General features: G+C 60.1%; 47 protein-coding genes, 1 tRNA gene and 3 pseudogenes (1 of these 51 running past the window's edge). 10 read left to right on the forward strand and 41 right to left on the reverse strand.

Annotated features, from left to right (window positions below):
- Positions 1 to 251, reverse strand: a pseudogene (locus AC07S6_RS24415) (Crp/Fnr family transcriptional regulator); the annotation flags it as partial.
- Positions 252 to 447: 196 nt separating this feature from the next.
- On the opposite strand from AC07S6_RS24415, the gene AC07S6_RS24420 reads away from it, so the two are divergent.
- Positions 448 to 524, forward strand: a tRNA-Arg gene (locus AC07S6_RS24420).
- A 209-nt stretch (positions 525 to 733) separates the two neighbouring features.
- Here the strand turns inward: AC07S6_RS24420 and AC07S6_RS24425 are convergent.
- Positions 734 to 1909 (reverse strand): sensor histidine kinase, encoded by a 1176-nt coding sequence (locus AC07S6_RS24425; protein WP_019819932.1) that lies wholly within the window; start codon positions 1907 to 1909, stop codon positions 734 to 736.
- Positions 1910 to 1914: 5 nt separating this feature from the next.
- Entirely contained in the window at positions 1915 to 2604 is a 690-nt protein-coding gene (locus AC07S6_RS24430; RefSeq protein WP_003187519.1) for a response regulator, read from the reverse strand.
- A gap of 218 nt (positions 2605 to 2822) precedes the next feature.
- Between AC07S6_RS24430 and AC07S6_RS24435 the strand changes: the two genes are divergently transcribed.
- Entirely contained in the window at positions 2823 to 3635 is an 813-nt protein-coding gene (locus AC07S6_RS24435) for a MipA/OmpV family protein (protein WP_495113218.1), read from the forward strand.
- A gap of 113 nt (positions 3636 to 3748) precedes the next feature.
- Complete coding sequence (locus tag AC07S6_RS24440) at positions 3749 to 4969, forward strand: alginate lyase family protein (protein ID WP_495113219.1); 1221 nt, start codon at positions 3749 to 3751, stop codon at positions 4967 to 4969.
- Positions 4970 to 5221: 252 nt separating this feature from the next.
- Here AC07S6_RS24440 and AC07S6_RS24445 read toward each other — a convergent pair whose 3' ends face one another.
- The gene (locus AC07S6_RS24445; RefSeq protein ID WP_495113220.1) at positions 5222 to 6121 is read right to left on the reverse strand and encodes a LysR family transcriptional regulator; all 900 of its coding nucleotides are present in this window, start codon (positions 6119 to 6121) and stop codon (positions 5222 to 5224) included.
- Positions 6122 to 6237: 116 nt separating this feature from the next.
- Here AC07S6_RS24445 and AC07S6_RS24450 point away from each other — a divergent pair, with 116 nt between their 5' ends.
- Positions 6238 to 7269 carry an SDR family oxidoreductase gene (locus AC07S6_RS24450; RefSeq protein ID WP_495113221.1) on the forward strand — a complete coding sequence of 344 codons (1032 nt, stop codon included), beginning with the start codon at positions 6238 to 6240 and terminating at the stop codon, positions 7267 to 7269.
- A 42-nt stretch (positions 7270 to 7311) separates the two neighbouring features.
- Here the strand turns inward: AC07S6_RS24450 and AC07S6_RS24455 are convergent, their stop codons facing one another.
- The 13 genes from AC07S6_RS24455 to AC07S6_RS24515 all read right to left on the reverse strand — a co-directional run bounded on the left by AC07S6_RS24455 (position 7312) and on the right by AC07S6_RS24515 (position 18028).
- Complete coding sequence (locus AC07S6_RS24455; RefSeq protein WP_495113222.1) at positions 7312 to 7614, reverse strand: hypothetical protein; 303 nt, start codon at positions 7612 to 7614, stop codon at positions 7312 to 7314.
- Between the two features lie 9 nt (positions 7615 to 7623).
- Positions 7624 to 8247, reverse strand: a complete 624-nt coding sequence (locus AC07S6_RS24460) for a LysE family translocator (RefSeq protein WP_034134590.1) — start codon at positions 8245 to 8247, stop codon at positions 7624 to 7626.
- Between the two features lie 52 nt (positions 8248 to 8299).
- A complete protein-coding gene (locus tag AC07S6_RS24465; RefSeq protein WP_034134589.1) occupies positions 8300 to 9604 on the reverse strand; it encodes a SidA/IucD/PvdA family monooxygenase in 1305 nt (434 codons plus the stop codon).
- A gap of 10 nt (positions 9605 to 9614) precedes the next feature.
- Positions 9615 to 10082 carry a GNAT family N-acetyltransferase gene (locus AC07S6_RS24470; RefSeq protein WP_034134588.1) on the reverse strand — a complete coding sequence of 156 codons (468 nt, stop codon included), beginning with the start codon at positions 10080 to 10082 and terminating at the stop codon, positions 9615 to 9617.
- Positions 10079 to 11332, reverse strand: a complete 1254-nt coding sequence (gene ectB / locus AC07S6_RS24475) for a diaminobutyrate--2-oxoglutarate transaminase (protein ID WP_495113244.1) — start codon at positions 11330 to 11332, stop codon at positions 10079 to 10081. Before ectB ends, AC07S6_RS24470 begins: the two co-directional genes overlap by 4 nt.
- Positions 11333 to 11672: 340 nt before the next feature.
- Positions 11673 to 12215, reverse strand: coding sequence for a hypothetical protein (locus AC07S6_RS24480; protein WP_495113223.1), 543 nt, complete (start codon positions 12213 to 12215; stop codon positions 11673 to 11675).
- The gene (locus AC07S6_RS24485) at positions 12212 to 12784 is read right to left on the reverse strand and encodes an RNA polymerase sigma factor (RefSeq protein WP_495113224.1); all 573 of its coding nucleotides are present in this window, start codon (positions 12782 to 12784) and stop codon (positions 12212 to 12214) included. The genes AC07S6_RS24480 and AC07S6_RS24485 overlap by 4 nt, the downstream gene beginning before the upstream one ends.
- Before the next feature lie 148 nt (positions 12785 to 12932).
- Complete coding sequence (locus tag AC07S6_RS24490) at positions 12933 to 14573, reverse strand: vWA domain-containing protein (RefSeq protein ID WP_495113225.1); 1641 nt, start codon at positions 14571 to 14573, stop codon at positions 12933 to 12935.
- Positions 14574 to 14774: 201 nt separating this feature from the next.
- Positions 14775 to 15425 carry a DUF799 domain-containing protein gene (locus AC07S6_RS24495; RefSeq protein ID WP_005783625.1) on the reverse strand — a complete coding sequence of 217 codons (651 nt, stop codon included), beginning with the start codon at positions 15423 to 15425 and terminating at the stop codon, positions 14775 to 14777.
- A complete protein-coding gene (locus AC07S6_RS24500) occupies positions 15422 to 15784 on the reverse strand; it encodes a DUF4810 domain-containing protein (protein WP_005783622.1) in 363 nt (120 codons plus the stop codon). Before AC07S6_RS24500 ends, AC07S6_RS24495 begins: the two co-directional genes overlap by 4 nt.
- 29 nt (positions 15785 to 15813) lie before the next feature.
- The gene (locus tag AC07S6_RS24505) at positions 15814 to 16494 is read right to left on the reverse strand and encodes a CsgG/HfaB family protein (protein ID WP_005783620.1); all 681 of its coding nucleotides are present in this window, start codon (positions 16492 to 16494) and stop codon (positions 15814 to 15816) included.
- A 375-nt stretch (positions 16495 to 16869) separates the two neighbouring features.
- The gene (locus AC07S6_RS24510; RefSeq protein ID WP_495113226.1) at positions 16870 to 17562 is read right to left on the reverse strand and encodes a hypothetical protein; all 693 of its coding nucleotides are present in this window, start codon (positions 17560 to 17562) and stop codon (positions 16870 to 16872) included.
- 73 nt (positions 17563 to 17635) lie between these two features.
- On the reverse strand, positions 17636 to 18028 hold the full coding sequence (locus tag AC07S6_RS24515) for a DUF2846 domain-containing protein (RefSeq protein ID WP_169913177.1): 393 nt from the start codon (positions 18026 to 18028) through the stop codon (positions 17636 to 17638).
- 501 nt (positions 18029 to 18529) lie between these two features.
- Between AC07S6_RS24515 and AC07S6_RS24520 the strand changes: the two genes are divergently transcribed.
- Positions 18530 to 18787, forward strand: coding sequence for a hypothetical protein (locus AC07S6_RS24520; RefSeq protein ID WP_078467185.1), 258 nt, complete (start codon positions 18530 to 18532; stop codon positions 18785 to 18787).
- A gap of 115 nt (positions 18788 to 18902) precedes the next feature.
- Here AC07S6_RS24520 and AC07S6_RS24525 read toward each other — a convergent pair whose 3' ends face one another.
- The 4 genes from AC07S6_RS24525 to AC07S6_RS24540 all read right to left on the reverse strand — a co-directional run bounded on the left by AC07S6_RS24525 (position 18903) and on the right by AC07S6_RS24540 (position 21162).
- Positions 18903 to 19082 (reverse strand): SMI1/KNR4 family protein, encoded by a 180-nt coding sequence (locus AC07S6_RS24525; RefSeq protein ID WP_236491277.1) that lies wholly within the window; start codon positions 19080 to 19082, stop codon positions 18903 to 18905.
- 575 nt (positions 19083 to 19657) lie between these two features.
- Positions 19658 to 20089 carry a hypothetical protein gene (locus AC07S6_RS24530; protein ID WP_495113227.1) on the reverse strand — a complete coding sequence of 144 codons (432 nt, stop codon included), beginning with the start codon at positions 20087 to 20089 and terminating at the stop codon, positions 19658 to 19660.
- Positions 20090 to 20309: 220 nt separating this feature from the next.
- Positions 20310 to 20681, reverse strand: coding sequence for a hypothetical protein (locus AC07S6_RS24535; RefSeq protein WP_236468797.1), 372 nt, complete (start codon positions 20679 to 20681; stop codon positions 20310 to 20312).
- 175 nt (positions 20682 to 20856) lie between these two features.
- The gene (locus AC07S6_RS24540; protein WP_003187486.1) at positions 20857 to 21162 is read right to left on the reverse strand and encodes a hypothetical protein; all 306 of its coding nucleotides are present in this window, start codon (positions 21160 to 21162) and stop codon (positions 20857 to 20859) included.
- A 169-nt stretch (positions 21163 to 21331) separates the two neighbouring features.
- On the opposite strand from AC07S6_RS24540, the pseudogene AC07S6_RS24545 reads away from it, so the two are divergent.
- A pseudogene (locus tag AC07S6_RS24545) lies at positions 21332 to 21496 on the forward strand (IS4 family transposase); the annotation flags it as partial.
- 35 nt (positions 21497 to 21531) lie between these two features.
- On the opposite strand, the gene comJ reads toward AC07S6_RS24545, so the two are convergent.
- From comJ to AC07S6_RS24630, 17 genes and pseudogenes are all read right to left on the reverse strand, one after another.
- Positions 21532 to 22005 carry a competence protein ComJ gene (comJ, locus tag AC07S6_RS24550; protein WP_003187485.1) on the reverse strand — a complete coding sequence of 158 codons (474 nt, stop codon included), beginning with the start codon at positions 22003 to 22005 and terminating at the stop codon, positions 21532 to 21534.
- Complete coding sequence (locus tag AC07S6_RS24555; protein ID WP_495113228.1) at positions 22005 to 29927, reverse strand: two-partner secretion domain-containing protein; 7923 nt, start codon at positions 29925 to 29927, stop codon at positions 22005 to 22007. The genes comJ and AC07S6_RS24555 overlap by 1 nt, the downstream gene beginning before the upstream one ends.
- A 30-nt stretch (positions 29928 to 29957) precedes the next feature.
- A complete protein-coding gene (locus AC07S6_RS24560; protein WP_495113229.1) occupies positions 29958 to 31679 on the reverse strand; it encodes a ShlB/FhaC/HecB family hemolysin secretion/activation protein in 1722 nt (573 codons plus the stop codon).
- Between the two features lie 493 nt (positions 31680 to 32172).
- Positions 32173 to 32649, reverse strand: coding sequence for a poly-beta-1,6-N-acetyl-D-glucosamine biosynthesis protein PgaD (gene pgaD, locus AC07S6_RS24565; RefSeq protein ID WP_495113230.1), 477 nt, complete (start codon positions 32647 to 32649; stop codon positions 32173 to 32175).
- 2 nt (positions 32650 to 32651) lie between these two features.
- Positions 32652 to 33992, reverse strand: a complete 1341-nt coding sequence (pgaC, locus tag AC07S6_RS24570) for a poly-beta-1,6-N-acetyl-D-glucosamine synthase (RefSeq protein ID WP_495113231.1) — start codon at positions 33990 to 33992, stop codon at positions 32652 to 32654.
- Between the two features lie 2 nt (positions 33993 to 33994).
- Positions 33995 to 35992 carry a poly-beta-1,6-N-acetyl-D-glucosamine N-deacetylase PgaB gene (gene pgaB / locus AC07S6_RS24575; protein ID WP_495113232.1) on the reverse strand — a complete coding sequence of 666 codons (1998 nt, stop codon included), beginning with the start codon at positions 35990 to 35992 and terminating at the stop codon, positions 33995 to 33997.
- Between the two features lie 12 nt (positions 35993 to 36004).
- On the reverse strand, positions 36005 to 38485 hold the full coding sequence (gene pgaA / locus AC07S6_RS24580; protein WP_495113233.1) for a poly-beta-1,6 N-acetyl-D-glucosamine export porin PgaA: 2481 nt from the start codon (positions 38483 to 38485) through the stop codon (positions 36005 to 36007).
- A 336-nt stretch (positions 38486 to 38821) separates the two neighbouring features.
- Positions 38822 to 40318, reverse strand: a complete 1497-nt coding sequence (locus tag AC07S6_RS24585; protein ID WP_003187474.1) for a YdgA family protein — start codon at positions 40316 to 40318, stop codon at positions 38822 to 38824.
- A gap of 147 nt (positions 40319 to 40465) precedes the next feature.
- The gene (locus tag AC07S6_RS24590) at positions 40466 to 41098 is read right to left on the reverse strand and encodes an NADH:ubiquinone oxidoreductase subunit N (RefSeq protein WP_495113234.1); all 633 of its coding nucleotides are present in this window, start codon (positions 41096 to 41098) and stop codon (positions 40466 to 40468) included.
- Between the two features lie 81 nt (positions 41099 to 41179).
- Complete coding sequence (locus tag AC07S6_RS24595; RefSeq protein ID WP_014716387.1) at positions 41180 to 42622, reverse strand: efflux transporter outer membrane subunit; 1443 nt, start codon at positions 42620 to 42622, stop codon at positions 41180 to 41182.
- Positions 42619 to 43509 (reverse strand): efflux RND transporter periplasmic adaptor subunit, encoded by an 891-nt coding sequence (locus AC07S6_RS24600; RefSeq protein WP_014716386.1) that lies wholly within the window; start codon positions 43507 to 43509, stop codon positions 42619 to 42621. The genes AC07S6_RS24595 and AC07S6_RS24600 overlap by 4 nt, the downstream gene beginning before the upstream one ends.
- Complete coding sequence (locus tag AC07S6_RS24605; protein ID WP_003187469.1) at positions 43506 to 43715, reverse strand: DUF1656 domain-containing protein; 210 nt, start codon at positions 43713 to 43715, stop codon at positions 43506 to 43508. Before AC07S6_RS24605 ends, AC07S6_RS24600 begins: the two co-directional genes overlap by 4 nt.
- The gene (locus tag AC07S6_RS24610; protein WP_495113235.1) at positions 43712 to 45790 is read right to left on the reverse strand and encodes an FUSC family protein; all 2079 of its coding nucleotides are present in this window, start codon (positions 45788 to 45790) and stop codon (positions 43712 to 43714) included. Before AC07S6_RS24610 ends, AC07S6_RS24605 begins: the two co-directional genes overlap by 4 nt.
- Entirely contained in the window at positions 45787 to 46206 is a 420-nt protein-coding gene (locus AC07S6_RS24615) for a MarR family winged helix-turn-helix transcriptional regulator (RefSeq protein WP_003187465.1), read from the reverse strand. The genes AC07S6_RS24610 and AC07S6_RS24615 overlap by 4 nt, the downstream gene beginning before the upstream one ends.
- Positions 46207 to 46687: 481 nt before the next feature.
- Positions 46688 to 47623 (reverse strand): annotated as a pseudogene (locus AC07S6_RS24620) (Fic family protein); the annotation flags it as partial.
- A 156-nt stretch (positions 47624 to 47779) separates the two neighbouring features.
- Complete coding sequence (locus AC07S6_RS24625; RefSeq protein ID WP_014716383.1) at positions 47780 to 48025, reverse strand: DUF2789 domain-containing protein; 246 nt, start codon at positions 48023 to 48025, stop codon at positions 47780 to 47782.
- 32 nt (positions 48026 to 48057) lie between these two features.
- Entirely contained in the window at positions 48058 to 49638 is a 1581-nt protein-coding gene (locus AC07S6_RS24630) for a glycosyltransferase family 39 protein (RefSeq protein WP_495113245.1), read from the reverse strand.
- Between the two features lie 181 nt (positions 49639 to 49819).
- Between AC07S6_RS24630 and AC07S6_RS24635 the strand changes: the two genes are divergently transcribed.
- The 4 genes from AC07S6_RS24635 (at position 49820) to AC07S6_RS24650 (ending at position 53741) form a co-directional block, all read left to right on the forward strand.
- On the forward strand, positions 49820 to 51982 hold the full coding sequence (locus AC07S6_RS24635; RefSeq protein ID WP_495113236.1) for a PA5441 family protein: 2163 nt from the start codon (positions 49820 to 49822) through the stop codon (positions 51980 to 51982).
- A complete protein-coding gene (locus tag AC07S6_RS24640) occupies positions 51979 to 52683 on the forward strand; it encodes a DUF3142 domain-containing protein (protein ID WP_495113237.1) in 705 nt (234 codons plus the stop codon). Before AC07S6_RS24635 ends, AC07S6_RS24640 begins: the two co-directional genes overlap by 4 nt.
- 105 nt (positions 52684 to 52788) lie before the next feature.
- Positions 52789 to 53148 carry a helix-turn-helix domain-containing protein gene (locus AC07S6_RS24645; RefSeq protein WP_202690900.1) on the forward strand — a complete coding sequence of 120 codons (360 nt, stop codon included), beginning with the start codon at positions 52789 to 52791 and terminating at the stop codon, positions 53146 to 53148.
- 68 nt (positions 53149 to 53216) lie between these two features.
- On the forward strand, positions 53217 to 53741 hold the full coding sequence (locus AC07S6_RS24650) for a HipA domain-containing protein (protein WP_234452309.1): 525 nt from the start codon (positions 53217 to 53219) through the stop codon (positions 53739 to 53741).
- A 37-nt stretch (positions 53742 to 53778) separates the two neighbouring features.
- Here AC07S6_RS24650 and AC07S6_RS24655 read toward each other — a convergent pair whose 3' ends face one another.
- The 3 genes in view from AC07S6_RS24655 to AC07S6_RS24665 are tightly spaced (at most 15 nt apart) and all read right to left on the reverse strand, a layout consistent with a single transcriptional unit that may run on beyond the window.
- On the reverse strand, positions 53779 to 55221 hold the full coding sequence (locus AC07S6_RS24655; protein WP_495113238.1) for an efflux transporter outer membrane subunit: 1443 nt from the start codon (positions 55219 to 55221) through the stop codon (positions 53779 to 53781).
- Positions 55218 to 56276, reverse strand: a complete 1059-nt coding sequence (locus AC07S6_RS24660; RefSeq protein WP_495113239.1) for an HlyD family secretion protein — start codon at positions 56274 to 56276, stop codon at positions 55218 to 55220. The genes AC07S6_RS24655 and AC07S6_RS24660 overlap by 4 nt, the downstream gene beginning before the upstream one ends.
- Positions 56277 to 56291: 15 nt before the next feature.
- Positions 56292 to 57671: the 3' portion of an MFS transporter gene (locus AC07S6_RS24665; RefSeq protein ID WP_495113240.1), read on the reverse strand. The gene runs 156 nt beyond the window's last position; only the last 1380 of its 1536 coding nucleotides appear in the window; its start codon lies beyond the right edge, outside the window; the stop codon is at positions 56292 to 56294.

Below are 57671 nucleotides of genomic sequence, written 5' to 3' on the forward strand. Positions count from 1 at the left end.
CTGCCGATAATCTGCTCGCGCCCATCCGGCCCATGCACCACCGAATAAATCCGACCCTCCACCACCAGCGCAATGAATTCGAGGGTGTCATCCTTGAAATACAACAGCTCACGATCATCCAGCGTGCGCTCCACCATATGGGTGGCGACATAGCGCAAAAGGTGCTCCGGCATACCTCGAAACAAATCGGAGCGAGCCAGCAGGGTTTGTCTGAGCGGGAGATCGAGCATCACGGTTCCTTTGGAATGCATGCGTTCACCTGAGGAATTGCGGCGTGGAAGCGGGTTTAAAGCCACAAGAGCAAAGCAAACAAAGGGACGCGCGGCGCGGGGAGTTGTGAATGAGGGTGGCGATTAGCCATTTTTTGTCGGAAATGGACGACAGGGGGCGGGGCAAATGCCGGAATGGACGCATCAGGTCGACATGGGTATGATGTCGCCCGCACAAGCATCCGTAGCTCAGCTGGATAGAGTACTGCCCTCCGAAGGCAGGGGTCGTGGGTTCGAATCCCGCCGGGTGCACCAGATATGAAATGAAAAAGCCTCAGGTCGGGAGATCTGGGGCTTTTTTGTTTTTGGTTTGGTGGGTGGTGAGAGAGTGTTGAGTCGCGTCGGGATAGTAGAGGTGAAAATAAATCCCCTTTTCTCCCCCCTTTTTCCCAAGCAGTTTTCCAGCTCTACGATCATTACGATTTCACCGCCTTGAGCGCCGGTCTCAAGCAAAGAAGAAACGCCTACACAGGAACCTCCGCCCTGATCAGCGTACCGCCTTCGACCAGATTGCGGGCAGTAATGGTACCGCCATGGGCCTGGCAGATCGCACGGGCGATGGACAAGCCTAGCCCGCTCCCCCCCGAGTAACGTGCCCTGGAGCGCTCTGCACGCCAGAAGCGGTCGAACACGCTGTCCAGATGCTGGGCTTCGATACCTGGCCCTCGGTCACCGACTTCAATCACCACCGAACCGTGAACCCGGCGCGCCGTTACATTCAACTCGCCTCCCCCGGCCGCATAACGCAGCAAGTTATCGACCAGAATGTTGATCACTTGGCCCAGGCGATCACGATCGGCATGCATACGAAGCCCATCAGCAATACTGACCTGCGTCAGCACGCAAGCCTCATCCAACTGCGGCTGGAACCACGCCAACCGCTCCGCCACCAGAGCTGCCAGAGAAAACTCGCTGCGCTCCAGCACCAGCCGGCCAGCACGAGCCATCGACAACAGGTGCAAATCATCCACCAGCTTTCTGAGTTGATCGAGCTGACGCTTGACCATGCCCAACTGCATGGCATCGCTGGGGAATACCTCATCGAGCATACCCTGCACGCGCCCCATGGCGGCGTTCAAGGGTGTGCGCAGTTCGTGGGCAATGACCGCGCTGGATTCACGCACATCGCGCTCATAGCGCTCCAGTTGCGTGGTCATGCTGTTGAAGTCGCTGACCAGCCGTTGCAGCTCGTCGGGCGCGTCGCGGTGCACCGGCAGGCGCGTCAGGAAATCACCGCCGGCGACTCGCCGGGCGCCCTGGGCAATTGCCGAGAACTGGCTGGACAAGGGCCGCGAAAACCACAGGCCGAAGCCAATGATGATAGGGATCGCGGCCAGCACCAGGCCGATCAGTATCAGCCAGTCGCGATTGGCGATAGCCGGCTGGAAATAGTCCAGCGGATAGTACTGGGCAACCACTTGACGCAAGCGTGCCTCATTGAGCTCTGGCTCGGCGCGCAACGCCAGCAGCTCCTCACGCGGCCCAGGCGGCAGATGCTGCACAAAATACCAGTCCGACAGTGTGACGTTGATCCACATGCACACCGAGATCACCACCACCGCGCCGATCGCCAGCAGGCTCATGCGCAGGCCGATCCAGCGCCACATGGGTTTGTCGTTGACCCGCGGTTGCTCAAGCATGTGCGTTACCTGAATCTATAGCCAATGGAGCGCACCGTGACCAGAACGCCGGTGATGCCGTGGTTTTCCAGCTTGCGGCGCAGGTTGTGCACGTGGGTGTCGACGACGCGGGCCAGGGCTTCGCTTTCCGGCAGGCAGATTTCCAGCAACTCATCACGAGTGAAGGCCTTGGACGGCGTCTTGAGCAACGTCACCAGCAGCTTAAATTCCGTTGGGGTCAGGTCCAGCCATTGCGGTGGTGCTTCGCCCTGCTCAATGGCCGCGGTAAACGCAACAAGATCCACCCGCAGGTTTTCATGGCGCAGCAGGTGTTCGACCGGTTGGTTGCCGGTGGTGCGCCGCAACACCGCGTGCACCCGCGCCACCACTTCGCGCGGGCTGTAAGGCTTGACCACATAGTCGTCCGCGCCATAACGCAAGGCACCGAGCTTTTCCGGTTCGTCGCCCATGGCCGTGACCATGATGACCGGCGTGTCACTGCTACGGCGCACGGCGGATAACACCTCGGTGCCGCTCAAGCGCGGAAGCATCACGTCGAGCAGGATCAGGTCGGGCTGCCAGCTTTTGTACAGGTCCAGACCGCGCTGGCCGTCTTCGGCCAGGGCCACCTCATAGCCATCCCGGAGCAAGTAGGCTTCGAGAATGTTGGCGCTGTCGGCGTCGTCTTCGACGATGAGGATACGTTTTCCTGACACAAAGAAGCCTCTTGATGAAACCTTGATAATTTACGAACGGTTTATTGAAAGTGCGCTGCCAGTATTGCCCTACGCCCGCTTTCGCGAGCCGATCCTATGCCGACCACTGCATCGCTGTCCAAGCCTATCAACGGGCCTGAACAGCTCGATCAGAGGGAGGCGTTGTGTCGCGCGTCGGCGGGCGCACTGCTGTCTTCTTTTGCACATAGGGCTTGACCATGAACTTCACCACCTCCCCTACCCACAACGTTCTGTTGGGCGCCGTCACGCTGCTGTGCTGCGCGCTCGCGCCCCAGGCTCAGGCGACCGACGCCAGCCCGACAGCCGAAGAAACCACCGTTACCCTGGGCCTTGGCATGGGTGTCACGCCTCGCTACATGGGTGCTGACCGCTACCGTCCGCTCGTACTGCCGATGCTCAGCATCCAGCACGGAGCGTTGTTCGCCGACACCACTCGCGGCGTGGGCCTGCAATTTCAATCCGACAGTGGTTTTAGCGCCAGCGCAGCGATCAATTACGACCTGGGCCGCAAAGAGAAGGACAGCACCACCAGCCCGGGCGGCGACGAGCTCAGAGGTATGGGCGATATCAACGGCGCAACCGTCGCCGACTTTACCCTCAGCCAACAACTGCTTGACTGGCTGTCGGTCAACGGCGAAGCCGAACTGCGCATGGCCGGCGAGCAACGAGGCAACCGTTACCGCTTTGGCCTGGAAGGCATCTTGTTGCACACAAACCGCGACACCCTGAGCCTGGCCATCGACGCCCATGCCGGCGATAGCCGCTACAACCAGACGTTCTTCGGCGTCACCCAGGCTCAGAGCCAACGCTCGATCTACAGCAAGTACACCGCCGACGCCGGGATCTATGCCTACTCCGCTGCCTTGAACTGGCAGCACACCTTCGACGCGCACTGGTCAACGCTGGCCAGCCTGACGCTGACTCAATACGCTGACCAGGCCAGCGACAGCCCGCTGGTAAGGCGCGAAACCGCAGGCTTGGGCCTGTTTGCAATCAACTACACGTTCTGACAACAAGCCCCGGGTATGCAGGCTTCATCTGGACTATCCCTGGGGCAGATTCCGGTCCTGTGCGAATGGCTTTTCAGACCGCGCAAGGTTCTCCCCATCAGGGCGTACACACGATGATCCGTTTGAAGTACCTGTCCAAAAGAGCCGTGCTGCTCTATGCGCTATTGATGAGTATCGGCAGTCAAGCCTCCCCCATCCTGCATACCGAAGCGTTCGTGCATCCTGGCCTGCTCCAGACCCGGGAGGACTTCACGCGGATACGCGAGAAGCTGGCCAACTATAACCAGCCGTGGCTGGCAGGCTGGCAGAAGCTGATCGCCAACCCCCATGCCTCATTAGACTGGCAGCCCAACCCGGTGCCGGTGGTGTACCGCACTTCAGGCGGCCCGAATAACGACAGTGTTCTGTTCAACGACGCAGCCGCCGCGTATGCACTGGCCCTGCGCTGGCAGATCTCCAACAACCCGGCGTATGCCGACAAGGCCGTGAGTATTTTGAACCAGTGGGCCTTGACCCTCACCGCGATCAAAGACAAGCCCGGCAGAGCTTTGGTGGCAGGCTTGTACGGCTACCAACTGGCCAACGCGGCCGAACTGCTGCGCAGCTACCCAAAGTGGCGGGCGGAGGATTTCCAGCGTTTTCAAGGCATGATGCTCACTGTGTTCTACCCCATCAATCATGACTTCCTGGTGAACCACGACGGCGCCCGGCCTGATCATCATGGGGCCAGCTGGGACCTAGCCAACATGAACTCGATGCTGGCCATCGGCGTACTGACCGACCGCCGCGATCTCTACAACGAGGCCGTCGACTACTTCAAGCACGGCACCGGTAACGGCGCCATCGCCCACGCGGTGTGGAAGCTCTACGGCGATGGCCTTGGTCAAGTCCAGGAAAGCGGACGTGATCAGTCACACGCCATGCTCGACATAGCCCTGCTCGGCAGTTTCTGCCAAATGGCCTGGAGCCAGGGCAACGACCTGTTCGGCTACCAGAACAACCGCGTGCTGCAGGGCGCCGAGTATGTGGCCAAGTACAACCTTGGCCAGGAGGTGCCGTTTACTCCCATCCCCAACAGCAGCTTCAAACAGACCGTCATCTCTGCCGATCATCGCGGCGAAACCCGTCCGATATGGGAACTGCTCTACAACCACTACGCCGTGCGAAAGGGCCTTAGCGCACCGAATGTGCAGGCCATGGCAAATAACGTCCAAGTGGAAGGTGGTGGCGGGGATTATGGTGCTGACAGGGTTGGCTACGTCCAGCTGGGGTATGGGACGTTGCTGTATTCGTTGGGGGAATACGGTTTGTCGGAGATGCAGTTAATGCCTTAGAGGTATATCACCGAAGCTGCGCTGCGCATTACAAATGCGTCCTTTCTACCTGTCAAATTCGAGGAATGGCAAGAACGCATTGGTGTGTTGGAAATGTCAAAGGACGCCAGCACCATCGCCGCAGAAGTGTGGAGCCAGATATGAATGAAACACCCGAGGTCTTAAGACCCGGGGCTTTTTTGTGAGCCACTTGCACGCGCAACTCGATGTTGCTACGAGTGGCTAAGCGCCTACATCCCGATGGGTTGAGTATTACGAAGGCCTTGATGAATTCCCGGAATGCTGCTTTTCCAGGCTTGAAATTTCACCGCGCAACACCCCCTCCAACACCCCAAAAAACCCCTGAATATGCCCCTGCTTCAACGCCTGTGGCCGCGTCACCAAATAAACCTCCATCGCCGGCAGTTCTATCTCCTGAAAAACCTCACTCAACCCCGTAGCCAAAATACGCGGCAACACCGCCACCCCCATCCCCCGCCTCACCGATTCAAGCTGCACCGCAAACGAACTCACCCTGATCGGCGCATGGTCCAGTCCGGCAGCTTTCGCCGCACGCATTTGCGGGAGCAGGTCCAGCGGTGGCAGCAAGGCAATACTGGCGGCAGTGGCTGGGGTTAGCGCAGGGAATCGTTGCAGATATTCGGCGGTGGCGAATACCCCGTAGTCCAGTTTGCCGAGCCCTCGGTAGATCAGGGAGGGCTCACCCAGGTGTGCGGTGCGTATGGCTATATCGGCCACGCCTCGTACGATTTTGTGGAAGTCGGTGGTGACCTGGATTTCTACGGAGCAGCCTGGGTGCTGCGCTGTGAAGCGGCTGGCGGCTTCGAGTACGCTGGCAGAAAAGCCTTCGCCTGCGCTCACCAACACGGTGCCGCTGAGGGTTGCAGGCGTACCGTCCACGGGGGCCTGGCGTCGCAGGCCGGATTCGGCTGCCAGGGCGACGTCTACCAGGGCTTGGCCTCGGGAGGTGAGCCGGCAGCCTTCTACGCCGCGTTCCACCAGTGGTTCGCCCAGGGCGGTTTCCAGTTGGGTGAGGCGGCGGGAGACGGTAGAGGCCGCGATACCCAGTAATTGGCCTGCCTGTAAAAAGCTGCCGCGCCGTGAGACTGCCAGCAGCAGTCGAAGATCGTCCCAATTTGCCTGCAATGCCATATCTCCGCGCTTCCCTGGTGTGCAGATGTGCAAAGCCATTATGCCGCAGGCGCTGTTTTTACGGCGCAGGCTGACCGGTATATCTACTGGCCTTCTCAACAAATGGAATGGCCTGTATGAACACGAACCCCAATCGCTTGCGCAGCACCTTTGTGACCGGTGCCACCGGCTTGCTGGGCAACAACCTGGTACGGGAGCTGGTCGCACGGGGTTATGCGGTGAAGGCGCTGGTGCGCTCGGCGGCCAAGGGTGCGCAGCAGTTCGGCGATGTGCCGGGCGTGGAGCAGGTGGTGGGGGACATGGCGGATGTGGATGCCTTCGCGGCGGCGTTGCAAGGCTGCGATACGGTGTTTCACTGCGCGGCGTTTTTTCGCGATAACTACAAGGGCGGCAGCCATTGGGAGGAACTGGAAAAGATCAATGTCGCCGGTACGCGAGCCCTGCTGCAACTGGCGTATGACGCCGGTGTGCGACGGTTTGTACATACTTCGTCGATCGCCGTGCTCGACGGTGCCCCCGGTACGCCGATCGACGAGACGTGCCTGCGGGCCGAAGCCGATGCGGACGACTACTACCGCAGCAAGATCCTAGCTGAGCGGGAGGTGTTGAGGTTTCTTGAAAGCCATCCGCAGATGCACGCTTGCATGGTCTTGCCCGGTTGGATGTGGGGGCCGGGTGACCGTGGGCCGACGTCTTCGGGGCAGTTGGTCCGGGACGTTATCAACGGCAAGCTGCCGGGGCTGATTCCGGGCACCTTTTCTCTGGTCGATGCCCGCGATGTGGCCTGGGCGCACATTGCTGCCGCCCAAAGCGGGCGACGGGGCGAGCGTTATCTCGCGGCCGGTCGCAACTTGACCATGCGCCAGCTGATGCCGGTGCTGGGGCGTATTGCCGGGGTCAAGGTACCCTCGCGCCAACTGCCGCTGCCCGCGCTGTACCTGTTGGCAGCGGTGCAAGAGGCCTACGCCTACCTGACCGGAAAGCCCATCTTGCTGAGCATGGCGACGTTGCGGCTGTTGATACGCGAGGAGCACCGTACCCGCTTTGACCACCGCAAAAGTGAAGAGGAACTGGGGCTGAGTTTTCGCGTGCTGGAGCAGACCCTCACGGACACGGTGGCCTGGTACCGGGCTCACGGCGGGTTATAAGAAAGCCCCAGGCCAACGACCTGGGGCTATTTATATGGGCCTTCAGCACGCCCATTTGAAATCTTGAAAAGCCACCTCCCTGGCTAACGCGACCGGCACGGAGTAAGCCCTGCGCCGAACAGCCTGCAGTGATGCTGCGTAATTGATACCCTGCCCAAAGCTGTCGATCACTTGGAAAATGCCCTCAAGGCAGCAGTCCAAAATCAACGTCACCCCCGGATAATCCCTCGTCAGTTCCCCCGTTGAATCGCTTAGCACCAACGCCTCCGGCTTCAGGTCAATCAACAACCAACTACGATGCTTGAAGCGCACCCCCACATCCTTGAGCAACGCGTTCCATTCCATGACCCAACCTCATCGACTGGCGATCAGCACAGGAATGGCGTTGTTCAGTGAGAACGCCACCAGAAATACGGCCAGCCCGACGTCGATCTGCCGGGTGTACTTGAGGAACAGCGCCTTGATCGGACCTTGGCCGAACAGCAGCGCCACCACTGAATACCAGATGACTTCCAGGGTCGAGCACAGCATCACCACCAGCACTTTGTCGATCTCCGAGCGCGGAACCGAGAGAAAGCCGGCATAGATACTGATCATGAAAGCGATGGTTTTCATGTTGCTGATATTGGTGATCACCCCCACGCGGTAGGCCTTGGCGAAGCTGGTCGCGCCCGGTGCGGTGCTTTCGGCCGTGCCGGTGTTCTTGGCCAGCACGCTTTTGATGATGCTGTACGCGATGTACAGCAGGTACGCCGAACCGCATAACGTGGCGACTTTGGAAAACGCCGGGTACTGGTGCAACAAAGCCGCCAGGCCCAGCAACGAAATCGTCGAGAAAAACACCCCGACCGTGCAGATGCCCAGGGTCGCGCCGATGCCGGTCGACACCGAGCCCAGCGAGGCGAAGCGGCTGACAATGATGAAGTTGGGGCCCGGGCTTATCACCGCCAGGATGTAGATCAATGCTGCTGTAAACATGGGAACTCCTTGTATGAGGCAGCGGACCGCGCAGGCCGCTGCCGAGAGCCGATCAGGCCAGTGCGTGCAACGGAGCCTCGGCCTGCGCTAGCTTTGCCTCCAGGGACGCGAGGATATGTTCGACCCGCAGTGAAATCAGGCTGAATGAGCCGGCGTCACCCAGGCCATGGGAGCTTTCGCATAAGCCGTTAAGGAACACGGCAGGCAATTCATCCAGCGCCGTCAGGCTGTAATCGCGGTTCACCACCAGCGCGCCATGAGTGTCCGCTCGGAACCGGGCGTGATAAGGCGCCAACAGCGGTGGATAGAGTTCACCATTTTCCTTGGCGGCAATGTCCTTGAAACCGGTAGCCAGCACCAGCGCATCCAACGCGAGGGTCGAGTGGGTCAGTTGGTTGACCTCTTTGAGCGCCAGTTCCACCTGCCCTGATGCGTTGATCTGCGCCTGCTCGATGGCGATGTTGTTGAGAATGTGGATACGCTGTTTGCCCTGCAGTTTTTCCTCATGGATGCGCACGTATAGCGCGTTGATCACGTCTTCATCGGCCGAGCTGTAGTTGGTGCCGCGCAGTTGCTTGTCCACCCGCGCCTTGGCCTCGGGCGGCAGGTTGAAGTAGTAGTCGATAAATTCCGGAAAATACACCTTGTCGCTGAATGGGCTGGTGTCTTTGAGGCGGAAGCTGAAGCTGCGGTGCAGCGAGTAAATCTCTTTGTCCGGGAACCTGGCGGTCAGGTCGAGCACAATCTCCACGGCGCTCTGGCTGGACCCCACCACCCCGATGCGCTGCACGCTCTGGGGTAGCTGGTTGAGACGCTCCAGGTAGTGATTGAGATGGAACACCCGAGGGCCGGTCAGGCCCTCGAACACCGCTGGTATATTCGCCGTGCGCCCGGTGCCCAGCACCAGACTGCGCCCGTAGATGACCCTTTGGTCGTTATAGGTCACCTTCCACACCTGCTCGCCTTTGAATAGCAACGGCTCGACCCGGTGGGCGAACGCTGAGGATTCAACACTGGCGAGAAAATGCCCGGCCACCCATTTGATGTACTCGGCATATTCACGCCGCAACGGGTATGTCAGCGGCAGATTGAGGTAATCGAACAGGCGCCCGGTTTCTTTCAGGTAATTGACGAACCCATAGTGGCTGCGCGGGTTGCGCGGCGTGACCAGGTCGCGCAAGGGGTTGTTCTGGATGTCCGAGCCGCTGAGCAGCATTTCATCCTGCCAGTCGGGGGTGGGCTTGGCGTCGAGGAACCGATAGGTCAGCGCTGAAGCCGACTCTTGCAGCCCGATAGCCAACGCCAGGTTGGAGGGACCAAAACCAATACCTACGATATCGAAAACAGTGTCTGACATGGAAAAGCTCCTATCCCTGGATTGGCTTCAGTGGAAGATGGTAATAGTGATACGCCGTGTTTTCGATAAACCCGAAGCGCGTGTATAAGTTTCGAGCCTTTGGGTTATCGTCCGCGCCCTCAATGAACAACTGTTTGGCGCCGGTTGTTTCCGCGAACGTCTTGGCCGCATTCAATAAGGCCAGGCCAACCCCCGCCCTGCGTTTGGACGCCTCAACATATAAATCATTAAGTATCCACAGGCGCTCTAACGTGACACTGGAAAAACTCGGGAACAGTTGTGTAAACCCAATGATTTCATTGTTTACCAGCGCGACGATAATAATTGACTCGCCTAAATAGAAGCGTTGTTGAATAAAGGCCGTCGAGCGGGTCAGGTCGGATGCCTCACCATAAAACTCGCGGTATTTGTCCAACAACGGCGCGATGGCGGCGGCGTCATCGAGTGACGCATGCCGAGTAAAAACTGCATCGCTCATGGTGTGGTCACCTCGGCAAACGCCTGCTCCAGAATCTGCACGCCTTGGGCGATCTGCGCAGCCGTGATGGTCAGGGCCGGAAGAAACTTCAGCACTTGGTTATCGATGCCGGAGGTTTCAATGATCAGCCCGTGGGCATAGGCACGCGCAGCGACTTTCTGCGCAAGGCTTACATCCTCGAACTCGATACCCCTGAAAAATCCGCGCCCCTTCAGGCGGTTGGGCGCCTTGGCGGCGAAGCCTGCGGACAAGCCCTGCAAGGCCTCATGCAGCACGCCCGCCTTGGCCTTGAGCGCCCGGGTAAAGCCTGCGTCGCTCCAATAGTGGTCGATTACCGCCTTGCCGGTAACGAACGCCAGGTTGTTACCGCGAAATGTGCCGTTGTGCTCTCCCGGCTCCCACACGTCCAGGTGAGGCGCCAGCAATACCAGCGACATGGGCAAGCCATAACCACTGATGGACTTGGACAAGGTCACGATGTCCGGGGTGACGCCCAGGGCTTCGAAGCTGAAGAAGTCACCCGTGCGCCCGCAGCCCGCCTGGATGTCATCGATGATCAGCAGAATGTCATGGGCCTGGGCGATGCGCTGCACGGCTTGCACCCAGGCAGCCGAGGCGCTGTTGACGCCGCCCTCGCCTTGCACGGTTTCCAGCACGATGGCCGCTGGTTTGTCGATGCCACTGCCGCTGCGCAACATAGTGGCCAAGTACAGCGAGGTGTCCACCTCGTCGCCGAAATAGCCATCGTAGGGCATGAAGGTGACGTTGCTGAGGGTAACGCCCGCCCCGGCCCGCTTACGCGGGTTGCTGGTCAGGGCCAGGCTGCCCAGGGACATTCCATGGAAGGCATTGGTGAAGGCTACGATGTTCTGGCGCCCTGTGTACTTGCGCGCCAGCTTGATCGCGGCCTCTACCGCATTGGTGCCGGTGGGCCCAGGAAACTGCACTTTGTAACGCAGGTCGCGCGGCGCGAGCACCTGCGCTTCGAATGCAGTGAGAAAGGCTTTCTTGGCGGTGGTCTTGAAGTCCAGGCCATGAGTGATGCCATTGTGCGCAATGTAGTCGAGCAGCGCGGACTTTAATACCGGGTTGTTATGCCCGTAGTTCAAGGCACCGGCACCGCTGAAAAAGTCGATGAAAAGCTGACCTTGCTCACTGGTCAGCGTTGATCCCTCGGCGGTTTTGAACGTATCGGTAAAGTCCCGGCAATAAGAGCGTACATTGGACTCTTTCAGCTCGAATATATCCAAGGGTTGTTGCAGTTCAGGTATTGCCTGTGCAAGTGAGTAATTCAGCGTCGCCGTCATATCAGGTACCGTTCATTAATCCAATTGAATGGACTTCCAACAGGTAGAGCTATTTCCCAGTGGCCATGTAGCGAATGCTGAGAAGACTTTAATCCTTGAAGTCCGCTTGCAACTTTTCATCCAATGAAAACATGACCCGCTCTGTTGGCCAGCAGGAACAATGACGTCTTTCGCTGATTAAACTAGCAGCAATTACTCCCCCTGCAACTGAATATAAATTCATATGCTTATGACCCGTTGCCGCCAAGCGGCGATGGTATCGCGCGATACCATCGCCACGGGGTCAGTGCGGCGGCAAGCTTTTAAGGCGTTCTTCCAGGTTTTGCCCAGGGAAGCGCTTTTGCAACTCGGCAAGTTTGGCCGTCGCCGCGGCCTCATCCCCCGCCGCGCGCAGGCGCGCTACTTCCTGCAAGCCAAGCTCAAGAGGTTGCGGCGCAGCGCGCTTGGCCAGCTTGCCTTGGGGCAAGGCATCGCTGCTCATTTCGGCACTGTAGGACTCGGCACGGGGCGGCGCGCTCATCGGCGCAGGCGCGGAGAACGCGGCCGGGGCAGCGAGACGTGTGTTGTGTACCGGGTCCAACTCGGGGGTGCGCGTGATCACGCCCACCAGCAACGCCACACCGGCCAGGCTAGCGAATGCCATTTGCCAGCGCGGTTGCTGGCACGCACGCAGCCAACGCTGCCACAGGTTGGGCGCGGGCTTGGGGGCTTCGCGGCGGGCGGCGTTGAGGATGAAGGCGTCGAGGGACGCGAGCGGTTCGCCCGTGCTGTGTTGACGAAAGTGCTGGAGCATCTCGTCGTCAGGGGTGTGTCGGGAGTCGTTCATGCGATTATCTCCTCGGCCAGCAGGCGGCGCAGTTTCTGCTGGGCGTAACGCAAGCGGCTTTTTACGGTTTCCAGCGGGGCGCCGGTGAGGGTGGCGATTTGCGGTACTTCGAGCTCGCCGTGCAGGCGTAGCAGGAAGACTTCGCGCTGGTCTTCGGGCAGGTCTTGCAGGGCGGCGTCGAGGCGGGCCTGGTCGCGGCTCAGGCTCAGCTGTTGTTCGGGGCCAGCGCTGTGGTCGGGCTGGGCGTGCAGCTGTTCATCGTAGCTGTCGAGCAAAGGGTTGTGGATGCCGTGCTTGCGCCAGTGGTCGATCAGGCGGTTGCGGGCGATCTGGAACAACCAGGTGCGAAAACTCGCCCGGCCTTGTGGCTGGGTGGTGCTGCGGATCAGGCTGAGCCAGGTGTCCTGGTAGATTTCTTCGGCCAGTTCGGCTTTGTTGCACAGGGACACGAGGAAGCGGTACAGGCCCTGGCGGTGGCGCGTGTACAAGGCTTCGAAGGCGGCAGCGTCACCGGTTCGGTAGCGGGCCAGCAGCGATTCGTCGCTGGGTGAGTCATCTGGAACGGCCATGTAGTGGGCGAACTCCTTTTGGTCAGCCGAAGCAGGGTTAGTGTGGGAGCTGGCTTGTCGAATCGTCGCAACGCTGCGATGGCATCCACTCGGTGTGCCTGGTGAACCGAGTTGTCTGCATCGCAGGCAAGCCAGCTCCCACATTGGTTCATTGTTGTGTTCGGGATTCTGGTTTGAGGCTTTGGGCCAACTCCACCAGTTGCACGAATTCGTTGCGCAGCCCGAACGGGTCATCGCCGCGGGCCGAGCGCGCCAATTTGGCGGTGTCTTGCAAGCTCATGGTGCCAGTGTAGCGGCCATCGCCCTTGAGCTGTTGGGCGAAGGCGGCCACGGCAGACGCGAAGCGCAGATCATCGCTGGCCGGGGTGGTTTGGTTGGCGATGGGGCGTTCGATCAACTGACTGTTACCGCCCGTAGCGGGTTTGTAGCGCACCCGAAGTATCGCCAGCTCATCGGTTTTGCCTTCGGTCGCAGGCGCGGCGGCGTAACGCAAAGGCTCCAACCAGCCCTTCTCGCCCTTGGGCACGATTTCATACAACGCCGTCACTGTGTGCCCTGCACCAATCTCACCGGCATCGACTTTGTCGTTGTTGAAATCCTCACGCTTCAGGGCGCGGTTTTCATAGCCCAGCAGGCGGTATTCGCTGACCTGGGCCGGGTTGAACTCCACCTGCAGCTTCACATCCCGCGCCACCACGGCCAGGGTCGAACTGAGTTGCTCCACCAGCACCTTGCGCGCTTCGCGCAGGTTGTCGATGTAGGCGTAGTTACCGTCGCCCGCGTCGGCCAGTTGTTCCATCAGGTGTTCGTTGTAGTTGTCCACACCAAAGCCGAGGGTGGTCAGCGATACGCCGCTTTTGCGCTGGGCCACGGCCATTTGCTTGAGGCTATCAAAATCGCTGATGCCCACGTTGAAGTCGCCGTCGGTGGCCAGCAGGATGCGGTTGATGCCTTGGTCGATAAAGCCTTCGCGGGCCATCTGGTAGGCCAGTTCGATGCCGGATGCGCCTGCGGTGGAGCCACCGGCGGTGAGTTGGTCGATGGCGTTGCGGATCTTGGCTTTTTCACTGCCCGAGGTGGGTTTGAGCACCACGCGGGACTCACCGGCGTAGACCACCAGTGACACGCGGTCCTGATCACGCAGTTGATCCACCAGTAACTTCAGCGTGCTCTTGACCAACGGCAAGCCTTCGCGGCGGTCCATGGAGCCGGACACGTCCACCAGGAACACCAGGTTGGCGGGCGCCAGTTCGGCCACGGTTTTATCGGAGGCCTTGATGCCGATGCGCAGCAGTTTTGTGCGCGGGTTCCATGGCGTGGCGGCGAGTTCGGTGGTGACGCCAAAGGGTGAGCCGTCGGTGGGCAGTGCGTAGTCATAGGGAAAGTAGTTGACCATTTCCTCCAACCGAACCGCGCCTTCGGGCGGCAGGCGGCCTTGGTTGAGGAAGCGCCGTACGTTGGCGTAGCTGCCCGTGTCGACATCCACGCTGAAGGTGGAGACCGGGGTTTCGGCGACGCGGTGCACGGGGTTGTCGGGCAGGTTGGCGTATTGCTCGCGGGGTTCGCTGCGGTCATTCATCATCGCCATTTCACGCACCATGATCGGTGCCGGCATGACCATGCGTTTGGCCATCGCGCCCTCAACCGGCGCGCTGTGCAACTCGGCGATGGGTTGTGCGGGTTTGGCCACCTCGGGAGAGGAAGACAGCCCACACCCAGCCAGCGCCACCAGCAGGGTAACGGTGAAGCCTTGGGCAGCGGGACGCAGGTAAAGCAGCGGGCGGGACATGGGGCTGAACCTCGTGAATGAATAGTCCGTTCACAAGGTCAGACGCGAGGAAGGTTGGGTTCGGGTTAAACCTTGGAAATTCACCCCGATCAATGTGGGAGCTGGCTTGCCTGCGATAGCGGTGTGTCAGACAGCCTTTCCAGCACTGGCCCACCGCTATCGCAGGCAAGCCAGCTCCCACAGTTGAATGGCGGTATTCTCTTAGTCCGTACCGTACTTGGGGTTACGCGGGCCGTACAAGATGCCGGTGCGTTGCCCTGCCGACAGCAACCGCGCACTGGTGATACCGGCAATCGGGTGCGCCGCATCGGTGGAGCTGTTGATCACCTGCTTGACCGCCGCCGTGATCAACATGCCCACCAGGCCGCCACCGTTGTTGTTGCCTTCTTCGCTCGACGCCCGCGCCGAACCGGTCCACAGGGTGGTGCCGGTGCGCAGGTCCACCAGTTTGGCCGAGGCCGTCACTGAGGTGTCGCTGGAGATCAGCATGTACTGGGTGCCGTACTCGCTGATGGTGATGTACAGCGCCGCGTCCGCGCCAAAGATGTCATGCAGCTTGGCCGGTTGTACGGCCTGGATATCGTTGGCGGTGGTCAGGCCGTTCTGGCGGAAGGTTTCGTCCACCAGGGCAATCGGCAACACGTAGTAGCCGGCTTCGGCCAGCGGGTAGGTGACTTGCGACACCAGGCTGTAGGACGCCTGCACTTCCGGCGATTCATTGATCGGCGGCAGTACCAGGATCGACTTGGGCCGCGCCTGTTTGTACGCCGAATAATCAACCGTCTTGGGTGCGGCGCAACCGCCCAGCAACGCCAGGGCCAGCAAGGCGCCGGTGAGTTTTAACAGGCTCATTTGGTGGCGACTCCGGCTTTGGCGTTTTTCAACAGAAAGTCCATGTACGCAGCAGACTCAGGGAACAGCGCCTTCTCGGTGCGAAACTCCTGCACCATCTGGTCATCCTTGCCCATGTTCATGTACAGCATGCCCAGGTGCGCGTGGTAACCCGGCGGCGCCTTGCGGCCACTGGCGTTGATCTTCTGCAGGTCGCGCTCCAGTGCTTCCACCTGCGCTTCCTTGGGCTCGCCCTTGAAGTACTCGTAAACCTGTGGCTGGTAGCTCTCCCATTGATACAGGGGCTGGGGCGCCGTCTGGCACCCGGCTACCGTCGCGATTGCTGCCAGCGTCAGCGCTAACTTCACTGCCTTGCTCATCCGTGTACTGCTCCTTGTGGTGTGGCTGATCAGTTACGCGGGTTCCAGGCGCCGGCGTTGATGCCGTCGACCAGGCGGTTGATCGCTTCGCGCATAGCCAGGTCCAGCACCTTGCCATTGAGGGTGGAGTCATAGCTGGCGGTGCCGCCGAAGCCGATCACTTCACGGTTGGACAGCGCGTACTCACCGGCACCCTGGGTGGAATACACCACCTCGGAGGTGTTGATGTTGACGATATTCAACGCGACTTTGGCGTAGGCCACTTGGGTCTTGCCACGGCCGAGAATGCCGAATAGCTGGCGGTCGCCGGTCTCTTTGCGGCCGAACTCGGTCACATCGCCAGTCACTACGTAGTCAGCGCCCTTGAGCTTCTGCACGGTGCCTTTGATTTTGGCTTCCTGGGAGATTTCGCCCATGTTGTCGCGGTCCAGCACGCTGAAGCGGTTGGTCTGCTGCAAGTGGGTGATGAGGATGGTCTTGGCCTGGCCGCCGAGACGGTCAACGCCATCGGAGAAGATGCCGCGCATGTAGCTGGAGCGGTTATCGAACTTGCCCACGGCAATCGGCACACGCACGCCGGAATAGGCCACGTGGGCGCTGGCGACTTGCTCCACCGGCATCGCACGGTTGCTCTCGGTGGCACAACCGGCCACGGTCAACAGCGCCGCGGCGGTGAGGCCCGACAGCAGGATTTTGGACAGTGTCTTCACAGGGTGCTCCTTGGGTGAGGAAATCAGCGTTGCCGGGTTTTCCAAGGAGATAGGCAGCCTGAAAGCGCGCTGGCCTGAATTCTTCCCTGAAAGACGGTGATGCAACGGCTGCGGCATTTTACGGGGTTGAGAGCGGTTCTCAAGTTGTTTCGGCCATAGGTGTGGGGGCTTAGCCTACTGCCGACCGCAATACTCAAAGCAACAAAGATCAAATGTGGGAGCTGGCTTGCCTGCGAAAACGGTAGTGCAGCAACAGATGCAGCGACTGACACACCGCCTTCGCGGGCAAGCCCGCTCCCACAGGGGAACTGCGCTTAACCCTGACTGGCATTAGTCCAAACCCGCCCACCAACAGCAGCCAGCCTTCGCACAGACCTACTTGAGTTCCTTCACCAGGTACTGCGCAGAAATCTGCGTAATCCCGGTCAACGCCCGGCGCAAGGCTTCAGGGTCAGTGCGATAGGTCAACGGGGTGTAGCCATAGACATTCTGACCATTGAACGGCGTGACCGCTTCAAAGGTGCGCCAGATCATCTCATCGCCGCGATCCATCTGCGCTAACACGTTAAGGGTGGGGTAAATCACACTGCTGAAACCCTGGGTCAGGCGAAAGCCCCACTCGGACACGGTCAGCTGAATCTGCGCATCAGCCGGCTCATCGTCGCCGACCACCTTGAGCGTCGAAGTCTTACCCAACTCATCGACAAAGCCCTGTTTGAGCAACACGCCTACATCGAGTTTTTCCGCCTCCATCACCGTCAGAATAGCCACCGGCGTCGGCATCTCGGCCAACTGCCCAAGTTTCATGCCGCCGGCAAGCCCGGCGCCACTCAACGCCGCAGTACCCAGCTTGGACGCCCCGCTGGCCATGCCAACACCGGCGCCAACCCCGGCACCCAGGGCTGCGCCCCAGGCCTGTTCGCGGCCGAAGTACACCATGTTCTTTTCCCACTTCACGGGCAGGACTTTGACGGTCTTGATCTGCGCGCGGTTTTCGGGAGTGAGGGGGTGGCTGACGCAACCGCCGAGGATGAGGGTGGTGAGGAGAATGAAAAGAAGGTTTTTCACATCAGTCCTTTAATGTTTGCAGTGAATACGAGAAGTCGGCAGGGCCTGGGCCCTGCCGACACACTGGCTCAACTCATTTGCTTTCTTTGGCAATGGTGCCCAAGGACGCATCCTTGACCAGATAACGGCCTTCGACTTCGCTCAGCGCTTTGAGGCTGTTACGCGCCACGGCGAAGCCCATTTCGACTTCCTGCTTGAGGTAAACCACCTCACCCGCTTTGACATCAATCGGCATGTCCGCCCAGTTTTCAGCCTTGGAGCTGATCACGTGTTTGCCCGGCGTCACGAAAAAATAGATGTACTGGTTACCACGGTTGTAACCCATCTCCGAGTCGGCTTCCTTGTCATCCAGGAACACGTTGAACCGCACCAACATTCCTACGTTGCTCGGGCGCACGACGTACACCAGGCCTTTATCAGCCACGGCAGCCTTGGGCAGCGAATAGTTCGCCACGTCAGCCTGCATCTTCTCCACCGACGGCGTCGAGGAACAGCCAAACAGCGTGGCAAGGGACAGAACGACAGCGGCTTTGCAGAACAACTTGATCATGTATTTCTTCCTTGTGGGTAACGGTGGAGCGGTTTTGAGAGTGCCGATGATGGCGGGGTCTCATTTTTTGATGCGCTGGTCATCGCCGTTGTGTCGGCAATGAGTGGCATGGCGCGAGGCATTGTGCCATTGCTGTGATGCCTTGCGCGGTTTTGGGTCAGGGGCTTATAGTCCGGCCGTCGCCCAACAGGGCGATCGGATTTGGCGATCCGTTGACCGTATGCGAAAGCTTTCTGCTTGCTTGCAGGGGCTTCCGTACCCGCATTGCTGCTTTATGGCAGCTGTGCGCGGGAGACCTTCGGGTCTGCCGGAACTCGGTCCCGGTTCGCCAACCTGCGTACAGCTGTCACCCATTCGTTTGGCGACGACAGGTGACAGTCTCACTTACTGACCGAGGTTGTACCCATGAATAGATACATGCCCCTAACCGGCCACGACTGCACCATCCCAGCGCTGACCATCGACACCCAGGCACCCCTCGACGTCCTTCACGACGCCGCCGTGCACCGCATTCGGGCCGTCACCCAACTGCTGGAAAACCTGGCCTTCCGCGAACAACTCAGCAGCGATGCCGTAGTGCTTTCAGACTTCGCCCACTTGCTGGCCATTCCGCTGCGCGATGGGTGTGATTTGCTGGACGTCATCAGTCGCAGGCTCAATGCCGATCCGTCCTGAGTGAAAATCGGGCGGCCTTTGTGTCGCCCGCTTTGTGCGTGATCAGCGCAAACTAAATAAATCCGTCCCTTTTTAATCGTCCCTTTTTAATCTCATCTCCCCACCTGACAGCGTCTTATTGCTCCGCGCGCCAATCGACATAACCTTTCACCACAATCAGCTGATTACGGATGAAGCTTGAAAAGTTATCGGCCAACACCGCCACCTCATCGATTTCCGAATCGATCTCTACTATCGACCAATTATTACCTACATCAAAAGCATAAAGCAGACCACTGGAAGTAGCCGCAAACACATACATCCGGCTATGAACAAAAGGGGACGAACAAAAGGGGACAGATTTATTTAATACGCCTTCCAACTCCAGCCTAAATAAATCCGCCCCTTTTCTCTCTATATATATCACCCTAAAACAAATAGCAACTCTCTAAATTATTAGTCTCATACTTCCATGAAACTATCCTACTTTCCGGAGACACAAGCACCGAATAGCGGCAATTCCTAATCCAGGTTATGTAGTAGCGCGTCCCGCTGCTTTCTTTTACTACCCTATCGAACGTTTTTTCTTTGTTAGCGGGGGACCAAAATGGCTCAGTACATGTATGGGGCGTGCGCGAGCAAATGCTGTATACGTGAGATTCAAAGGTGGTACCTACCCATCCATCTTTACTGGATAGCCACGCAGACCGTGACGGCGCGCAACCCGCAATCAGAAATACAACCACCATTATTACGCTAATTTTTTTCACGTTTTCTCTCCGTGAAAATGTGAAAAACGGGACAGATTTATTTAATACGCTTTTCAACTCTAATTCTAAATAAATCTTTCCCTTTTCTCACTTTTTTATTCTTCTCCGCTCTGGCACCAACTCAACTTCTTCCATTTATATGATTTCGCCACGGCACGAGCAGTCCCTCCAACAAGACTCGATCAACAACACCATCATCAATGGCGCCGACAAAAGTTGTATCCAACAGAAACTCAAAGGAAATATTTTCCTTTTCCGATAACTTTTTAACGGCAAAGACTATTTCTTCTACTTCATCTAGATTTTTTGAATCCATATCAACAGACAGTATATTCGGTTGCAGTGCTGAATAAATTTCCAACATTCCACCCACCACTTCCGCGCCCCCTTCGTCTATCGCGTCAATAAAGGTTGGCGGGGCAATGCTCCATATTCTTGACGCAGCGAACTCATTCACGAGCTGCTGCACATTAGATCTAATAGACTGATCTAAGTCTTGAGCCACGTAGAAAATCAACTTTTGCTTCTCATGTTCTAGCGGTACGGAATGCATTATTCAGCTCCTTTTTTTGGAGGGTATGCCGGGAGAACCGACCCTGGCCCCCCTTTTCTACTGATATTTTGCTCATTCAGGATATCTATTGCCCTATCGAACAAAAGGGCGAATAAAAGGGAACAGATTTGTTTAATAGTTTTTTCAACCCTAACTCAAATAAATCTGCTCCCTTTTTTCACTTCTCTAGCTAGATCAAACAAACCGCCTTCTTTTGTTCTCAATTATTTTTTGGCAAATTTATCGAAAAAGCCGAAAGGAAAGTCTCAATAATTTTTCGATCTGCATCACTCTTTGCAAAACGCTTAAGCACTGGGACAAGATGATAAAACAATAGCTCGAGCCTGCTAGGATCTTTGGGCAATGCATCGTTAATGCATGCAACCATTAACTTAACTGGCATAATTGACGCGAACGCTTCATATCCTCTAGCGCTAGAGAACGGAATTTTCTTAAAATAATAATCCGCTAAACGTTTCTGCTCTGGTTTTTTCCAAGATCTATGAGGAAGGAGTAATAAAGCTTCACCCCAATTATCTGAAGCAAGCGGGTACCGGCTCAATATCCAAGCTGCCGCCTGATCAGAAGTCATTTTCGCCAACTCTTTACAGAGTGATATCAATCTTGAATCCATACCAAACTATTTCCTTCGAATAAAGGGGACAGATTTATTTAATACAAATAGACCCACCCCTTTTATATAACCCTCTTTGACACAAACCAAATGGACAATCAATCACACTCAAACATTAATTTCACACTTTTACTCACGGATAAACGAAATTCGTCTTTACTTGCCCACCAACATCGTAACTCATCACAAAAGAACTCCAGTTCTCACCCCGCGATGCTGCGCTAGCCTTCAACTCCTTAATTAATCGATACAAAACAGCACCATTGAAATCAGTTTGCGGCTGCTCATTTCCCACCCCATTTTTCTCAATGGTGACTTCTTCAACCATGTATCTATCGCACAACTCAGCTTCATACCTGAATGCATCATAATCTTCAACAATTCCTGACTGAAGCAATTCAAAAATACTTTTAACAATTTCTATATCTTTGGTAATCATTATTTATGCTCCTGTATTCTGCGAGCTTCATTTTCGGAGAATAAAGGGATAGATTTATTTAATACGCTTATCCCAGTACAAATTTAAATAAATCTGTCCCCTTTTTCGCTTCCAATTATGCCTCGCGATGCAGCAGTACGGTGCCGACGAACAAGACGATGGGGTACCGAATTTACTCAGGTTGATCGCCAGGAAACGTGTCGGAAACCGGCCGGGACGGATTGAGCCTCGCGCCATAAAACGAAGGCCCAAGCCTTACCCGATGCTGATGCAGACGCGCTCGGCGGCTAGGACCGAGGTCAGGAGAAATGGACACCCGAAGAAGGTTAAGTAAGTGCCATTCAAATCCGCCCCCATTTCTCCGAAATTTTATCCCGCAGGAACCGCATCGATATCAAACTCACCTTGCTCGTCAATTTCGGCGTCTGCTCTCAACACCTCAAAATCGCAGCCCCCTAAATTCAAATGGACATTTATTTCATACACTCCACTTGAGGAGGGTCTTATAAATTCGACCTGAAGAGAATAATCTCCTTCAGGCAGTTCTAGAGGAACCGTACTCGAAATACTACCAACCTCAATATTTCTATCTCTCACCGCGAAGGGAACTTTAAAGGCCCGAACCACGTCTGCGCTTATAGCGGGCACTTGTTCGTTAATGAAAAGGCTAATTATATGGTCCCCTTCGTCAATCAAAGCTCTAAAAGAAACACTCCCTAACCTCCACGCAAATCCTTGCGCATAACTACGATCACTCCAATCATTATACGGCTGATCAAGCGAACTCAAAAACACGCAAAATTGCGAATAAGACAAATATATACTTTCTCTAAACCTAGCCATTAGTCCACCACCTTAATTCTGACTTTCTCGCCATCGGGCAGTCCGCGACATGCATTACCTATACATGCGCCAGCCCCCATATTATCTTTCGGGCTTATGGGTCTAACACTCGCTCCAGTCCCACCCTCTTTAAACATTGCCGGTGGATACTCATCTAACTGTTTCCCAGGGACCTTAGGAAGACCACCAATTGAGTCCTTTCTGTTCCCGGGAGCACCAGGCCTATCAATTGTTAATACATCAGGATGACCGGCGTTTTGCGCATCTGAAATATGCTCTGCCGCTTCCCCATATTTCCCCCGGGATATTAATATTTCCTTTGACACTAACGGTACTTCAGGAGACGCAGTTTCACCCTGAGTAGCCTTCCCTTTCCCTCCCCCAGAGCGAGACGGTAATGCTACTCCGACTCCAGCCTTTATAGCCTCTGCACCCAGCTTAACCAATGCTCCGCCACCTGCGGAGCTGATATCTGCTGCAATTTTGCTAGAAGCGTCGAGATTGTTCCCTATCACGAAACCTACAGCGGAGGCAGCGCCACCCTGCTTTTCGGATCTAAGCTTACCTACCAGATCGACAAGTTTCTGATCATCGTTCGCCAGGGAAGTTGCAATACCTCGGCAGCGTTGAGGATCGCGTGCGCAAAGCGCATCCAACTCGTCATTTCTCTGCTGATCAAGTTCCGCATAGCGCTGCCTGACCTCACGCTTCTCTTGCTCCGTAGTCTTGCTATCTACCTCCCGAAGCATTTCCTCGACTTCTTCGTGGTAAAGATAGTTAAACGTCGTTGCCTTCTGAGCAATCTGAGAGCCCTTGTCCAAATCTCCGTCGACAGCCGCTGCCGCTAGCAAGCCTGTCAGTTGTGAAAGCATCAGCGTGATGTCGTCATTGCCTTGAGCAGCCCACACCAACTGATTGATGAGCGCCTCATTCAGCCCGGCAGCGGCAGCCCCGGTTTTGAAATCGCTACCTGTGGCTTCAGCCAGCAATCCACCCATCAAAGCATGCGCAATAATCTTTTGAGGGCTGCCATTGGGGAAGGTGACGTAATCACCCACCCAATTAAAACCGGTAGCCATTGCAACGTTGCCAGCCTCTCCCAACAAGGCCGCATTGAAGTTGTCGCCGAAGCTTCCCCCTTGAACGGCCGTCGATATTCCGCTAGAGATTACCGCCCGGCCACCGGTACGCAGCGCGATATCGCCTGCTGACGTCCAGGTGAAAATATCTTTGGAGGAGTTTGTAACCGCCAAGGTTGAACCCGTACTCGGGGTAACACCTTGGACTGTGCTTGTACTTGTGCCTGCACCTGCGCCATCAGCACCAGCGAACCAATTAGTGTCGGCATACTCAAGAGCCCCCGCCGTAAACCCGGCGACTGCTGCGCTTTTCAGGCTATTGGCGCTGACCGTTTCCTTAAGCGCTGCACCCAAATTGCCTTTGTTGTTGATGGTGCTAGTGACTGCCGTCGTACTCAGGCTGGTGCTCACCGCAAGGGTGGCTCCCTGCAACCCGAATCCTACCGGCCCCATGATCGCCGCCATCATGATCGCAATCGCAATCTTGGCACCGGCGCCCAACCCTGAGTTGTCGTACTTGAAGCTCTCGTGAATCTCCTTTACCTGGTGCCAATCAATGTCGCCACGTGCCTCAGCTTGCTTGAGCCAGGCCAAATTAGGATCAGCCTTGACCATCGCATCAACGGTCTGGCTTACAGTCTGCTGATCGACCTGTTTGACGTCGATACGAATGCCTTCGGCGGCCTTGATGACAAGCTGTCCTTGGGCAACCAACTCGCTCTGACGCAAGGTTTCGTCTGTATTACCTTTGCCCTTAGCGCTGAACCACGAGAGGTCGCTTTTGCTCTTAGTGTGGCTCTCATCGTGCAGGTCCTTGACGCCTTCAAAGACAATTGCACCACCGCTATCAAGGATGATGTCCTTGCCGCTATTAAGCTTCGCAACTTGATACAGCTGGTCGCCGTCGCTTTTAAGGACTAGGTTGCCACCTGTCTTGATCTCGGTCCCTACCTGGGTGGTGCGGGTCACTTCATCCATCTGCGCCTTTTTAGCGCCCCAGCTTCCCTTCTCCTTCATGTCATACAACGTATGCGTACTGTTCTCAGCCGCCAACAAACTCAACTTATCCCCGCTATACAGATAAGCCTCATTCCCCGCACTGATCCTGCTCGCCACGATCGTGGTGTCACGCCCGGCCTGGCTGACAAAATCCCCACCCGCCGTCAGTACGCTCGCCACTTGAGTGGTCTGGTCGTCCGAAGTCTTGATGCGTTTTTTGCCGTCCTTTTCCTTGCCCTCGACGTTGTGCATGTCGCTGACCGAGGCGACGTTGAGGTCGCGGCCGGCGGCGATGGTGAGGTCTTTGCCGGCGGTGGCGGTGCTGCCGATGATGTTGACGTCTTGCCCGGCCTGCATGTTGAGGTTGCCGCCCGCCGTGACGCTGGCGGCGAGGTTTTTGACGTCGGTGGTGATGCTGGATTTCTCGCCGCCGTCTCGGGTCTCGTGTTTGACGCTGGTGTCGCTGGCGGCGATGAGGTTGAGGTCGCGGCCGGCGGTTAAGTTGGCGTCGTTACCAGCGGTGAGTGCGCCTCGGTTGGTGAGGTCGCGGCCGGCGTCGATGGCGAGGTTTTCGCGGGCGACGATGGTGCCGGCGCTGGTGTCGGTGAGGGTGCGCATACCGGCGCCGTCACGCACCTGGATGGCGGTGGTCTCGTTGGTGATGTCGCCTTTGAGCGCCGTGAGGCTGACTTGTTTGCCGCGGATTTCGCCGGCCATGGCGTTGCGGATGCTGTCTTGGGCCAGCAGGCTGAGGTTGTTGCCGGCTTCGACCAGGCCGCCGGTGTAGATACTGCCGCTGCTGATGGCGGAGAGGTTGTTGCTGGCGCGCAGGGTGCCGACGTTGATCAGGTCGCCGCCGGTGACCAGGTTGAGGTCGCGGCCCTGGATGAGGCTGTTGCCGCGCACGTTGCGCGAGTCGGCCTGGGCCAGGTACAGCACCGGCACGAGCACGGTCTGGCCGTCGATGACGCGGTTTTCCATCCACACGATGTCGTGGGTCAGGGCGCCGACTTGCTGGTCGGTGAGGGCCACGCCCAGGCTCAGGCGCAGGGCGTCTTTGCTGGCAAGGCCGTTGTCCATCAGGTAGCGGAACTGGTCGGCGTCGCTGTACAGGCCGCCGGCGAGGAAGCGTTGGCCGGTTTGCGCGAGCACGGCGTCACGGATCAGGCGGGTTTCGTACTGGCCGTCACCGAGGCGGCGCCAGGCGTCGTCGGAGGTGTAGCCGAGCTTGCCGAGCATGTAGTCGGAGCTGAGGAAGCCTGATACGGAGGTGAACTCGGGGTTGGTCTCGATCAGGTAATGGCTGGTGGGGTCGGCGTTCTTGACGAACAGGCCGTACTCGCCCTTGGGCAATTGGAAGGTGGGCGAGGTGGTGGGGTCGACCGGGGCGAAGGCGGTGCCGGTGTAGTCCACGGGCACGAAGCCGCCACCAGGGGCCACGCCTACCACGGGCAATACGCTGCCGGGCGCCTGGGCGCTCGGGTCGTTGGCGTGTTTGCTCAGGTTGATGTTGATGCCGCCGACGGGGATGCCGGTCTGGTCGTCGCCGAGGGTGCCGGTCAACTGGGCCAGGGTGTTGTTGTGCAACGTGCCGTTTTGCAGGGTGCGGGCGACGTTGAGGTTGACCGTGCCGCCCGCTTGCAGGGTGGCGTCGTAGCCGGGGCCGCTGTTGTTGGTCCAGGTGGTGACGTCACTTGCGTAGGCGAACGGCAGGCTGTTGGGTGAGCGGCTTTTGAGTTCTTCGAAGCGCGCCTTGTCGAAATTCCCAGCCGCCGTGGCCGCATTGAACGCGGGTACGTCGACATATTGCATGCGTTCAAACAAATCGTCGGAGACGTGACCTGGCGTGCCGATGACAAGCTTGCGCTGGCCCGTGCGCGTGGCGGCGCCCTGGTTGAGCAGGTCACCGGCGGTGATGCTCAGGTCGCCATTGGCGGCCATCAGGCTGTAGCGGTTCTGCACGTTGTCGCCTTGCAGCAGCATGTTTTTGCCCGCCACCAGGCGCGCCGCTACCGAGTCCTTGGTCGCCGCCTCGAGGTACGTTTCGTAGATGGTGATCTCGCCACGTTCCCAGTTGTCGCTCTCGCCGCAGTGCTGGCCACAGATCCAACTCAAGCTGCCGGTGGTCAGCGTTTGCCCGAGTTCGAATTCATCTTTGGCGTTTTCGATAAAGCCCGCATTGATGCCGATCGAGCCTTCGCTTTCCACGGTGCCGGAGCGGTTGCTGAACAGCACGGCACGCCCGCCATCGCGGGCGGCGAAGCTCAGGTTGCCTTTGCTGTAGACATCGCCATAGCTGTTGCTGAAGCCATTGCTGCGCAAGGTCATGTCGCCGCCGCTGAACAGCAGCGTGTCGGCGGCATTGGTGATGCCGTTGACTGCGGTGAGGTTCACTGCGCCCTGGGCACCGAGGGTGCCACGGTTGTTGATTTGCGCGGCGGCGATGTCCAGTTGCTGGCGGGCGGTGAGGAAGCCGAGGTTGTCCAGGGCGCCGCCCAGGGTCAGGCGCGCATTGGTGGCTGCCAGGCGGCCGCCGTTCTGGCTGAGGTTGTTGGCGACGACGGTGAGTGTTTGCAGGGCCGAGACGCGGCCGCTGTTGGTGATATCGCCGGTGGTGATGCTGATGTCACCGTCGCTGAGCAGTTCGCCGCCGTTGTCCAGGCTGGCCACGGTGAGGATCAGGCCCTTGGCGCTGGCCATGCGGTCACCGGCCTTGAGGGCCAGCCCTTGGGCGCTCTTGTAGGTGAGCACGTCGTTGAGTTGCACGCGGCCCAGGCCGTCGACCTTGCCGAATGCCCAGTCGGCGCTGCCCATGCCCTGGATATTGCCCTGGCTGCCTTCGAGGCTGGCGGTGTTGAGGTGGAACAGGCCGGTGCCGGCGTGTTGCAGCATGCCGCTCTGGTTGTTGAGGCTGGCGGCGTCAAGGCTGAAGGCCTGGCTGCCAAATTCGAGGGTGCCGTTCTGGTTGTTCAGCGCGCCGCTGAGGTTGAGTTTGCTGCTGGCGCCGCCCAGTGCACGCAGTTGGCCGTTGGCGCTGTTGTCCAGGCTGCCGCCGGTGAGGGCCAGGCCCTGGTTGGCTTCGATCAGGCCGCCCTGGTTGGTGAGCGTGTCGCGTGAGGTCAGGTTGAGCTGGTTGCCGCTGATCTGGCCGCCCGCGCTGTTGTCGAGGCTGGCGCCGCTGACGGTCACTTGTTCTTTACCGAACAGTTTGCCGCCACGGTTGGCAAGGGCTTCTACGGTCAGTTGCAGGTTACCGACCAGGCTGGCCATCAGGCCGCCGCTGGCGTTGTCGACGCTGTTGGCGGTGACGCTCAGGCTGTCGCCCTGCACGGTGCCGCCCTGGTTATCCAGGCGGGTGGTGTTCAGTTCGGTGAGGGCGCCGCCGCTGAGGATCAGGCCCTTGCGGTTGCTCACATCCTGGCCGCTGTAGCTCAGGCCTTCGGCGCCGGCCAGCAGTTGCCCGTTGTCGTTGTTCAGGTGCTGGGCGGCGATGTCCAGGCGCTTGCCGCGCAGGGTGCCGCCGTCGTTGTTGAGGGTGGTGAGCTGCTTGACCAGCACGCTGCGTTCGCCCGCGTCGATCTGGCCGCCGACGTTGGTGAGCAGGTCGCTGACCTTGAGCACCACGTCGCCGCCGTCGCTGACCAGCGCGCCTTTGTTGCTGTTGGTGAAGGTCTGCGCGGTGACGTCGACGGTCTGGCCCAGCAGGATGCCGGCGCTGTTGTCCAAGCGCTCGCCTTGCAGTTGCAGCAGGACCTCGCTCTGGATGCGGCCCTGGGCGTTGAGCAACTGGCCCGGGCCTTTGAGCAGCAGGCTTACGCCCAGGGCACCACCGGCCAGCAGGCCGGCGTTGCGGTTGTCGAGGCCCGAGGCGCGCACGTCGAGGTGGTCACCCAACACGCGCCCGGCGCGGTTGTCGATGTCGCCGCCGGCCACGTCGAGCAGCAGTTGCTTGCCGACGATCGTGCCGCCCTGGTTATCCAGGTTGGCGGCGTGCAGTTCGATATCGCCCTGCCCGGCCTGCAAGCGGCCCTGGGCGTTGTTGAGCTGTTGTGCGGCGGTGAGGGTGAGCTTGCCGGTGTCGGCGCTCAGTACGCCGCCTGCGTTGCTGCTGAGGGTGCCGGCCGTAACGTTCAGATCGGTGCTGGCCTGGGCGAAACCCTGATTGTTGTTGAAGGTGTTGGAAACGGCGAGGTTGAGCGCGCCACCGTCGGCCTGGATCAGGCCCTTGAGGCTGTTGTCGAGGTTGCTGGCAGTAACGGTCGCGGTTTTGGCCACCAGCACGCCGTTCTGGTTGTTCAGGTTACCGGCGTTGACGGTCAGGTCGTTGGCGATGACTTGCCCGCCGCTGTTGTTCAGGTTGGCGCTGGTGAGCACCAGGCTGCCACCGGCCATTTCGATACGGCCCTGGCGGTTGTCCAGAGAGGCGCTGTTGAGCGTGGCGGCCTGGCCTTCGCCGAAGCGGATCAGGCCGCCGAGGTTGACGATGGCCGGCGAGTTGATCGCCAGGCTCTGCTCACCGAACAGGCGCGCAGTGGCGCCCTGATTGGTGAGCTTGGCGCTGCTGACCTCGACGGTCTTGGCCTGAATAATCGCGCCCTGGTTGGTCAGCGCTTGCGCGGCGGTGATCGCCAGTGCACGGCTGGCCAACAGGTTGCCGCTGGTGGTGACGGTTTGCGCGTTCACCACCAGATCGCCGGTGGTGTTGCGGCTGTTATCAGCGGCGACGCCGGCTTCGATGATGCCCGGGTTGTTCACGCTGGCCGCGTTGATCTCGATGCGCTGGCCGGCGGCGATGCTCTTGCGGTTGACCAAAGCCTGGGCGCTGGTGACCTGCACGTTGCCGTTGGCGTAGACCTTGTCGGTGAGGTCGACGTTTTGCGCGGTGACCTTGACGTTACCGGTGGCCGCCGCCTGCGCCATGCTGAGGCGCCCGTTGGCGTCGAGCTGAATATCGCCACCACTGGCGGCCAGGGTGCCGTCGAGCTTCACGCCCACACCGGCCTCGGTGCCCACCAGTTTGATCGCGCCGGCATACATGCCGCCCAGGGCCGACGAGTCGATTGCCAACTCGGGCTTGGCGCTGCCGTCATCGGCACGGGCGGTGGTTTTCAGGCTTTGTGCGTCGACATCGTTGCGCCCGGCGATCACGTTGAGTTCGCGGGCGTTGATTTGTGCGTTGATCTTGGCCGAGCGGGTGATGATATCGAAGCGTTCGACATTGCTGGCGTTCAAGCCCTGGCCGTCGATGGTCACGGCGCCGCCATCCACTTCATAGCGCTGCAATTGGCCGCTGGCGTCGAGCACCGGTTTGCCGGTGGTGAGGGTGACGTTGGGGGTGTTGATAAAGCCGCAACCGCTGCACGTCACGCCGTACGGGTTGGCGACGATGACCTTGGCCGACTGCCCCGCCACTTCGGTGTAGCCGCGCAACTGGCTGGGGCTGCCGCCGTTGACTTCGTTGAGGATGACGTTCGCCGCGCCGCCCTTGAGGTTGGGGTTGCCGACAATGATCCCGCCCAGTTGGGTGTTGACCATGGCGCCGTTGCCATTGTTGAGGATCACGCCGTTGGGGCCGACGTTGTAGTCCTTGAACTGGTTATGGGACAGGCCCGCGCCATTGGGGGTGGCGATGTTGACCACCGGCACGCCATTGCCCGCCGCGCCCACGGTGGTGCCCGGAGCACTGACCACGATGCCCTCAGCCTGGGCCAGCAGCGGCTGCCAGAACAATGCGTTGGCGAGGATCAACGCCAGCCCGCGCTTGGGCAGGCCGAAGAACGCGTCCCGGCGCTTCAGGGCGGCAGAAGGTTGGCGGGCCAGGAAGGCGAATTGGCGAACATCCATTGTCAGGCTCTCATGCAGCGGGGCGTTGAATTACAGGAAAAAATCCATGCGGAAGTAGATCGGCGCTTCGCGCTCGGTCACCACACCGGGTCTTTCTAACGAATGGGCAAAGGTCACGCTGGTGCTGACGTGTTTGCCACGGGCGAACAGCTCCAGGGAGTTGCTGGACACCCGGCCATGAACGTTGTCGTTGTAGCGGTCGTTGCGGATCACGCCTTGGTCGTAGCCGACACTGGCGCCGTACTCGGCGAAGGCCGGGCGCATCCAGTCGAGGGTCACCGGGCGCGCCCAGCGCACTTCGTTGCGCCAGTAGCCGCCGCTGTCGCCGGTCAGCAACTGGTCCTTGAAACCGCGCACCGAGGCCGAGCCGCCGAGGCTCATGCGCTGGGGCGAAAACAGAATGTCTTCGCTGCGTTGGCCGGTGGCCAAACTGCTGAAGCTGAACGACTCGCCCCACAGGCTGAACGGTTGCAGGTAGCTGACGGTGGCGGTGTATTTGCGGTAGCGCGAATTGGGCTGGCGCCGACCGAGCGGGTCACGCTCGTCTTGAGACTGGGCGTCGAGCAGGCCGATGCCGCTTTGCATGCCCAGGTCCAGGTTGACGAAGGCACTGCCGATGCGCCGACCGTGGTTGACGCCCAGTTGCAGTTCGCTGAGGCGGTTGCTGCTGGCCTCGGTGCGTGCGTCGAGGATGTAGTTGTTGGTGCGCAGGTGCGCCAGGCCGACGTTGACCGAGGTCTTGCTCACATCGTCGCGATGGATCACCCGCTCGGCGCGCAGTTGGTGGTTCTGGTTGTCGCCGTCCTGCTTGAATTTGAAGCCGTCGGTCACGCCGTAGGTGCGGTAGTCGCTCTCGCTGTAGGTGTAGCTGAAGTTCCACCAGCCCCAGGGCAGGTTGTAGTAGAGCATGGTGTTTTTCGAGGTTTTCTGGTGGTCGCTGATGGCGTCATGGCCGCCGCGCAGCATCAGTTGGTCACCCAGGCCCAGTGGGCTGTCCCACTCAAGGCCAGCGCCCCATTGCTGTTCGCCGGTGCTTTTCTGCCCGTCGTTGTTGCGCGACAGGCTGGCACGCCAGGGCTTTTGCGCGGTGTTCTTGACCACCACGTCGCTGCCGCCGATTTGCTTGCCGGGGGTGAGTTCCATCTGCGCTTGTTTGGACGGCAGGCGGTTGAGCTGGTCCACCAGTTGCTCGATTTCACGCAGGTTCAATGCTTCACCGACTTTGCCGGGAAAGGCCATGGCCAGTTCGCGGTCGGTCACCGTGCTGCCTTCGGCGCTGCGCAACGCTTCGAGTTTGCCTTCCACCACCAGCACTTGCAGATGGCCGGTGGAGAGGTCTTGCTGCGGCAGGTAGGCACGGCTGGTGACGCGGCCTTTGCCGAGGTAGTAGTCGGTGATGGTTTTGAGCAGGTCGTTCAGCTGGGACACGCCCAGGCACTGGCCGATGTAGGGCTTGAGCAAGCGCTCGCGGTCGGGCGCCGGAAGGCTGTCGGCGCCTTTGAGTTCGATGGTTTTGATCGGGAAGCAACGGGTGTCGGCAGGGGTTGCCGGGGCTTGGGGTTTGTTCGCTTTGCCGGGCAGGTCCTGCAGCTCCTGGAGGCGCCGCTGCTGCTCTTCGAGCAGGCGGTTCTGCCGGTCGCGGATCAAGTCCTGATCGCCAGGCGTGGGGGCGGCGGATGCACTGTTCAGGCTCAGGCAGGTGAGCAGGAACGTGCAGAGAAGAAACCGAGTCCGTGGCAATAACGAAGACATGTTCGATCCATCGAAAATCAAGGGCCGCGAAACTAACATCGAACTTCCAGCTCGCCTAGAAACGGGCGAAGTGGGGCCGCTCGACTGATTAGCTTTCCAACCTGTTGATTACTAATAATAATTTTTCATCAAAAGAGCTTAAGTCGGGCACTTGCAGTAATTATTCCGACAAGCGGCAACTGTTTTGATGGCGATTCGACGAATGACTTTCCGACTGCCATTACTTAGCCATCAGTTGTTCGTCGAGTTAGGTTAGTACCGGAGAAGGGGGAAAAGTTCGCGGGGGTTTTGTGAATTGGATCCCATTTATCGGAATTCCAACAAGAGAAGTGAACCACTGCACGCTATGGGTGGAAATACTACCTGTGGGAGCGGGCTTGCCCGCGAAGACGGTATGTCAGTCACTGCAACTCTTACTGCACTACCGCTTTCGCAGGCAAGCCCGCTCCCACATTGGAGCTTCAATTGCTTTGAGCATTGCGTTCACTTACCTCTAGCCAATGCCCTTGTCTTTGTCGGGTACCAGAGCCAGGCCGGGGCGTTCGACGTCGCGGGAGACGTGGGATTTCACTTCTTCGACGCCGCCCTCTTCATCGTTGTGAATCACCAGCACGCCGGGGCGGCGCAGTTGTTCCAGGTCGCCATCGCCCAAGTTGAAGCTTTCACTCAAGTGCTGGTCGCTCAGCGCATTGGCCTCGGCGCGGCGCTGAGCGAATTTGCGCCCGCGATGCTGCTGATAGCGCGCCCAACTGATCAGGATCAGCGCATTGAACAGCGCGATCCACAGGTAAACCTGCAAGGTGTTGAGCGCAGCAAAGATAGGCGCCTCGATGCGTGGGCCGCCGTGGGTTTCAAGCATGGCGCTGATGCCTCGCGCCAGCAGCCAGATCAACCCACCCCAGGCCAGCAGGGTCAGCAGCACATCGACGATCCACATCAGTGTGTTTTGGCGAGTTCTGACCAGTTTCATGATCACGCCTCCTCTTGAGCAGGTTTGATACCGCGGTCCGGGCTGACCCAGCGTGCGCGTTTCTGATGCTGGTTGAACAACACCTTGGGAAAGCTGACCAGGGTGGTGAACAGGCTCACCAGCCAGAACACCATCGGGTACCACACGGTCCAGAACAGGGTTTTCCACAGGTCTTTTTCGTAGCGCCGGTCGATCAGGATGCTCACCGCAAACTGCAACAGACACACCATGGCGAGCACCAGCCCGGTAAACGCGGGCGGCACCAAAGAGCTCACGGTGATCGCCGCCGGCAGCGTGACGAATTTACCCACGGCCCAGAAGATCACCGACAGCAGGAAGGTGAAGGCCCAACCGGTAGACAGGCAGTACTCGAACAGCAGCGGCCACAGGTAGCGGTGGCGCCATTGCCAGATACCACGGATGTTCTTGAACAGCACTTCGGCGCCACCCTGGGCCCAACGCAGGCGTTGTTTCCACAGGCCGCCGACGGTTTCGGGCATGAGGATCCAGCACAGGGCGCGCGGCTCGTAGAAGATCGCCCAGTGATCGAGTTGCAGCTTCCAACTGACATCGATGTCCTCGGTGATCATGTCGGTGCTCCAGTAGTCGATGCGGTCCAGCGCCTTCTTGCGAAACGCCACCACCACACCGGAGACCGTGAAGATCCGACCGAATACCCGCTGGGTACGCTTGATCAAACCGATGATCGAGGAGAACTCGCCCACCTGCACCCGGCCGATCAGGGTCGAGCGGGTACGAATGCGTGGGTTGCCGGTGACGGCCCCCAGGCGCGGGTTGTCGAGCATCGGCGCGACCATGTAGGCGGCCGCGTTTTTGTCGAGCAAGGCATCGCCGTCGATGCACACCAGGTATTCGCTGCGGGCGGCCACGGCGCCCATGCGCAGGGCCACGGCCTTGCCCTGGTTCTGCGCCAGGTGCAGCACGCGCAGGCGCGGGTGTTGCAACGCCAGGGCATCGAGAACTGCGGCGGTGTTGTCGCTGGAGCCGTCGTTGACGGCGATCACTTCGATGTTCGGGTACACCTGGCCGAGGGCCGCGCCAATGGTGTCAGCGACGTTATCGCCCTCGTTGTAGCAAGGGATGATGATCGAGATCAGCGGCTCGCCGGCCAGGGTCGGCGCCGGCGTGTCTTCTTCCCACGGCCAGTGGCGTTCCCAGTGCAGCCAGAAATACAGGCCACCGGCGATCCACAGCGCCGACATGAACAACGGGTAGAAGAACACGAAGTCCATCAGGAACTGCCCGGTCACCAGGAAGATCAGGCCCAGGGGCAAGCCCAGTACCAGTGCCAACACGAATAGAGCCAGGATTCTGTCAACCATGATCAAGGGTTCCATTGGTTGGAGAGGGCCGGACGGATGGTCTTCAAGTCCGGGGAGTTTTCCAGGAAGTTGTCCGGGTAGTAGCCGAAACTGGTGACGCCCTGGCGTTTGAGTACACCCATCCACTCTGCCAGTTGCTCAGCGCTGATATCCGGTGCGGCCTGGGTGCGCCAGTCTTTGGCTTGCAATTCGAAGATGGTTTTTTGCATCGCGCCGGGGCGCGTCTTGACCGTGGCGATGAGTTTTTCCAGCCAGGCGTTGGAGGTTTTCACTTCCTGGCCTTCCATCAACGGCATGGCCATCGGCGCGGTCCAGTCATAGGCCTGGAGGAAGTCATCGAGGTTCTGCGCGAACCAGGTTTCGCTGCCGGGGTTGAGCATCGGCTCGGCGAAGATATTGCGCGCGGTGAGTACCTGCGGCCCACGGATGGCGCGAACCTTGGCGGTGAGCTCATGGGTGAAGTCGATCAGGTAGCGGCTTTTGAAACGGGTCCAGCGCTGCATCACGGCCGGGTCGGCACGCAGGGCGGCGATGCTGTCCGGCAGGCCTTGGGCCGCATAGGCCTTGAGTGCTGCGGGGCTGGCGTCTTCGAAGTCGTTGAACACCGCATCATCGTGGTAAAGGATGCCGTCAATCGGCCCTACACGCGCCAGGTCTTGGTAGATCTCACCGATGACCTGCCGCACCTTGGGATCAAATGGCGACAGGCGTTTGTATTGATCCGGGTCGGGGCCGATCTGGCCGGTTTTCGGGTCCCAGCGGGTGACACGCGGCAGCTTGGGGTCGAGGGCAAAACTCAGCACCGGCATCCAGGCGTACACACTGGCATGGGCGCGGGTGTGCAACTGCCAGGCGACCCGGTTGAACAGGTCGGCACGCATCGGCAGGTGCCGGTTGGGGAAGTACAGCGAATGCACCAGGCCGTCGCCCTTGGGGTCGGCAAAGGCTTGCAGGAAGACGGTGCCGGCGCCCATGTCCACCACGCGCTGAACCAGCACGTCGAGGTTGCGCGCCTGTTGGGCCGGGTCGGGGTCGTACACGTTGTCCAGGTCTACGTGCAGCACGCGCATCGGCGCTTTGGTCTGCACGGCCGCCATGCTGTTGGCAAAATGCTCGCCGTCCGGGTCGGAGGCCACCAGAAAGCGCGGGCTGTTCATCAGGTTGCCGAGGTCATCGAGCCCGTCTTCCAGGGTCAGCGCCATCTCGTAGCCGTGCTCGCCGACTACCGCCAACGAGGTGCCATCGGCCGCCCCATACGGCCACACCCACACACGCGGCGCCTTGCCGGTGACGGTACGGATTTTGTTCGAAATCGCGGCGACGTCAGCCCGCATACGCGCCTGGAACTGCGCTTCGCTTTCGTAGCCGTTGGTCTTGGGATCAAAACTTCGCGTGGTGGCGGCCGGTTCCAGGTTGCCCTGGGGGTTGGCGAGGATGCCCTTGTGGTTGGCATCGGTGTGGGCGGCAATTTCCACCAGGCCGGATTGGGACACTTCGCGAATCTGCTGCCACGTCAGGAATTCTCCACGTGGCCGTGGTGTACCGGCAAAATCCACCGGTTGATTCAACGGCGTGTCGATCCAGGACCCCACCGGGGCCAACAGAGCCGGCCAGTGATAAGCACGCAGAATCGGCATCACGCGGGTGTAGAAGCTGGAATAACCGTCATCGAAGCTGAGCATCACCGCCTTGGGTGGCAATGCCGGGCCGCCGCGCCGGGCCGCCAGGATCTGATCGACGCTGACCGCCTGGTAGCCATTCTCCCGCAGCCACGCCAGCTGCTCGATCAAACGCTCGGTGCGCACCGCCACCACGGCTTGATCGGGGTCGCGATCCTCTACGTCGTGATAGGCAATGCCCAGGAAGTGGTTCTTCGGCCACGGCGCTTCGTTGGGCGCTATCGGCCGTTCGGCGGGTGGAGTGTAGGGCGCGGGTTGTTGGGCGCAGGCGGCGGCCAGCATTACACCCAGGACCAACAAGCAACGGCTGAGGACGGTCATGGTCAGGCTCTTTTAGAAACGGTAAGTGAGGTCGACGAGCAGGCGCAGATCGCGTTCGCGATCACCGTCATAAGGTCGGCTGATCAGGCTGAGGTTGGCGCCCATTTCCAGTACGTCATTCCAGCGATAGCGTTGGCCGTAGCCAATCAGGCCAATACCGCCGGTGGAGTAGTCACGCTGGCTGTAGGTACCCGCGCCGATTTGGAACTGCTGACTCCACTGGGTTTCGTAGCGGTGATAGAGCACGTGATTGACGTTGATCATGGGCAACACCGTGAAGTCCGACTTCGGGTTGAAGTACACGGTGTCTTCCTTGCTGTTGCGGCTGGCGCCCACTTCCAGGCCCAGGTCCACTTGCACATGGGGCGAGCTGTATAGGCCTTCGCGGCCGGTGAGCAAGGCTTCGAAGCGGTCGTTGCCGTCGCTGAAATGGGACGGGCTGAGGGTCAGTTTCCACTCGCGGCTTTCGTTGGCGCGCCAGCGGATAAAACCGCTGCCGCCGTTGGCTGTGACACCGTCATTCAGAGCCCGCAACGGCGTGGTGCTGAGCAAATAACCAAGGCTGCCGCCGTATTGCCAGTGGTCGTTGATGTCGCGGGCAATCGACACGCTGGCGCCTTGCTTGGAACCGTCGCCATAGGAATGGTTGGACACTTCGGCTTCGATGGTCATGTCACGGGTGCGACGCTCCACGCCCACGCGCTGCCAGCGATGTTGGCCAGTGCCCTCCTGGAAGTCGGCGGTGGCATAGCCGGCACCGGCGAACAGGCGCCAATCTTCGTCGATGGGAGGGGTGTAGATCACGCTTTCAATGCCCCAGTCTCGGCTGCCGGAGACGGCACCAGCGTCGTTGTTATTGCCGCCACCGTAGCTCTTGCCGGTGTAGGCCTCGACACGCAACTCGGCCATGTCGTGCACATCGCGCAGGCGGCTCAGGCGCTGCACCTGACGGTTGTCCGGGTTACGGGCGAGCACGTCGTTGGTGAGCGCGTCCATCTGCCGCCATTCTTGCAAGTCCATGGCGGTATAGGCCTGGGAGACTTCCAGGCCGATATCGCGGGGAGCCTGGGTTTCGGTTTCCTTGAGCGTGCCTTCGGCGCGACGCGGCCAGTCGCGGGCGCGGTACATGTCGGCCTGGGCCAGGCGCAGACCCACGTTGCCCGGTGCCTTGGCCACCAGCGCTTCCAGGCTGGCCTCGCTGCCGGGCAAGTCACCGCCATAGGTACCGGCCTGGGCGGATAATTGTTGGGCGTCCATCCAGTTGTCATTGGGGTTACCAATGGGCAAGCCCTTGAGCTCAACGCGGGGGTTTTGCTCCTTGGCCAGGTTGTTGGCGACCTGGCGGGCCTCTTCGACCTTGTCGCTTTCCAACAAGGCGTAGAACAGCGCCGTACTGTCATCGACCCGATAGCTGGCATCGGTGTCGGGGGCGGTCAGTACCTGGCGGTACAACGGCTCGGCCTTTTCCGGCTGGCGCTGTTCCAGGTAAGACCCGGCGACCCAACGCAACGCGTAGGTAGGTAGTTGCACGCCTTCGCCGGTGAGGGTCTGGTAATCGCGGATCACCTCGGCATGCCGTGCTCGCGCCTTGAGCGCGCCCAGGCGGTCAATGCGCCAGCGGATGACATCGTCCTTGGCTGTGGCGTCCGGCGCCCAGCGGCTGATCAGTTTGTCGTAGTCCTGCAGGGCACGGTCTGCGATGACGTAGCGTTCCTTCTCGCTGCGCGTGGCGAACTCAGCCATGCGCACACGCTCGGCGGCAAGGTCACCTTCGAGGCGGCGCTGGGTGACGGCGTCCACCAACCCCGGGCGCTTGGACGAGAGGCGCAGTGCCGGCTCCGGCAGCCGCGCCTTTTGCAGGGCAACGATGTATTCACGGGCCACTTCGGGTTTGTCACCGGCGCGGATAAAGGCTTGGTCGAATTCGAACAGCGCGTCGTAGTTCAGGCCGGCACGTGTCAGCGCATATCCCAGGGCCATGCGGCGGTTGGGGTCATTGGGTTGGGCCGCCACCAGCGTGCGCAGGCGTTGCACCGCCTCGTTGGCTTTGCCGCCATCGGCCTGGGTGAGGGCCTGGCCCAGTTGCAGGTCGACGTTATTGGGTTCACGCAGCAGCGCCTGGCGATAGACCGCTTCGGCCTGAGCCCACTGCTTTTGATTGCGATAAGTGCGCGCCACCGTGGCGAGTGCCTGGATGGTGAGGTTGCGATGCTTGCCTTGCGCCTCGTAAACCTGGAGCACTTCGGCGTCTTGCCCGGCCCAGCCGGCGATCACCAGGTGGTCGCTGACCTGGCCTGGGGTCTGGCGTTCGGCGGAGAGTTGGCGCAGTTGGGTCAGCGCCGGCGTGAAGTGACCGTTGCGGGCCTGGATGATCAGGGCGTCGTAGGCAGGGTCGGCAAATGCAAGGCCTGGGACCAGCAATTGGCTGCACAGTGCGGCTCCGATAAGCAGACGCAACCGGCCTGAGGCACTGTAGGGGTGGTTTCGCAGCATGTCGTGAGCTTCCTTACACACGGAAAGCTCTAACGATAGATGGTCCTGAACGAAACGCTTCAGGGTGTCGGCGTCTCGGGGCCCGACCTAGCTTTCCTGTAGGAACTATCCCTTAGGGAAGTAGGGGGAAGCACAATTCAGAACAATTGTTCAGAATTGTACGATCGCGATTTTTTGCCCTCACACAAAACAAAAGTGGGAGCCTGGTTTGTGTGGGAGCCGGGCTTGCCCGCGATGCAGGCACCTCGGTCGTTCAGCCAGACCGGGGCGATGCTATCGTAGGCAAGCCAGCTCCCACACAAGCCAGCTCCCACATTTTTTTATCGCATTTCAGGTTTATTGGGCGCCGCTGACCGCACCGGCTTTGGACATCACAAAGCTGAGGAACTGCTCAACGGTCATCTTCTGGCCGTTGAAGGTCACCTCGTTGTTGGCGTAGTGCAGCTTGGAAACCACGTCGGTGCCCACCAGGGTCGCCAGTTGAGTACCGACCGCCATGCTGCTGACCATCTCGGCCGCCATCTGCGATTGCTGTTCGATGGCTTGCGGGTCGGTCACGCCGCCCACCTGGGCTTGCAGGGCCGCCACGTCGCTGATCATCGGCTTGGACAGGGTCAGGTTGGCATCCAGCAGCGAGACCATTTGCTTGCCCAGTTCAACCGGCGGCAGCTCCATGGACGTTGGCTTGGTCAGGTCCACCACCAGGTTGAACTTGCTTTCGCCACGGGTGGTTTTGAGCGACAAGTTTTCCACGGCCAGTTGCGGCTTGGCGGCCAGCACCTGGTTGACATTGGCTTCAGCCAGGGCTTGCTCGGCTTCGGTCATTTGCAGCTCCGGCACCGGTTGACCGGCAGCAGCGGCAGCTTGCACCGGTTGCATCTTGTCCTGGTAGAGCTTGGTCAGCACCAGCATCGCCGGAATGTCGACGTTCTTCATGCTCACGGCCATGGCGGCCGAGCCTACCGCTTTGCCCTGGTAGCCGATCTCGTCGATCTTGTAGTCGACGCGGCCAGCCAGGTTGTTGTCCTTGGTTTCGCTGGAGTCTTTCTGCTCGAAACCCTTGAGGGTCAGCACGGCTTTCTGCGGGCCGAAGGTGACCTTGGTGTCGGTCAGCTCCACAGTGTTCTGGCCGGTGTAGAAACCGAAGGTGGTTTTTTCCAGGTTGCTGGCGACGGTCAGGCCGGCCAGCTCCGCTTCGAACGGTGCGCCTTCGGCGTCCACTGCGGCAACCTTGAGGCTGTTCATGAAGCCTTCGGCCTTGACCTTCTGGCCTTCGGCGCTGCTGTCGAAGTTGAGGTTGGCGCCGGAGAAGCTCACCGAGGAAGTGGCGTCCTTGAACTCCAGGGGCAGCAATTCGATGTTGCCGCTGACCGAACGGCTATAGCCGATATTCGCCACGCCTTTGAGCGGCGACACGTCTTTGCTGGCGGCGAACCATTTTTCGGTGGTGGGGTTCTTTTCCAGTTCGTAGTGACTGGTGGCCATGACCGGCAACCACTTGAGGGTCACCAGGCGCGAGAACGGCAGCGGGCCGTGTTCGATATGGTCGACGAACAGCAATTCGGGGTTCGGGTTGTCTTCGCCGAACACGCTGCCTTGGCCTTTGAGGCGATAGTGCGCGGTGCTGCTGAACACGCCACGGTCCAGGGACACCAGCTCCAGGGTCACGCTGCCATCGACGCCGGCCATGGAGGTCTGCAGTTCTTTATTGGCGCTCTGGATAGCGGTTTGCAGGACCGGCTCCAGTTGTTTACCGGTGTACCAGGCACCGCCCGCACTGACGGCGCCGACGGCGACAACAAAACCCAAGAAAACAACGGCTGGCTTATTCATGAAGTGACCTGATCAAATCCTGTGAGAAGTGGGCTGTCTTCCTTGAACCCCTGAGGGGATTGGCTCAAGCCCGCCGAAAACGGGGGAAGATTAGCACTGGCGGGCGTAAACGGCCCAACCTTTCAGAGGGATCAGTTCAGCAGGAGTTCAGGAGTACTCCTGTTCGACTTCATCCAGTTGGTGATCAAAACTCTTCAAGCGTGCGGTCCAGGTGTACACCAGCACCTCGAACTCGCGATGTATCACGGCATTGCCAGGGGTGTCGGCCTTGGGGTCGCAAAAGTCCAGCTGGTAGCGCTCGCGGGCCATTTGCGTGGCCACGTCGGACAATTCCCGCGCGTTATCCAGCCAGTGCCTACCGTCGGCAACCTGCCGATCCAGCAGCACACATTGTTTTTTCAGGACTTCGAGGCTTTTTTCCAGCGGCGTGCCGGTGAGGTCGCCCATGACTTCCTGGAACGTGCGCCCCGGCTGCCAGTAACTGCCCCAGAAATAGCGGTCGAACACGGTTTCGACGCGGCGCAGGGCGACCTTGGTGTCCCAGATCGCCACGCGGGTCTTGCCCTGCTCGAGGAGTTTTTTCTTCACCCGCTGGTTTTGATACGACGCCCAGGCCACCACGCCGATGGACAAGGTGCCGATCACCAGGCAGGCGCTGTCGAGGAACACCATCGCCTTGTCGAATTGATGGGCGAGCATGACGCCGTAAAAATACGCGGCCGATAACAAAACCAGTGCGAAGAGCACGCACCAGAAAGCGGGAGCATAAGGGTTTTTCATTCTTGGAATCCCCATGAGCAAACGCGAGCTTTGTCGGGTGAGGCGCCAGCGGGCCTCACCCAAGAAAGCATAGCAATCACCTCACGGTTTGCCGGGTTTTTGCCCTTGCGTTCGTCCGCTTTCCCAACCGCCGCCCAGGGCCAGGAACAGGTCGATCTGGCTCATGGCAACCTGGGTGTTGGCCGCCGCCAATTGCGCACGCATATCGGTGTAGGTGCGCGTGGCTTGCAGGTCGGCCAGGAAGGATTCGCGGCCGGCCTGAAAGAAGCGGTGGGTCTGGCCCGCCGCTTCTCGGGCCGACTGTTCGGCGTCGGCCAGGGCGTCGCGGCGTTGCAACACGGCGGTGTATTGGGCCAGGCCGGTCTGGGTTTCGCGGATGGCGTTGAGCACCACGCCGTCGAAGTGGGCCAGGGCGCCCTGGGTCGCGGCTTCGGCTTCATGCACGCGGGCGCGGGCGCCGTTGGTCGGTACAGTCCAGCTGATCATCGGGCCAAAGCCCCAGCGGTTGGTGGCAGGCGTGCCGAGGTTTTCCAGCAAGCCGACGGTGCCGACCGTGGCGCCGATGCTGATATCCGGGTACAACGCGCCGGTCGCCACACCGATGCGTGCGGTGGCGGCGGCCAGCTGGCGTTCGGCCTGGCGTACATCGGGACGGCGTTTGAGCAATGTCGCGCCATCGCCTACCGGCAGCAGTTGAGCGATATGCGGCAGCTCAGCGCAGGTGCCCGTGCCGGCTGGCAGTTGGTCGACAGGTTTGGCCAGCAACATCGACAGCCGAAACAGCGCGGCCTGACGCGAGGCTTCATAGCGCGGTATGTCGGCGCGCAGGGATTTGTATTGGGTTTGCGAGCGAGTCACCTGGGTTTCGTCGCCGCGCCCGGCATCCCGCAAGCGCTGGGTCAGTTTGGTGCTCTGGGCTTGCAGGTCGAGGGACTCGTTGGCAATCGCCAGCTCTTCGTTGGCCGCGCACACCTGGGTATAGGAGCGCACCACATCGGCCACCAGGGTGATGCGGGCGATATCCGCCGCAGCCTGGGTGGCGTCGGCGCTGGCCTGGGCGCTTTCGATGCCACGCTGCAAGGTGCCGAACAGGTCGAATTGATAGGACGTGGTAATCCCGACGCTACCGATATTGCCCACCGGGACTTTGTCCGGCAGCAAGAAGGCCTCTCCAGACTCCTGCAAACGCTGGGCCTCGGCCTTGACGCCGGCACTCCAGCCGCCAGCGGATTCGGCCTGCTGCACCTGATAACGGGAGCGCTGCAGGTTGGCGGCGGCCACGCGCAGGTCGGTGTTGGAGGCCATGGCCTGGCGTACCAGTTCGTCCAGGCGCGGGTCTTTGTACAGCTTCCACCAATCCGCCGGCACCGGTGCCGACACCACGTTTTTGCCTTCACCCATGATCGGCCCTTGCAGGTCGCCACGGTTGACTGCGGCCTGTTCCGGCAGTTTGTAATCCGGGCCTACAACTTGGCAGGCCGACAGCAACAACCCCAGGGAAGCGGTTGCCAGAAGCCGCTTCATGGTTTGCCCCCGTCTTTAACTTTGTCGTCAATGATCGACACCGTCGCCGTGCGCCCGGCGATCATGCGAAAGTCCGCCGGCACGTCATCGAAGGCAATGCGCACGGGGATCCGCTGGGCCAGGCGCACCCAACTGAACGCCGGGTTAACGTTGGGCAACAGATTGGAGCCGCTGCTGCGGTCGCGGTCTTCGATACCGGCGACGATGCTCTGCACGTGGCCATGCAGGCGCGCGTTATCGCCGATCACACGGATGTCCACGCCCATGCCGACGTGGATGCCGTCGAGCTTGGTCTCTTCGAAATAGCCGTCGATGTGGAAGGAATTGCTGTCCACCACCGACAGCACCGGGCGCCCGGCGGTGACGAACTCCTGGGTACGCGGTGCGCGGTCGTTGACGTAGCCGTCCACAGGGCTGCGAATCACCGAGCGGTCGAGGTTGAGTTGGGCGGAGTCCACTGTCACTTGCGCTTCGGCCAGGGCCGATTGGGCGCGGGCGACGCGGGACTGGCTCTCTTCCAGTTGCTCGCTGGGCACCAGGTTGCCAAGGCCACGGTTACGCTTGTATTCGCGCTGGGCCTGGGCCAGGGTTTCCTGGCGGTCGGCCACGGCGGCCTGGGCTTGGCGCAGGGCCAGCTTGAAGCGGTCCTGGTCGACGGCGAAGAGCACCTGGCCCTTGGTCACCAACTGGTTGTCGCGCACGTCCACGCGCTGGATCAGCCCGGAAACGTCCGGGGCGATCTGCACGATGTCGGCACGGATGTGGCCGTCACGGGTCCAGGGCGCAAACATGTAGTACATGACCATGCGCCACACAACGACGACCGCGAAACTCACGATCAACAACGTCAGGACGACACGGCCGATAGTCAAAAAAGGTTTTTTCATGTCATCAAATATCGACTGAGTGAGTCCACCGCGCCCAGCAACAGCGCGTACAGCCCCACATTGAACAATGCCCGGTGCCAGACCAGGCGATAGAAGTGCATGCGCGTCAACAGCCCGTGCACCACCAGAAACAACACATAAGTAATGCCCATCAGCACCAGCAGCGTAGGCAGGAACACCCCGCTGATATCCAGGTCACCGATCATAAAGGCGCTCCATCAGGTAACGGCGCTTCCATCTCTGTACCGCCAATGAACTCCACACCGGGCAACAGCGCCAGACGCAGGCCGGCCAAGGCGTGCAGCAGATGCAGGCGCGTGTCGTCTTCGTCTTGCAGGCCCTGGCCATTGAGGGCGCGGCGCGTGCGGTCCAGGGTCATCAGCAGACCGCTGGGCGCGGGCAAGCGTTCACCCGCCTTGAGGCAGGCCTTGAAGTAACCGCCCACGCCTTCCACCACTTGGTTGAGCAACACCCGTGGCACACCGAGGATGCGTGGCGAGTAGGCCAGCAGGTCGAGCAGGTTCAGCGCCACGCGCAGGTCGCGCAGAGCGATGCCGGTGTCCTGGCCGGTGAGGGCCAGGCGCGGCAGGTGTTGCATCAGGCGGTCGAGCATTTGTACGGCCATGTGCCGGTGCTCGGCCAGGGTGGCGGGCTCGGTGAGGCTGACGATGTCGCGCCAGCTGAAACGGGTGAGGCGCTTGGCCGCCAATTCAGCGCCAAAGGGTCGGGCGATCAACGTCCACACGAACGCGAACAGCAGGCCAACGGGCCCGGCCAGGTTGACGTTGGCGAAGTTGAGAAAGTCCGCGTCATAGGCGCCCTGGATGCTGATGAACGAAGAGGTGTTCACCAGCGTCAGCAACATGCCCAGGTAAAACCGTGGCTGCACCGTGAGGGTACCGATGCAAATAAACGGCACGGCGAAGGCCAGCACCAGCATGGGGAAATCATGCAGGTTGGGCAGCACCAGAAACAGATACAGGCTGGCGAACAGCACCGACATGGCGGTCCAGAAAAAGAACCGATAGATCTGCGGCGCCGGATCGTCCATCGAGGCGAAAAAGCTGCAGGCGACGGCGGCAAGGATCACGGCGCTGCCACCATCGGTCCAGCCCAGCAGAATCCACAGCACCGAGGCGACGATGATCGCGGTCACGGTGGAGAACGCCGAGTAGAACATCAGCCCACGGTCGAGGAACGGCGTGAGCCGGCCGAGGCGCCAGTGCCGGTAAACAGCGCGCCAGGTGTCCTGACTTTCGCATTGGATGGCGGCTTGCAGGCTGCGGCAGTCTTGCCACAGGTCGACCCATTCGCCCAGGCGGTACAGCGCGTTGGAGAACAGCAACGTATGACGGTCATCCAGCGCTTCGCCCTGGGGTTGAGCGGCGTCGATCTTGTCGCGCAGCAGGCGCCAGCTTTCCAGTGGCGCGGCTTCGGTGGTGCTTTGCAGCCAGGCGCTGGCTTCTTCCAGCAACGGCGTGAGCTGATCGAGAAACTCCGGCGCCCGGTGCTCAATGGCGTACACCGCATCATCCAATGCGTCGATCACTGGCAGCAGGTGAATCATGCGCCCGCGCAGTTCCTTGGTGTTGCGCACCGTCTGCGGGCGCGCGCCTTCGTGGGGCAGTTGGCCGATCATCAATTCGAGGGTATTGAAAGTGGCGACCATGCCGCCGCGCAGGTTGCTGACCTCTTCGGGGTCGACCTTGCGGCTGAGAAAGCGCTGGCTGTAGACCTGGGCGTCGCTGAACCACTTGGCCACCGAGCCATCGAACACCGGCATCAGGCGCCGGGGCCAGAACATCGCGCCCACCACCGCCGCGACCGCAATGCCGAGGAAGATTTCTTCGGTACGCGCCTCCGCCACATCCCAGACCGCCAAAGGGTTATCCACCACCGGCAGGGCAATCAGCGGCAAGGTGTAGCCGGCCAGCATCAGGGCATAGTTATTCGCGGTGCGCAGGTGCATGGACAAGAACAGCAAGGTGCCCGTCCACAGCGCAATCACCACCACCAGAATGTAGGGTGACTGCACGAACATCGGCACAAACAGCACCGCCGCCGCCGCGCCCATCAAGGTGCCGATGGCGCGGTACAGGGCTTTGGAACTGGTAGGGCCGACAAACGGGCTGGAGACGATATACACCGTGGCCATCGCCCAGTACGGACGCGGCATTTGCATGAGCATGGCGATGTACAGCGCGATCATCGACGCGGCGAAGGTACGCACCCCGTAGAACCAATCGCGGGCAGGCGGGAAGCCGGTAAAAAATCCGTTCAAGACGACACAGCCTCAGCCGCTTCGAAGGCGCGCAGTACGCGCAGTGCGGCTTGCAGATCGTCAGGGGCGATATCTGCCAACACGTCTTTGCGCAGGCGCACCAGTTGCGCTTCCACCGCCTGCACCAACTCACGGCCACGCTCGGTAAGGCTCAGGGCCTTGGCGCGGCGGTCGTGGATGTCTTCGGTGCGGCAGACGTAACCGTCACCGCACAGCCGGTCGAGCAGGCGCACCAGTGATGGGCTTTCCATACCGGAGGCCTGAGCGACCTTGACCTGGTGCACACCGTCGCCCAAGCGACCGATCATCAACAACGGCACGGCGCAGGCTTCGGAGATGCCATAGCTGACCAGCGTGGTCTGGCAGATTTTGCGCCAATTACGGGCGCCCACCACCATGCTGCTGCTGAGGCTCATCTGGAGTTGTTCGAGGGATTGAGGCACTGGATAGTTCGCATACAGTTAGTTTGCTAACTATCAATATGGTGGAGGAAGGGTGTGCCGTCAAGTTTTGAAACAATTTCGCAGATGAGTGGTGGGATGTGGCTTGAGTAAAGCCGGTTTGAGGGTGGGCATCAGCAAATCGCGATATTCGCCATACGACAAACAAAATGTGGGAGCTGGCTTGCCTGCGAAAGCGGTGGTTCAGTTGAATATTCAGGGACTGACACGCCGCCTTCGCGGGCAAGCCCGCTCCCCCATTAGGTCAGCGTCGGCTTCATGCTTGCTGCTCAGCCTGCCCACCCAGACGACGTAGTCTTCCGCGCGGAATTAGTCGCACCCACTCATCAATAGGAGATATCCCTTTGATAAGAAAAAACATCTGCTGCATCTATAGTCCGTTTCAGCTAGAGAAATCGACGTTTCCCATCTTTTCACGAAGTGTCTGGATCACCTCTTACTCGCCCATCAACCTCAAGCTCTCCTCCTCAATAAACCCAAACACCTCCTCCGCCACACTGTATTGAAACTGCTTACGCCGATGCTTGGAAAGCTTCCCACCGTTATCCAGGCACATCATCACCAGCTTCGACAAATCACTGCCGCGCACGTCGTAGCGTTGGTTCACTGCTTTGATCACTTGGTCATAACGGTCGAGGAATTCGGTTTCTTCGCGCAGTTCCACTTCCAGCGCGCGGCGGGCCATTTGCAGGGTGAATTCGACGCAGCGGGTCGCATCCCAGTAGCGATAGATCGAGGGGTGGCCGATGAAGTCGAACGCCATGTGGTCCGCATCCAGCCAGGTGACGTTCCAGAACTCACGGGTTGGCTGGGAAAAGGTTTTCAGGGCTTGCAGGTAGGCTTGCTCTTCATGCTTCATGGCGACAGAGACCGGTAGCAGCAAACCATTTTCCAGTGCGCCGTAGTGGCAAAGCGTCTGATGGATCAGGAAGCGAGACAGGCGCCCATTACCGTCCATGAACGGGTGCAGGAAGACGAAGCCGAAAGCGGTGACTGCCGCCGCCACCAAAGGATCGACGCCTCGCACGGGCTGGTTGGCGAAGGCCATCAGCTCTTCCATCAGTTCCTGGCAAAGCGCGGGAGCTGGCGGTACGTAGCTGACACCGGCTGCGCCGCGCAGCCCGTTATGCAGAGGGTTCTGTTCGTGGCGAAACGCGACGGCTTTGTCGAAGGGGTTGAAGACGGTGCTGTTTTGCAGTTCGACCAAGTAGTCCTCGGTGAGCAACCGGCCTTCGTGGGCCTGGCGCAGGAGTTGGACGAAGCGACGGGATTTTTCTTCGCTGGGTGGTTCTTTTTCGATGGCAAATGAATCGCGGGTTTCGTGCAGGTATGCCCACTGGATGGCGCGGTCCATCATTTCGGGAGGGAGGGTGCGATAACCTTTAGATCGAGCGCCTCACACAGATGAGCTTATCCGACTGTTGGCATGGCGAGCTTTTCCAGAAAAAATTCACTTAAGCGATTAAAGCCCAGTTTTTTTACCGCTCACCATTTTTTTTTACATACTCGCATTTCTTGGGATATTTTTTTACACCCCTCGCCCACCCCGCAACATCAAATTCAACTCATCCACCACCACCGCCCAATCCGCATCCTCCAGAATCTCTTCACGCAAAAATGTCTTCTGGGCGTCGCTCCAAAAAAACGCATCCGCCAGTTTCAACTCCGGCTTGAGCGGCGAATGAGAGGCGACAAATTGCTCAATACTGACCGGGTCGTCCGGCAGGCCAAGCTGTTTGAACAAAGCCGGCAAGCTGTGCAGTGGCGATTCCATGAAAGGCTCCTCATAAGTAGGTTCAAGTGAGTCTAGCGGCAGCCTTCAGGTTGCGGCGCCGGTGCGTTGCATAGCACGAACAACCGCGCCCTGGCGCCACCGCCGTCCTGGCGACTGAGTTCGCGCCAGCCGTTGGGCAGTGGCGCGAATTCATCTGGGGCTTCGTTGCTGCTGATCAACCATACCCGCCGCGTTTGAGCAGGCAGTGCTGAGAGGCGGTCCAGATAGATGCGGCCACCGTCCTGGTCCACCAGTGTGCCGAAACCATAGGCGTTCGGGCGAGTGGCAGTGCCGTCGGGCTTGGGCGGTGTGTAGAGCTGAAGTTGCGCGTCGGTCTGGTCGTAATACACGTAGCTGAGGTACCACATCATGTCACTGAGGACGATGCGGTCGCCTTCCTGGTAGTTGCGATTGACGAACTCCACCGGCACGTTGAACTGGTCGTGCTCATCCACTTCGAAGTTGTTCTTTAGCCCCAACAGTTCTACGCCAACAAACAGTGCGAACAACGCCACGCCCAGCCAGGACAAACGGGGCGGCAAACGGTCGATGGCAAGCGCCAGGACTATCGGCAGGCCTAACGCATACACCGTGAGGTAGCGCTCGATAAACACGGGCGAGATAAAGGACACGCCATAGACCAGCAACAGCGGCAGCAGGCAAAACAGTGCCGGCAGGCGCGCCGCGTGGTTGCGCCAGGCCGTCGATACAACCACCCCGGCGAGCAGCAGGGGGAACAGCCAGAACAGCGGCGGCCACAGGCCGAGACCGTCATCCTGCAATAGGAACTGCCAGATGATCGACGGCAGCGACAGTAGATTGACCGGCTCTTCCCAACCAATGTCGCCGCCGACTTTGAGTTGTTCGACGTGCTGCACCAAATCCAGCAGGTTGGGTAGCCAGGGCAGATACAACAACACTATCGCTACGTTGGCGACCCACCACGCAGGTCGCGTGATCAGGCGTTGAGCTGGCGCCTGCAACCCCAGGTACGCCCAATGCACCAGCACGCACAGCGCGGTGAAGTAGTGGGTATAGAACCCGGCGCTCATTAACAGCACATACACAGCCAAATAACGCACGCGCTCGGGCTGCTTCACCCAGTACACCAGGGCCAGCGTGGCGCCCAGCAGCCCCACACCCAGCAGCGAATACATCCGCACTTCCTGGCTGTAGCGCACCGCCGTGGGCAGTAGAGCCAGCAGGATCCCCGCCAGCACGGCCGCGCGGCGGGTGGACAGTCGCCGTGTCAGCCAGATGCCCAGGCCCACTAAGGCAATACCGGGGATCGCACTCAGGCTGCGAATCGAGCCGATGCTATCGCCGAACACCTCGACCCAACCGCGCAGCAGCAAGAAATACAGCGGCGGGTGCACATCATGGGCCGCGTGAAACCACAGGTCGGCCAGGGCGTATTCGCTCAGTAACAGGCTTGAGCCTTCGTCGCCCCAGATCGCCGCCGAGGTGAGGTGGTAAAACCGCAGGGCCATGGCCAGCGCCAGGATCGGCACCCACCACAGACGGCTGAGCCAGCCGGCACCTTCCCAGGTCAAGCGATGGAAGGTCGGCAATGCTTCAACTTTTTCGTTTTGCTCTACCACAGACCGACGCACCTCAAATTCTCCCGGCATGACCCTGCTTGCCTATGCGCAAACACCGCCACTCTAGGCCAAAAGCCCTGGCCTCGCCGCTGGAATCGGACAAATCAGCAATTTGTGTAGGCCTTCACCGAAGCACTCGTCGGATCAGGCTATTATTGCCCCTTCTCCAAGGACTCAGGATCAAGGAAACGTTATGCGCATCGGTTTGCTGTCACCTCTGGCCCTGGCCCTGTTGGCCGGTTTTTCCCTACCGGCCCAGGCCAGCTCTGACGACTCGTGTTACCCCGATTGGCGGGTATCGCGTGACAGCTACGAGCCGTGCAGCAACCAGCCGTTTCTCAGCCCTGGCAACGACAGCCGGGTGAACCTGCGCCTGTTGTTGGCCGACAAAAAAGCTGCGCCCCTGGCTCCGAATGCCTTGGGCGAAGACGATTTGGCGCAAGGCTTTGGCCCGGTGCCGTTTCCGGTGTACCGCCTGGTGCCGGTTCCGGCCACGAATGAGGAGCCTGACAACAAGGCTGACAATTCACGCACAGCCGAACTCGACACGCTGCTCCAGCCCCTGGGCATCAAGCGCGAGGAGTACAAGACCGCAGGCCAGGACTTCCTGAATGGCGAAGGCAGCCGTTGCCGCAGCAATGACGATGACAGCGCCACGGCGTTTATCAGCCAGGTGATCAAGGCCCAGATGCCGCCCGCCGAGCGCGATGTGTTGGTAAAAGCACGCCTGCAGCTGCTGACCACCTGTGACTGGAGCCGCCAGGTGGTGGACGCGCAGTTGACGCCCTCGGCCAACGCCCAGTTGTTTCGCACCTATTTGCAGGCCGCCGGCGACTTCTACAGCGGGCGCTTCGATTACGCCGAGCGCGGGTTCGCCGCCGCCGCCACCAGCGATGTGCCGTGGCTGAAGGAAACGGCGCTGTACATGACTGCGCGTACGTCGCTGAATCAGGCCCAGGCCGAAGCCTTCGACGAATACGGCATGCCGCAACGCGAGCATGTGGATAAGTCGGCCTTGAGCGATGCCGAAGAAGGTTTTCTCAGTTACCTGAAACATTATCCAGAGGGCGATTACGTTGCGTCGGCCCGTGGCCTGTTGCGCCGTGTGCACTGGCTGGCGAACGACGACGCCAGGCTTGCCGAAGACTTCACTTGGCAATTCACCGAGGCCACTGAGGCCCAGCGCAATGTGAGCGTGGACGAACTGGTGGAAGAGGCCGACCTCAAGTTGCTGATGGTCGGCAACAAAGCGGCGAACAGCCCGATGCTGCAAGTGGTTAGCGACCTGATGGCGATGCGCGCCCACACCCCGCCGCTGTTGAGCCGTGAAGACCTGGATAAGCAAAAGAGCACCTTCGCCAGTGAGCCGGCGCTTTTTGACTTCCTGCAAGCCAGCTATGCCCTGTACGTCGAACACCAACCCGACGCGGCCTTGAAGCACCTGCCGGCGGATGTGCCGTCGAGCCTGGATTACTTCGCCTTCAGCCAACAGACCCTGCGCGCCCTGGCTCTGGAAGCCAAGCAGGACTGGAAGGCCGCCGAAGCCCTGTGGCTGCAACTGCTGCCGCTGGCCAAGCAACCGCTGCAACGCGATCAACTGGAACTGGCCCTGGCCATGAATTACGAGCGCAGCGGCCAATTGGCCAAGGTGTTCGCCGCCGACTCGCCGATCAGCGCCAAGCAAGTGCGCTACATCTTGCTGCGCAACGTCGCAGGCCCCGACCTGCTGCGCCAGCAGATCGCCAACGCAAGCGACCCGATCGAGCGTCAGAGCGCGCAATTCGTGCTCCTCTACAAAGACCTGCTGCGCGGCCAGTACGCCACCTTCGCCGATGACCTCAAGCAGGCCTCGCTCTCTGACGACAAACTCGGCACCAGCCTGGGCTACACCTATACCAGCGGCCAGACCTTGAAGCTGTTCCAATGGAACGGCGACAAGGCCGAATCCGGCTACGCCTGCCCAAGCATCGCGCAAATCGCGGCGACCTTGCAGAACGAGGCCAAAAACCCGCATGCGTTGAACTGCTTCGGTGAGTTCATCCTGCGCAACGGCCTGGACGGCATGCCGTTGGAACAACCCCGCGCCGCCGGCAGCCTGGGCAGTACCGCCTCGGACTTCAAGGGTGAAACCTTCTCGCGCCTGGACGGCTACAAACAGGTGATCGCCAACGCCAAGGCGCCGAAAACCGACAAGGCTTATGCGCTGTTCCGCGCCATCAACTGCTACGCGCCGGCCGGTTACAACAGCTGCGGCGGCGAAGACGTTGCGCCGGCAGTGCGCAAAGCCTGGTTCCGCCAACTCAAGAGCGGTTTTGCCGATACCCAGTGGGGCAAATCGCTGCAGTACTACTGGTGAAGCCGCTGTGGCTGGGCTTGCTGTTGCTGGCAAGCCCGGCTTTTGGTGCCGTGGACGCCCGCGACTATGACGCCTTCTGGCTGTGGAGTGGCGTCGAGCCTCAGCCGGTGATCAAGCAGGCAAAAACCCTGTACATCCTGCAAGGCCAGATCAACTCCACTCGTCGCGCGCCCCAGCGCGGCGTGCAATTGATCGCCCAGGGCATGAGCGTGCCGCGTATTACTCAAGGCCACGTCTGGGTGGTGTACCGCGCCCACACCTTGCGCTGGCCGGAACGGGTCTACACCCAGGTGCTGGGCCAGGTGCAACGCTGGTGTGACGCCGGCAACCCGGTGATCGGCATCCAGATCGACTTCGACGCCCGCACCCAATATCTGCACGAATACGCCGATTTTCTGCGCGACCTGCGCCAGCGCCTGCCTGCCGACCTGCGGTTGAGCATCACCGGCCTGATGGACTGGAGCAGCAACGCTGACCCGGCCGCTATCGCCCAACTCAAGGGCGTGGTGGATGAAGTGGTGGTGCAGACGTATCAAGGGCGTCACAGCATCCCTGACTATGCCGCGTATTTGCCGCGGATGAATCGGCTGGGCGTGCCGTTCAAGATTGGCTTGATTCAGGGCGGGGAGTGGCAAGAGCCGGGGTATCTGGGGGCCGATGAGTGGTTTCGGGGGTATGTGGTGTTTTTGCAAAACCTTTGATTCTTCCAACCCTGCAAAAAGCCGGCCTCGAGCCGGTTTTTTGCAGGTGGCCTTAGAGGCTTGGATGATATAAGTTACCTTTATTGCTTTAAAGGGTGATATATCATGCAAGAAACAGCGAAGCCCTACCCGCACAAAGGGTACATCTCTGAGAGAAGCGCTGAGCTGATGAGAGGTATCGGGAACGGTATCGAAATAGCCCGCATTCGTCGCCGGTTGAAAATTTCCACCATATGCAGCCGCGCGGGCATTACGCGGCAGACGTATCAGCGGCTGAGGCAGGGCGAGGCCGGCATATCCCTCGGCGTGCTGATGAATGTGCTTAGCGCGATGGACTTGGAAGAAGGTATGGCGAGCATTGCGTCACCAGAACTTGACCAGGTTGGGATTACCATGAGCCTCGCCCGTGAGCCTGAGCGCATTCGCACTGAAGGAGAACACGATGTCCTGGAAGCCGATTGGTAATGCCTTTGTTTTTTCAGCTCACTTGGTCGGTGACCCGGTCCCTGTTGGCGAAGTGGCCATGCATGGGAATGGATTCGTTTTTCGCTACGCCAACAGTTGGCTCGCGCGGCCCGACGCATTTGCGATTGACCCGCGTCGACGCGGTTGAAAGTGCCGTTTCCTATTACAGGATCGCAGACGTTTTGAAGAAGGTCAGCGACGATGCAACGTTTGATATGCGTGAGCTTTACAAGCGCATGGCCTTCAATGTGCTCATCGGCAATAGCGACGACCACCTGAAACAAACCGGACTGCTATTGACCAGCGCCTCGGGCTATTCCCTTGCGCCAGTATTTGACGTGTTGCCCCACCCGACTCAGCTAGGCTTGCAGGCACTTATCATCGGGAATGAGGGCAGGGTATCGTCGATCAGCAATTTGCTCAGTACCCCCGAGCGCTTTGGGTTGGGAATGGATGAAGCAAGATCCATCGTCACTGATATTTATGCTGTGGTGCGAGAAGCCTCCGGCTTTTTCGAAGCGACAGGCTGTAGCGGTGCCGATGTGCGCATGCTTTCCAATGTGTGTACCCGGTTTGCAGCCGACCTCACTTAGGATCAAGGATCTCGGGCCGCAACAAAGCGCACCCTCATTACTGAGCGACTTGCAACGGATACACCGACTCCCACCCTCCTCCCAACGCTTTGTACAGCCCGACCATGGCCAATGACACGCCGGTGGAGCTCTCTACCCACTGCTCCTGAGTCGCCAACAACGCACTCTGCACCGTGAGCACGTTGACGAAATCCGCCACGCCTTCGACGTACTGATGTTGCGCAGTGGTGAGGGCGATCTGGTTCTGGCGCACTGCTTCAGCCAGGCTGTCGCGGCGCAGTTGGCTGGCGTTGTAGCGGGTCAGTTGGTCGTCGATTTCATGCCAGGCACGCAGCACGGTTTGCTGGTAGGCCAGGGCCGCTTCCTGTTGCTGGGCTTCGCGTAAATCCACCATGCCTTGCAGGCGCCCGCCGTTGAACAGCGGTAGGCTCAACTGTGGGCCGAAGGCAAAGGCGCGGGAACCCCAGGAACCGAAATCCGAGAGCTGCATGGCTTGGGAGCCGAGGCTGCCGGACAGGGTGATACGTGGGTAAAAGTCGCCCTTGGCCACGCCGATGCTGGCAGTGGCGGCGTGCAAGCGAGCCTCTGCCTGACGGATGTCTGGGCGCCGTTCAGCCAGCTCTGATGGTAAGCCGATCGCGACCTGGCGCTGGGTTTGCGGCACAGGTGCATCCTTGGACAGCTGCGCGTGCAGGGCCTGGGGCGGCTCGCCCATCAGCAGGCTAAGGGCATTGATCAATTGGTCCTGGCGCTGTTGTAAATCCGGCAGGCGCGCCTCGATAGCCGCGACTTGAGCGGCGGCTTCGGCCACGTCCAGGTCGGTCGCGACGCCGTCGGCCAGGCGCAGTTGCGAGAGCTTGAGGCTGTGGCGCGCAACATCGAGGTTTTGCTCGGTGACGGCACGGGTGTTCTGGACGCCGCGCAGTTGGATATAGTCCTGGGCAGTCTCGGCCAGCACCGACAACAACACGGCGCGACGGTCATTTTCGGCGACTTCCAGCGTGGCGTCGGCGGCCTCGGTTTCACGCTTGACCCGGCCCCAGAAGTCCAGCTCCCAGGCGGCCGAAAAGCCCATGTCCCATTGGTTGAAGGCCGAGCGGCCGTTCTCGCCGGAAGGGTCGTTCAAGCCTTTGCCGCTGTTGCGCTTGCGCTGGTAAGCGCCGCCGACATCAACGTTGGGGTAGCGCTCGGCCGTGGTCACCTGGCGGATAGCGCGGCTTTGTTGCAGGCGGCTGCTGGCCAGTTTCAGGTCGAGGTTATCGCTGAGGGCGCGACGTGTAAGGGCCGAGAGTTGCGCATCGTGGAACACATCCCACCAGCGCTCCTGCAAAGGGTCGCTGGTGGCGCGGCTGGCGGCCTGGCGGCCCTGGGGTTCGCTCCACTGATTGATCTGCGAGCCCTGGGGCCGCTGGAAATCCGGGCCGACCGTGCAGGCACTCAGGGTGATCAGGCTCAAGGTGAGCCAGGCAACGTGTTTCATTGCTGGGCCACCTCACGCTGTTGCGAGACCGGCCGCGTATCGACGCTGGCTTCCACCGACATGCCCACGCGCAGGCGCTCGGTCAATGGCTGGTTCGGCTCAAGCACGATCTTCACTGGAATACGCTGCACCACCTTGGTGAAGTTGCCGGTGGCGTTGTCGGGCTTGACCGAGGCGAAGGTCACCCCGGTGGCAGGCGCCAGGCTTTCCAGATGGCCTTTGAGCAGTTCGCCGTCAAGGCTGTCGACGCTGACTTGCACCGCTTGCCCCGCGTGCATATGCGACAGTTGCGTCTCTTGGAAATTGGCCACCACATAGGCTTCAGAAAGCGGCACAACCGCGAGGATCTTGCTGCCCGGCGTCACATAGGCGCCGACCCGCACCGCACGCTCACCGACCATGCCATCCACCGGTGCGACAATGCGCGTGTAAGACAGCTGATAACTGGCCATTTCCAGCGCGGCCTGGGCGCGTTTGAGCCCACCTTCGGCGGCGTCACGCTGGGCGGTGAGGATTTCCACCTGCTTGCGTTCGGCGGCCAGCACGGCGGTGGATTTGGCCAGGCGCGCGGTAGCCTGGTCGATGCGGGTCTTGGCTTGCTGGGCGTTCTGCACGGTGCCCGCACCGACGCCAGCGAGGTGGTTGTAGCGATTCAGTTCATGCTCGGCAAACGCCACTTCTGCGCGATCTGCTGCCACGGTGGCCTGGGCCTGGGCGATCACCGAGCTTTGGCGCTCCAGGGTCGCGCTGGCGTTTTTCAGCTGGGCCTGGGCGACCAGGGTGTCGGCATCGGCGGCCTGGGCGGCGGCGCGAAAATCGCGGTCGTCGATCAACGCCAACAGTTGGCCAGCCTTGACGCGCTGGTTGTCTTCTACCAGCACTTCTTTGATGAAGCCTGCCACCCGCGGCGCCACCAGAGTGAAGTCGGCGGCGACAAAGGCGTCGTTGGTGGTCTGGTGCTTGCTGCCCAGTACGCCCGGCGCAACCAGGTAAACCAACACGCCGACGGCAAATACAGCAATAACGGAGACGGCAATTTTGTCTTTGCGTTTCATGGAAAGTCCTTGAGGTCAGGCCGGAGCGCGAGGCGGATAGATCCGCGTGGGCATCCAGAAAATCAGCAGGATCAACGCCACCGCGACACCGGCCATGACGACGTAAAGATCCGAAGAGGTCAGCACCACGGTCTGCTCGTGCAAGCGGTGGGCGAGGCCCGGCGCGTCGGCGTCGGCCAGGGGCGAATTGCCCAGGCGGTCCACCAACATGGTTGAATGGAAATGCCCGCGCTGGGTGGTCAATGTATCGAGCACCGCAGTGGCGATCACAGCAGCCAGGCCTTTGACGGTGTTGAACCAGGCCGAGGCAAACGGCCCTTCGATGGGCTGGATACTGCCGGTGGACAGCATCAACAGCGGCAGCACGGCCATCGGCTGACCGAAAATCTGCAGCAGGTACCAGCCATAAAAGTCGTCACGAATCCACGCCGAAGTCAGGTGAGAACTGCCGATGCAGCACAGCACCAACATGCTCAGGCCAATGCCCAGCACCCAGCGGCAATCGACCCAGCGCAGGTTGCACAGCGCCGCCACCAGCGGCAGCGCAATCAACTGTGGCAGCGCCATCAGCAGCATCACCGGCGCAGTTTGCAGCGGCCGGTAACCCTGGACCTGGGCGAGGAAACTGGACGGGATGATGATCACCGAGGTCAGCACCATCAGCACGCCGGCCAGCACGATCAGGGCGAAGGCCAGGTTGCGCAGGCCGAGCATCTGCAGGTTGAAGAAGGGCAGCGGCTGTGACCATTCGTTGAGCATGAACAGCACCAGCAACACTGTGCCGCCACACAGCAGGAAGGTAATCAGGCCCGACTCGAACCAGTCCAGGCGATTGCCTTGCAACAGGCCGATCACCAGCATGCAAATCGCCGGGAAGCCCAACAGCAAACCACGCCAGTTGAACTGCTTGAAGCGCTCCAGGCGCAGCGGGTCTTGTGGCAAGCCATAGGCCACGGCCGCCATGGCCAGCAGGCAAGGCGCGACGATCTGCCAGAACGCCCACTGCCAACCGACGTATTCGGTCCACAACGCCGCCAGCGGCGTGCCCAGGCTGGGGCCGAAGGTGGCGGTCAGCGCGTAACCGGCCAACCCGTACAACTTGACGTTGGCCGGCAAAAAACGCAGCGCCACGGTCATCAGCATCGGCGGCAGCGCGCCACCGGCCAGGCCTTGCACGGTACGCAGCAGCAACAGGCTTTCGTAGTTCGGCGCGAACGGGCAGAGGATGCCCAGCACGGTGAACAAACCGATGGCGCACAGCGTGAAACGGCGCAGGGAAAACGTCACCGAACACCACGGCGCGAAGGCCATGGCTGCCACGGAGGTGGCGGTGTAGGCGGCGACCAGCCACGTGCCTTCATCAAAGCCGATGTACAGCGCGCCACGGATATCGGC

This window comes from Pseudomonas sp. GW821-FHT07B01 (assembly GCF_059419065.1).

Excerpts from the sequence above, each read along its gene's own strand:
- AC07S6_RS24660 (WP_495113239.1), bottom strand. The coding sequence starts at position 56,276 with ATGAAACGCAAAGACAAAATTGCCGTCTCCGTTATTGCTGTATTTGCC.
- AC07S6_RS24655 (WP_495113238.1), bottom strand. The coding sequence starts at position 55,221 with ATGAAACACGTTGCCTGGCTCACCTTGAGCCTGATCACCCTGAGTGCC.
- AC07S6_RS24590 (WP_495113234.1), bottom strand. The coding sequence starts at position 41,098 with ATGAAAAACCCTTATGCTCCCGCTTTCTGGTGCGTGCTCTTCGCACTG.
- comJ (WP_003187485.1), bottom strand. The coding sequence starts at position 22,005 with ATGGCTAGGTTTAGAGAAAGTATATATTTGTCTTATTCGCAATTTTGC.
- AC07S6_RS24600 (WP_014716386.1), bottom strand. The coding sequence starts at position 43,509 with ATGAAAAAACCTTTTTTGACTATCGGCCGTGTCGTCCTGACGTTGTTG.
- AC07S6_RS24520 (WP_078467185.1), top strand. The coding sequence starts at position 18,530 with ATGCCCCTAACCGGCCACGACTGCACCATCCCAGCGCTGACCATCGAC.
- AC07S6_RS24425 (WP_019819932.1), bottom strand. The coding sequence starts at position 1,909 with ATGCTTGAGCAACCGCGGGTCAACGACAAACCCATGTGGCGCTGGATC.
- AC07S6_RS24515 (WP_169913177.1), bottom strand. The coding sequence starts at position 18,028 with ATGCAGGCTGACGTGGCGAACTATTCGCTGCCCAAGGCTGCCGTGGCT.
- AC07S6_RS24465 (WP_034134589.1), bottom strand. The coding sequence starts at position 9,604 with ATGTCAGACACTGTTTTCGATATCGTAGGTATTGGTTTTGGTCCCTCC.
- pgaB (WP_495113232.1), bottom strand. The coding sequence starts at position 35,992 with ATGACCGTCCTCAGCCGTTGCTTGTTGGTCCTGGGTGTAATGCTGGCC.
- pgaC (WP_495113231.1), bottom strand. The coding sequence starts at position 33,992 with ATGGTTGACAGAATCCTGGCTCTATTCGTGTTGGCACTGGTACTGGGC.
- AC07S6_RS24530 (WP_495113227.1), bottom strand. The coding sequence starts at position 20,089 with ATGCATTCCGTACCGCTAGAACATGAGAAGCAAAAGTTGATTTTCTAC.
- AC07S6_RS24445 (WP_495113220.1), bottom strand. The coding sequence starts at position 6,121 with ATGGCATTGCAGGCAAATTGGGACGATCTTCGACTGCTGCTGGCAGTC.
- AC07S6_RS24495 (WP_005783625.1), bottom strand. The coding sequence starts at position 15,425 with ATGAGCCTGTTAAAACTCACCGGCGCCTTGCTGGCCCTGGCGTTGCTG.
- AC07S6_RS24490 (WP_495113225.1), bottom strand. The coding sequence starts at position 14,573 with ATGTCCCGCCCGCTGCTTTACCTGCGTCCCGCTGCCCAAGGCTTCACC.
- AC07S6_RS24440 (WP_495113219.1), top strand. The coding sequence starts at position 3,749 with ATGATCCGTTTGAAGTACCTGTCCAAAAGAGCCGTGCTGCTCTATGCG.
- AC07S6_RS24625 (WP_014716383.1), bottom strand. The coding sequence starts at position 48,025 with ATGGAATCGCCACTGCACAGCTTGCCGGCTTTGTTCAAACAGCTTGGC.
- AC07S6_RS24555 (WP_495113228.1), bottom strand. The coding sequence starts at position 29,927 with ATGGATGTTCGCCAATTCGCCTTCCTGGCCCGCCAACCTTCTGCCGCC.
- AC07S6_RS24485 (WP_495113224.1), bottom strand. The coding sequence starts at position 12,784 with ATGGCCGTTCCAGATGACTCACCCAGCGACGAATCGCTGCTGGCCCGC.
- AC07S6_RS24650 (WP_234452309.1), top strand. The coding sequence starts at position 53,217 with ATGGATTCGTTTTTCGCTACGCCAACAGTTGGCTCGCGCGGCCCGACG.
- AC07S6_RS24595 (WP_014716387.1), bottom strand. The coding sequence starts at position 42,622 with ATGAAGCGGCTTCTGGCAACCGCTTCCCTGGGGTTGTTGCTGTCGGCC.
- AC07S6_RS24480 (WP_495113223.1), bottom strand. The coding sequence starts at position 12,215 with ATGAACGACTCCCGACACACCCCTGACGACGAGATGCTCCAGCACTTT.
- AC07S6_RS24645 (WP_202690900.1), top strand. The coding sequence starts at position 52,789 with ATGCAAGAAACAGCGAAGCCCTACCCGCACAAAGGGTACATCTCTGAG.
- AC07S6_RS24615 (WP_003187465.1), bottom strand. The coding sequence starts at position 46,206 with ATGAGCCTCAGCAGCAGCATGGTGGTGGGCGCCCGTAATTGGCGCAAA.
- pgaA (WP_495113233.1), bottom strand. The coding sequence starts at position 38,485 with ATGCTGCGAAACCACCCCTACAGTGCCTCAGGCCGGTTGCGTCTGCTT.
- AC07S6_RS24460 (WP_034134590.1), bottom strand. The coding sequence starts at position 8,247 with ATGTTTACAGCAGCATTGATCTACATCCTGGCGGTGATAAGCCCGGGC.
- AC07S6_RS24500 (WP_005783622.1), bottom strand. The coding sequence starts at position 15,784 with ATGAGCAAGGCAGTGAAGTTAGCGCTGACGCTGGCAGCAATCGCGACG.
- AC07S6_RS24435 (WP_495113218.1), top strand. The coding sequence starts at position 2,823 with ATGAACTTCACCACCTCCCCTACCCACAACGTTCTGTTGGGCGCCGTC.
- AC07S6_RS24540 (WP_003187486.1), bottom strand. The coding sequence starts at position 21,162 with ATGATTACCAAAGATATAGAAATTGTTAAAAGTATTTTTGAATTGCTT.
- AC07S6_RS24450 (WP_495113221.1), top strand. The coding sequence starts at position 6,238 with ATGAACACGAACCCCAATCGCTTGCGCAGCACCTTTGTGACCGGTGCC.
- AC07S6_RS24535 (WP_236468797.1), bottom strand. The coding sequence starts at position 20,681 with ATGACTTCTGATCAGGCGGCAGCTTGGATATTGAGCCGGTACCCGCTT.
- pgaD (WP_495113230.1), bottom strand. The coding sequence starts at position 32,649 with ATGAAACTGGTCAGAACTCGCCAAAACACACTGATGTGGATCGTCGAT.
- AC07S6_RS24635 (WP_495113236.1), top strand. The coding sequence starts at position 49,820 with ATGCGCATCGGTTTGCTGTCACCTCTGGCCCTGGCCCTGTTGGCCGGT.
- AC07S6_RS24455 (WP_495113222.1), bottom strand. The coding sequence starts at position 7,614 with ATGGAATGGAACGCGTTGCTCAAGGATGTGGGGGTGCGCTTCAAGCAT.
- AC07S6_RS24605 (WP_003187469.1), bottom strand. The coding sequence starts at position 43,715 with ATGATCGGTGACCTGGATATCAGCGGGGTGTTCCTGCCTACGCTGCTG.
- AC07S6_RS24560 (WP_495113229.1), bottom strand. The coding sequence starts at position 31,679 with ATGTCTTCGTTATTGCCACGGACTCGGTTTCTTCTCTGCACGTTCCTG.
- AC07S6_RS24585 (WP_003187474.1), bottom strand. The coding sequence starts at position 40,318 with ATGAATAAGCCAGCCGTTGTTTTCTTGGGTTTTGTTGTCGCCGTCGGC.
- AC07S6_RS24470 (WP_034134588.1), bottom strand. The coding sequence starts at position 10,082 with ATGAGCGATGCAGTTTTTACTCGGCATGCGTCACTCGATGACGCCGCC.